65 protein-coding genes (1 of these 65 only partly in view) are annotated in these 54,712 nt (G+C 67.8%); 7 read left to right on the forward strand and 58 right to left on the reverse strand.

The window, feature by feature from the left end:
• Positions 1–100: 100 nt before the first annotated feature.
• The 9 genes from tsaE to glmS all read right to left on the reverse strand — a co-directional run bounded on the left by tsaE (position 101) and on the right by glmS (position 10,001).
• Positions 101–565: a tRNA (adenosine(37)-N6)-threonylcarbamoyltransferase complex ATPase subunit type 1 TsaE gene (gene tsaE, locus ACFV15_RS22815; protein WP_378352652.1), complete on the reverse strand. Its 465-nt coding sequence runs from the start codon at positions 563–565 to the stop codon at positions 101–103.
• A complete protein-coding gene (locus tag ACFV15_RS22820; protein WP_378352603.1) occupies positions 547–1,644 on the reverse strand; it encodes an alpha/beta fold hydrolase in 1,098 nt (365 codons plus the stop codon). Before ACFV15_RS22820 ends, tsaE begins: the two co-directional genes overlap by 19 nt.
• Positions 1,645–2,745: an alanine racemase gene (gene alr, locus ACFV15_RS22825; RefSeq protein WP_378352604.1), complete on the reverse strand. Its 1,101-nt coding sequence runs from the start codon at positions 2,743–2,745 to the stop codon at positions 1,645–1,647. It lies immediately after the preceding gene.
• Positions 2,746–2,774: 29 nt separating this feature from the next.
• Entirely contained in the window at positions 2,775–3,866 is a 1,092-nt protein-coding gene (locus ACFV15_RS22830) for an ABC transporter ATP-binding protein (RefSeq protein ID WP_378352605.1), read from the reverse strand.
• Between the two features lie 4 nt (positions 3,867–3,870).
• A complete protein-coding gene (gene xylB, locus ACFV15_RS22835) occupies positions 3,871–5,286 on the reverse strand; it encodes a xylulokinase (protein WP_378352606.1) in 1,416 nt (471 codons plus the stop codon).
• Positions 5,276–6,055 carry a DeoR/GlpR family DNA-binding transcription regulator gene (locus tag ACFV15_RS22840; RefSeq protein WP_378352607.1) on the reverse strand — a complete coding sequence of 260 codons (780 nt, stop codon included), beginning with the start codon at positions 6,053–6,055 and terminating at the stop codon, positions 5,276–5,278. The genes xylB and ACFV15_RS22840 overlap by 11 nt, the downstream gene beginning before the upstream one ends.
• Before the next feature lie 91 nt (positions 6,056–6,146).
• Positions 6,147–6,704: an isochorismatase family protein gene (locus ACFV15_RS22845; RefSeq protein ID WP_378352608.1), complete on the reverse strand. Its 558-nt coding sequence runs from the start codon at positions 6,702–6,704 to the stop codon at positions 6,147–6,149.
• Positions 6,701–8,119, reverse strand: a complete 1,419-nt coding sequence (locus ACFV15_RS22850; protein WP_378352609.1) for an NAD(P)H-hydrate dehydratase — start codon at positions 8,117–8,119, stop codon at positions 6,701–6,703. Before ACFV15_RS22850 ends, ACFV15_RS22845 begins: the two co-directional genes overlap by 4 nt.
• A 19-nt stretch (positions 8,120–8,138) precedes the next feature.
• On the reverse strand, positions 8,139–10,001 hold the full coding sequence (glmS, locus tag ACFV15_RS22855; protein WP_378352610.1) for a glutamine--fructose-6-phosphate transaminase (isomerizing): 1,863 nt from the start codon (positions 9,999–10,001) through the stop codon (positions 8,139–8,141).
• Between the two features lie 229 nt (positions 10,002–10,230).
• On the opposite strand from glmS, the gene ACFV15_RS22860 reads away from it, so the two are divergent.
• On the forward strand, positions 10,231–11,022 hold the full coding sequence (locus tag ACFV15_RS22860) for a dienelactone hydrolase family protein (protein ID WP_378352653.1): 792 nt from the start codon (positions 10,231–10,233) through the stop codon (positions 11,020–11,022).
• Between the two features lie 46 nt (positions 11,023–11,068).
• On the opposite strand, the gene ACFV15_RS22865 is transcribed toward ACFV15_RS22860, so the two are convergent.
• From ACFV15_RS22865 to rplM, 6 genes are all read right to left on the reverse strand, one after another.
• Entirely contained in the window at positions 11,069–11,491 is a 423-nt protein-coding gene (locus ACFV15_RS22865) for a hypothetical protein (protein ID WP_378352611.1), read from the reverse strand.
• A 17-nt stretch (positions 11,492–11,508) separates the two neighbouring features.
• A complete protein-coding gene (locus ACFV15_RS22870; protein WP_378352612.1) occupies positions 11,509–14,262 on the reverse strand; it encodes a hypothetical protein in 2,754 nt (917 codons plus the stop codon).
• A gap of 2 nt (positions 14,263–14,264) precedes the next feature.
• Positions 14,265–14,570 carry a type VII secretion target gene (locus ACFV15_RS22875; RefSeq protein ID WP_378352613.1) on the reverse strand — a complete coding sequence of 102 codons (306 nt, stop codon included), beginning with the start codon at positions 14,568–14,570 and terminating at the stop codon, positions 14,265–14,267.
• 142 nt (positions 14,571–14,712) lie between these two features.
• Positions 14,713–16,047: a phosphoglucosamine mutase gene (glmM, locus tag ACFV15_RS22880; protein WP_378352614.1), complete on the reverse strand. Its 1,335-nt coding sequence runs from the start codon at positions 16,045–16,047 to the stop codon at positions 14,713–14,715.
• A 135-nt stretch (positions 16,048–16,182) separates the two neighbouring features.
• Positions 16,183–16,674 carry a 30S ribosomal protein S9 gene (rpsI, locus tag ACFV15_RS22885; RefSeq protein ID WP_091293711.1) on the reverse strand — a complete coding sequence of 164 codons (492 nt, stop codon included), beginning with the start codon at positions 16,672–16,674 and terminating at the stop codon, positions 16,183–16,185.
• 14 nt (positions 16,675–16,688) lie between these two features.
• Positions 16,689–17,141, reverse strand: a complete 453-nt coding sequence (gene rplM, locus ACFV15_RS22890) for a 50S ribosomal protein L13 (protein WP_091293709.1) — start codon at positions 17,139–17,141, stop codon at positions 16,689–16,691.
• Positions 17,142–17,403: 262 nt separating this feature from the next.
• Here rplM and ACFV15_RS22895 point away from each other — a divergent pair, with 262 nt between their 5' ends.
• Positions 17,404–18,288 carry a hypothetical protein gene (locus tag ACFV15_RS22895; protein ID WP_378352615.1) on the forward strand — a complete coding sequence of 295 codons (885 nt, stop codon included), beginning with the start codon at positions 17,404–17,406 and terminating at the stop codon, positions 18,286–18,288.
• Between the two features lie 34 nt (positions 18,289–18,322).
• Positions 18,323–18,952 carry a DUF4333 domain-containing protein gene (locus ACFV15_RS22900; protein WP_378352616.1) on the forward strand — a complete coding sequence of 210 codons (630 nt, stop codon included), beginning with the start codon at positions 18,323–18,325 and terminating at the stop codon, positions 18,950–18,952.
• 127 nt (positions 18,953–19,079) lie between these two features.
• Here ACFV15_RS22900 and ACFV15_RS22905 read toward each other — a convergent pair whose 3' ends face one another.
• The 5 genes from ACFV15_RS22905 to eccCa form a co-directional block, all read right to left on the reverse strand.
• Complete coding sequence (locus tag ACFV15_RS22905) at positions 19,080–19,370, reverse strand: WXG100 family type VII secretion target (RefSeq protein ID WP_378352617.1); 291 nt, start codon at positions 19,368–19,370, stop codon at positions 19,080–19,082.
• A gap of 66 nt (positions 19,371–19,436) precedes the next feature.
• Entirely contained in the window at positions 19,437–19,766 is a 330-nt protein-coding gene (locus ACFV15_RS22910) for a WXG100 family type VII secretion target (RefSeq protein ID WP_378352618.1), read from the reverse strand.
• Positions 19,767–20,024: 258 nt separating this feature from the next.
• Positions 20,025–20,378, reverse strand: a complete 354-nt coding sequence (locus ACFV15_RS22915) for a hypothetical protein (protein ID WP_378352619.1) — start codon at positions 20,376–20,378, stop codon at positions 20,025–20,027.
• The gene (locus ACFV15_RS22920; RefSeq protein ID WP_378352620.1) at positions 20,379–22,259 is read right to left on the reverse strand and encodes a type VII secretion-associated protein; all 1,881 of its coding nucleotides are present in this window, start codon (positions 22,257–22,259) and stop codon (positions 20,379–20,381) included.
• Between the two features lie 33 nt (positions 22,260–22,292).
• On the reverse strand, positions 22,293–26,300 hold the full coding sequence (eccCa, locus tag ACFV15_RS22925; protein ID WP_378352621.1) for a type VII secretion protein EccCa: 4,008 nt from the start codon (positions 26,298–26,300) through the stop codon (positions 22,293–22,295).
• A 354-nt stretch (positions 26,301–26,654) separates the two neighbouring features.
• Between eccCa and eccD the strand changes: the two genes are divergently transcribed.
• Together eccD and ACFV15_RS22935 are read left to right on the forward strand one after the other, a co-directional pair.
• Positions 26,655–28,019: a type VII secretion integral membrane protein EccD gene (eccD, locus tag ACFV15_RS22930; RefSeq protein ID WP_378352654.1), complete on the forward strand. Its 1,365-nt coding sequence runs from the start codon at positions 26,655–26,657 to the stop codon at positions 28,017–28,019.
• Positions 28,020–28,027: 8 nt separating this feature from the next.
• The gene (locus tag ACFV15_RS22935; RefSeq protein WP_378352622.1) at positions 28,028–29,620 is read left to right on the forward strand and encodes a type VII secretion-associated serine protease mycosin; all 1,593 of its coding nucleotides are present in this window, start codon (positions 28,028–28,030) and stop codon (positions 29,618–29,620) included.
• Positions 29,621–30,543: 923 nt separating this feature from the next.
• Here ACFV15_RS22935 and ACFV15_RS22940 read toward each other — a convergent pair.
• Genes ACFV15_RS22940 through eccB form a run of 3 tightly spaced genes read right to left on the reverse strand, consistent with a single transcriptional unit; the run spans position 30,544 to position 33,404 of the window.
• A complete protein-coding gene (locus ACFV15_RS22940; protein ID WP_378352623.1) occupies positions 30,544–31,476 on the reverse strand; it encodes a WXG100 family type VII secretion target in 933 nt (310 codons plus the stop codon).
• Complete coding sequence (locus tag ACFV15_RS22945; protein ID WP_378352624.1) at positions 31,473–31,784, reverse strand: hypothetical protein; 312 nt, start codon at positions 31,782–31,784, stop codon at positions 31,473–31,475. The genes ACFV15_RS22940 and ACFV15_RS22945 overlap by 4 nt, the downstream gene beginning before the upstream one ends.
• A gap of 54 nt (positions 31,785–31,838) precedes the next feature.
• A complete protein-coding gene (eccB, locus tag ACFV15_RS22950; protein WP_378352625.1) occupies positions 31,839–33,404 on the reverse strand; it encodes a type VII secretion protein EccB in 1,566 nt (521 codons plus the stop codon).
• A gap of 556 nt (positions 33,405–33,960) precedes the next feature.
• Between eccB and eccE the strand changes: the two genes are divergently transcribed.
• Together eccE and ACFV15_RS22960 are read left to right on the forward strand one after the other, a co-directional pair.
• Positions 33,961–35,142 (forward strand): type VII secretion protein EccE, encoded by a 1,182-nt coding sequence (gene eccE, locus ACFV15_RS22955; protein ID WP_378352655.1) that lies wholly within the window; start codon positions 33,961–33,963, stop codon positions 35,140–35,142.
• Complete coding sequence (locus ACFV15_RS22960) at positions 35,139–35,858, forward strand: hypothetical protein (RefSeq protein ID WP_091293661.1); 720 nt, start codon at positions 35,139–35,141, stop codon at positions 35,856–35,858. Before eccE ends, ACFV15_RS22960 begins: the two co-directional genes overlap by 4 nt.
• 142 nt (positions 35,859–36,000) lie before the next feature.
• Here ACFV15_RS22960 and truA read toward each other — a convergent pair whose 3' ends face one another.
• The 35 genes from truA to rpsJ all read right to left on the reverse strand — a co-directional run.
• The gene (gene truA / locus ACFV15_RS22965; protein WP_378352656.1) at positions 36,001–36,825 is read right to left on the reverse strand and encodes a tRNA pseudouridine(38-40) synthase TruA; all 825 of its coding nucleotides are present in this window, start codon (positions 36,823–36,825) and stop codon (positions 36,001–36,003) included.
• Between the two features lie 66 nt (positions 36,826–36,891).
• The gene (gene rplQ, locus ACFV15_RS22970; RefSeq protein ID WP_378352626.1) at positions 36,892–37,434 is read right to left on the reverse strand and encodes a 50S ribosomal protein L17; all 543 of its coding nucleotides are present in this window, start codon (positions 37,432–37,434) and stop codon (positions 36,892–36,894) included.
• 39 nt (positions 37,435–37,473) lie between these two features.
• On the reverse strand, positions 37,474–38,547 hold the full coding sequence (locus tag ACFV15_RS22975; RefSeq protein WP_091293656.1) for a DNA-directed RNA polymerase subunit alpha: 1,074 nt from the start codon (positions 38,545–38,547) through the stop codon (positions 37,474–37,476).
• Positions 38,548–38,653: 106 nt separating this feature from the next.
• On the reverse strand, positions 38,654–39,259 hold the full coding sequence (gene rpsD / locus ACFV15_RS22980) for a 30S ribosomal protein S4 (protein ID WP_091293654.1): 606 nt from the start codon (positions 39,257–39,259) through the stop codon (positions 38,654–38,656).
• Between the two features lie 23 nt (positions 39,260–39,282).
• On the reverse strand, positions 39,283–39,690 hold the full coding sequence (gene rpsK / locus ACFV15_RS22985) for a 30S ribosomal protein S11 (RefSeq protein WP_378352627.1): 408 nt from the start codon (positions 39,688–39,690) through the stop codon (positions 39,283–39,285).
• Between the two features lie 18 nt (positions 39,691–39,708).
• Positions 39,709–39,894, reverse strand: coding sequence for a hypothetical protein (locus tag ACFV15_RS22990; RefSeq protein WP_370946449.1), 186 nt, complete (start codon positions 39,892–39,894; stop codon positions 39,709–39,711).
• Positions 39,891–40,271, reverse strand: coding sequence for a 30S ribosomal protein S13 (gene rpsM / locus ACFV15_RS22995; RefSeq protein ID WP_091293650.1), 381 nt, complete (start codon positions 40,269–40,271; stop codon positions 39,891–39,893). The genes ACFV15_RS22990 and rpsM overlap by 4 nt, the downstream gene beginning before the upstream one ends.
• Positions 40,272–40,480: 209 nt before the next feature.
• On the reverse strand, positions 40,481–40,594 hold the full coding sequence (rpmJ, locus tag ACFV15_RS23000) for a 50S ribosomal protein L36 (protein WP_004558882.1): 114 nt from the start codon (positions 40,592–40,594) through the stop codon (positions 40,481–40,483).
• A 37-nt stretch (positions 40,595–40,631) separates the two neighbouring features.
• Positions 40,632–40,853 carry a translation initiation factor IF-1 gene (infA, locus tag ACFV15_RS23005; protein ID WP_033384191.1) on the reverse strand — a complete coding sequence of 74 codons (222 nt, stop codon included), beginning with the start codon at positions 40,851–40,853 and terminating at the stop codon, positions 40,632–40,634.
• A gap of 301 nt (positions 40,854–41,154) precedes the next feature.
• A complete protein-coding gene (gene map / locus ACFV15_RS23010; protein WP_378352628.1) occupies positions 41,155–41,931 on the reverse strand; it encodes a type I methionyl aminopeptidase in 777 nt (258 codons plus the stop codon).
• Between the two features lie 44 nt (positions 41,932–41,975).
• On the reverse strand, positions 41,976–42,530 hold the full coding sequence (locus ACFV15_RS23015) for an adenylate kinase (protein ID WP_378352629.1): 555 nt from the start codon (positions 42,528–42,530) through the stop codon (positions 41,976–41,978).
• Complete coding sequence (gene secY, locus ACFV15_RS23020; protein ID WP_378352657.1) at positions 42,527–43,834, reverse strand: preprotein translocase subunit SecY; 1,308 nt, start codon at positions 43,832–43,834, stop codon at positions 42,527–42,529. The genes ACFV15_RS23015 and secY overlap by 4 nt, the downstream gene beginning before the upstream one ends.
• 219 nt (positions 43,835–44,053) lie before the next feature.
• The gene (locus ACFV15_RS23025) at positions 44,054–44,551 is read right to left on the reverse strand and encodes a hypothetical protein (RefSeq protein WP_378352630.1); all 498 of its coding nucleotides are present in this window, start codon (positions 44,549–44,551) and stop codon (positions 44,054–44,056) included.
• 29 nt (positions 44,552–44,580) lie between these two features.
• Positions 44,581–45,180: a hypothetical protein gene (locus ACFV15_RS23030; RefSeq protein ID WP_378352631.1), complete on the reverse strand. Its 600-nt coding sequence runs from the start codon at positions 45,178–45,180 to the stop codon at positions 44,581–44,583.
• 172 nt (positions 45,181–45,352) lie between these two features.
• The gene (gene rplO, locus ACFV15_RS23035; RefSeq protein ID WP_378352632.1) at positions 45,353–45,799 is read right to left on the reverse strand and encodes a 50S ribosomal protein L15; all 447 of its coding nucleotides are present in this window, start codon (positions 45,797–45,799) and stop codon (positions 45,353–45,355) included.
• Complete coding sequence (rpmD, locus tag ACFV15_RS23040; RefSeq protein WP_378352633.1) at positions 45,796–45,981, reverse strand: 50S ribosomal protein L30; 186 nt, start codon at positions 45,979–45,981, stop codon at positions 45,796–45,798. Before rpmD ends, rplO begins: the two co-directional genes overlap by 4 nt.
• Before the next feature lies 1 nt (position 45,982).
• Positions 45,983–46,630 (reverse strand): 30S ribosomal protein S5, encoded by a 648-nt coding sequence (gene rpsE, locus ACFV15_RS23045; protein WP_091293637.1) that lies wholly within the window; start codon positions 46,628–46,630, stop codon positions 45,983–45,985.
• Between the two features lie 31 nt (positions 46,631–46,661).
• A complete protein-coding gene (gene rplR / locus ACFV15_RS23050; RefSeq protein ID WP_091293635.1) occupies positions 46,662–47,069 on the reverse strand; it encodes a 50S ribosomal protein L18 in 408 nt (135 codons plus the stop codon).
• A complete protein-coding gene (gene rplF, locus ACFV15_RS23055; RefSeq protein WP_378352634.1) occupies positions 47,066–47,605 on the reverse strand; it encodes a 50S ribosomal protein L6 in 540 nt (179 codons plus the stop codon). The genes rplR and rplF overlap by 4 nt, the downstream gene beginning before the upstream one ends.
• Before the next feature lie 16 nt (positions 47,606–47,621).
• Positions 47,622–48,020, reverse strand: a complete 399-nt coding sequence (rpsH, locus tag ACFV15_RS23060; protein WP_091293631.1) for a 30S ribosomal protein S8 — start codon at positions 48,018–48,020, stop codon at positions 47,622–47,624.
• 86 nt (positions 48,021–48,106) lie between these two features.
• On the reverse strand, positions 48,107–48,292 hold the full coding sequence (locus tag ACFV15_RS23065) for a type Z 30S ribosomal protein S14 (RefSeq protein ID WP_091293630.1): 186 nt from the start codon (positions 48,290–48,292) through the stop codon (positions 48,107–48,109).
• Positions 48,293–48,296: 4 nt separating this feature from the next.
• Positions 48,297–48,860, reverse strand: coding sequence for a 50S ribosomal protein L5 (gene rplE, locus ACFV15_RS23070; RefSeq protein ID WP_378352635.1), 564 nt, complete (start codon positions 48,858–48,860; stop codon positions 48,297–48,299).
• Positions 48,860–49,174 (reverse strand): 50S ribosomal protein L24, encoded by a 315-nt coding sequence (gene rplX / locus ACFV15_RS23075; RefSeq protein ID WP_378352636.1) that lies wholly within the window; start codon positions 49,172–49,174, stop codon positions 48,860–48,862. Before rplX ends, rplE begins: the two co-directional genes overlap by 1 nt.
• A 3-nt stretch (positions 49,175–49,177) precedes the next feature.
• Entirely contained in the window at positions 49,178–49,546 is a 369-nt protein-coding gene (rplN, locus tag ACFV15_RS23080; protein WP_020668416.1) for a 50S ribosomal protein L14, read from the reverse strand.
• 82 nt (positions 49,547–49,628) lie between these two features.
• Positions 49,629–49,910 carry a 30S ribosomal protein S17 gene (gene rpsQ / locus ACFV15_RS23085; protein ID WP_091293624.1) on the reverse strand — a complete coding sequence of 94 codons (282 nt, stop codon included), beginning with the start codon at positions 49,908–49,910 and terminating at the stop codon, positions 49,629–49,631.
• Complete coding sequence (gene rpmC, locus ACFV15_RS23090) at positions 49,907–50,158, reverse strand: 50S ribosomal protein L29 (RefSeq protein ID WP_091293623.1); 252 nt, start codon at positions 50,156–50,158, stop codon at positions 49,907–49,909. Before rpmC ends, rpsQ begins: the two co-directional genes overlap by 4 nt.
• Complete coding sequence (gene rplP / locus ACFV15_RS23095; protein WP_378352637.1) at positions 50,158–50,577, reverse strand: 50S ribosomal protein L16; 420 nt, start codon at positions 50,575–50,577, stop codon at positions 50,158–50,160. Before rplP ends, rpmC begins: the two co-directional genes overlap by 1 nt.
• A gap of 1 nt (position 50,578) precedes the next feature.
• Positions 50,579–51,418, reverse strand: coding sequence for a 30S ribosomal protein S3 (rpsC, locus tag ACFV15_RS23100; protein WP_378352638.1), 840 nt, complete (start codon positions 51,416–51,418; stop codon positions 50,579–50,581).
• On the reverse strand, positions 51,418–51,834 hold the full coding sequence (gene rplV, locus ACFV15_RS23105; RefSeq protein ID WP_091293618.1) for a 50S ribosomal protein L22: 417 nt from the start codon (positions 51,832–51,834) through the stop codon (positions 51,418–51,420). Before rplV ends, rpsC begins: the two co-directional genes overlap by 1 nt.
• 28 nt (positions 51,835–51,862) lie before the next feature.
• Positions 51,863–52,144, reverse strand: a complete 282-nt coding sequence (rpsS, locus tag ACFV15_RS23110) for a 30S ribosomal protein S19 (protein WP_026468892.1) — start codon at positions 52,142–52,144, stop codon at positions 51,863–51,865.
• Between the two features lie 18 nt (positions 52,145–52,162).
• A complete protein-coding gene (gene rplB, locus ACFV15_RS23115; RefSeq protein ID WP_378352639.1) occupies positions 52,163–52,999 on the reverse strand; it encodes a 50S ribosomal protein L2 in 837 nt (278 codons plus the stop codon).
• A 14-nt stretch (positions 53,000–53,013) separates the two neighbouring features.
• Positions 53,014–53,325 (reverse strand): 50S ribosomal protein L23, encoded by a 312-nt coding sequence (gene rplW / locus ACFV15_RS23120; protein ID WP_091293613.1) that lies wholly within the window; start codon positions 53,323–53,325, stop codon positions 53,014–53,016.
• Positions 53,322–54,011: a 50S ribosomal protein L4 gene (rplD, locus tag ACFV15_RS23125; RefSeq protein ID WP_378352640.1), complete on the reverse strand. Its 690-nt coding sequence runs from the start codon at positions 54,009–54,011 to the stop codon at positions 53,322–53,324. Before rplD ends, rplW begins: the two co-directional genes overlap by 4 nt.
• Positions 54,008–54,664, reverse strand: coding sequence for a 50S ribosomal protein L3 (rplC, locus tag ACFV15_RS23130; RefSeq protein ID WP_378352641.1), 657 nt, complete (start codon positions 54,662–54,664; stop codon positions 54,008–54,010). Before rplC ends, rplD begins: the two co-directional genes overlap by 4 nt.
• A 34-nt stretch (positions 54,665–54,698) precedes the next feature.
• Positions 54,699–54,712: the 3' end of a 30S ribosomal protein S10 gene (gene rpsJ, locus ACFV15_RS23135; protein WP_003102098.1), read on the reverse strand. 292 nt of this gene lie beyond the right edge of the window; the window shows 14 of its 306 coding nt (coding positions 293–306); the start codon falls outside the window, past its right edge; the stop codon is at positions 54,699–54,701.

The raw sequence follows: 54,712 nt of genomic DNA on the forward strand, positions 1-54,712 counted from the left end.
GGTTCTGTTCTGCACCCCCAAGTGGGGGTTTCTTAACCCCAGAGCTGACGAACGCCACATTCGGAGGCTGAAACCTGACGAATGCCGCATTGGGTTTTTTTCAGGCGGGGAGCGGGACCCGGCTCGTCCAGGTGCCGTGGGGTTCCAGGGTGACCGTGCGGACGTCGTCGTCGGCGCGGGCGAGGCGCACGACCAGGTAGTCGTCCGAGAGCCGCTCGGCCGCGCCTTCGCCCCACTCGACCACGATCGCCGAGCGCTCCAGGTCCGTGTCGAGGTCCAGGTCGTCCAGCTGCGTCAGGTCACCGCCCAGGCGATAGGCGTCGACGTGGACCAGGGAGACCCCGGAATCCCCCGCCGGGTGGACGCGGGCGAGCACGAACGTCGGCGAGCTGACGCGGCCGGAGACGCCGAGGCCGTCGGCGATGCCTCGGGTCAGTGTCGTCTTGCCCGCGCCGAGTGGGCCGGCGAGCAAGACCAGGTCGCCCGCGCGCAGCGCGCGGCCGAGCACTCGGCCGAACTCCATCGTGTCGTCCGGGGTGGGGAACTTCAGCGCTGCCAAAACCAGGTCCTTTGTGATGAGGTCTCACCGTCCACGCCCGCGCACCGCTGCAGCAGGTCGATCAGGTGGCTGTTCACCAGCTCGGGCTGTTCGAGCTGCACCATGTGACCCGCGCCGCGGACCCTGACCAGCTCGGCGTCCGGCAGCTCCGAGGCGATGCGCTCGGCGTGCGAGAACGGGGTGAACCGGTCTGAGTCGCCGCCGACCACGAGCACGTGTGCGTGCTTGAGACCGGCGAGCGCCGCGTAGCGATTGTGACTGCCCAGTGTGTCGACGAAGTTCACCAGCCCCCGAACCGGCGTCACGTCGAGCATCTCGAGCATGAAATCGACCAGGCGGGAGCTGACGTCGCGGCTGCCGAACGCGAGCCGCCGCACGGCCTGCCTGGTCAGCTGACCGCCCGCCGCGCGCACGAACTCGACCAGGCCGGGCTGCCAGCCCGCGAGCCCGCCGACACCACGCGTGAGCGGGTTGTACTTCGACAGCAGCGAGCGCGGGAGACCACGCGCGCCGACCTCGCCTGCCGCGGTCGCGATGAGCGCGACACCTTCGACGCGGTCGTCGAACAGCTCCGGATACTCCGACGCCAGCTCCATGATGACCATGCCGCCCATGGAATGGCCCATGAGCACCAGCGGCCCGTCCGGGGCGACCGCGCGGATCACGCCGTTCAGGTCGTGGGCCAGCTGCTCGATGGTGCTGTGTTCCTGCGTCGCCTGGCCGGATTGGCCATGGCCTCGGTGGTCGAAGTAGACCTGCCGGACCCTCGGCAGGCGCAGCGACGCGAGGTCGCGGCGCTGGAAATGCCAGCTTTTGCGTGACAGCGCGAAACCGTGCACGCCGACCACGGTGAGCACCGGCTTCCCGCCGTCTTCCGGGTCGATCTCCTCGACGGACAGTCGTGTCCCGTCGTCCGCCGCGACCGTGGAAACCCGATCCGGCTTCAGCTCCCCCAAAGGCTCGTCCACGAATGGATCCTCACTGTGCCTGCGCTGCTGAGCGGCGACGGCGATGACCGCGGCTGTGCCGGTGGCCACCGCCCCCACTCCCCCGGCAATCGCGAGCAGTCGACGTGAAGGAGACATTCACCGCACCCCCAGATACCTGCGAGTCACTCTCGGCCGATACATCGACGTCACGATTTCGTAGTCGATGGTGCCGAGCGTGTCAGCCCATTCCCGTGCTGTCGGTTCCCCTTTTTCGCCGGTGCCAAACAAGATCACCTCGGCACCCGCCGAGGGTTCGTCGTCGCCGCAGTCCACCACGAGCTGATCCATGCACACCCGGCCGACGACAGGGCGGCGTTGTCCGGCCAGCCAGACGTCCATCCGGCCGGACAGCAACCGGGGCACACCATCGGCATAACCCGCCGGCACGAGCGCGAGATTCGTGTCGCGCGAAGCGGTCCACGTGTGTCCATAAGAGACGGATTCACCGGCGGCGACCCGCTTGAGACTCACCACACTGGACCGGAACGTCATCGCCGGGCGCAGATCTTCCTGCTGTGCGACGGGATTCAGCCCGTACATGGCGATGCCGGGGCGCACGATGTCGAAGTGCAGATCGGGCCTCGTCAGCAACGCCGCCGAATTCGCTATGTGCCGCAACGGGTTCAGCCCGGCCTCACGCGCGATGTCATACGCCGTTTGGAAACGCTTGGCCTGAGCCTCGATCGACGGGTGACCCGGTTCGTCCGCGCAAGCGAAATGCGACCAAATGGCTACCACTTCGGCGTCGGAAGCCGCGGCCGCGCGCACGAGCTCCGGCCACTCGGCAGGCGGGCATCCGTTGCGGGACAAGCCCGTGTCGATCTTGAGGTGCACGCGGGCACCCAGCGGGGCCACCCGCTCCAGCTCGGCGAGCGAGCTCACGCCGAGGTCGACGCCCTCGGCGACGGCCGACTCGAAGTCGGCGTCGGCGGTGTCCAGCCAGCTGAACAGCCGCGCGGTGATTCCCGCGCGCCGCAACGCCAACGCCTCACCCGCTGAGCAAGTACCCAGCCAGGTCGCGCCTGCTTCGACCGCCGCGCGGGCCACCGGCAGTGCGCCGTGGCCGTACGCGTCGGCCTTCACGATGGCCATGGTGGCCGCGCCCGTGCTCGCCGCGTTGGCGGCGAGCAGGGCGAGGTTGTGCCTGATCGCGTCGAGGTCGATGGTGACCTCGGCACGCGTAAAACTCGTAGTCATGTCGACTTCGAGTCTTACATAGCGGGCACCTACGAGATGCGCGCCCCGCTTGTGGCGGAGAACACGTGCAACTCGTTCGGGCGGACCCGCAGGTGCAGGATGTCGCCCATCACGGGCGGGGTGCGCGGGTCGACACGGGCGACGATGTTCGACTTCGTGCCCTCGGCGTCGGTCTCGGCCAGCTTGCCGTAGACGAACGCGTCCGAGCCGAGCTCCTCGACCAGATCGACCTTGACCGGCAGCGTGCCGTCGGCCGAGGTGGTGACCTCCAGCGATTCGGGGCGGAAGCCCAGCGTGACGGTGTCGCCGTCGGCCTTGCCGATGACCTCGCGGGTCAGCGGGACGCGGGCGCCGCCGAGCTCCGCGCCCTCGGCGGTCAGCTTCGCGGTGACCAGGTTCATCGCGGGCGAGCCGATGAAACCGGCGACGAAGGCGTTGGCGGGCCGGTCGTACAGCGCGCGCGGGGTGTCGCACTGCTGCAGGATGCCGCCGTCGAGCACCGCGACGCGGTCGCCCATCGTCATGGCCTCGACCTGGTCGTGCGTGACGTACACGGTGGTGACGCCGAGACGACGCTGCAGCGCGGCGATCTGGGTACGGGTCGACACGCGGAGCTTCGCGTCCAAGTTGGACAGTGGCTCGTCCATCAGGAACACCTGCGGCTCACGCACGATCGCGCGGCCCATGGCGACACGCTGGCGCTGACCACCGGAGAGCGCCTTGGGCTTGCGGTCGAGGTAGTCCTCGATGTCGAGCAGCTTGGCCGCGTCAAGCACCTTCTGCTTGATCTCGGCGGCCGGGCGGCCCGCGATCTTCAGTGCGAAGCCCATGTTCTGGCCGACGGTCATGTGCGGGTACAGCGCGTAGTTCTGGAACACCATCGCGATGTCGCGCGAGCGCGGCGGCAGCTGGGTGACGTCGCGGTCACCGATCCAGATGGAGCCGCCGTCGATGTCCTCGAGACCGGCGAGCATGCGCAGGCTGGTCGACTTGCCACAGCCGGACGGGCCGACGAGGACGAGGAACTCGCCGTCCGGGATCTCCAGCTCCAGCGCGTCGACCGCGGGCTTGTCGGAGCCCGCGTACTGCCGGGTCGCCTTGTCATAGGTGATGCTGGCCATCGGTTCAGTCCTCTCGCGTTTTCGCAGGCACGCCGTGCTGCAGTGCGCGTGCCTCGTAGTGACGGTGCTGGACCCGGATGCCCTCGGCGAGTTCCGCTTCGGTCGGCTCGTCCAGCGTGAGCCTCGTTTTTCCTTGCCAGATCGGAGGTTCCGGGCTGGAAGACAGTGCCCAAGCCGCCTGGCGCGCGGCACCGGCCGCGACGTACTCGGCGGCTTCGGGGATTTCGACGGGAACGCCGAACACGATCGGCGCGACCGCCTGCACGGCAGCGGACCGTGCCGCGCCACCGATCAGCAGTACCCGGCCGACGCTGAGGCCCTGCGCGCGCACAGCGTCCATTCCGGCAGCGAGCCCGCTCAGCATGCCTTCGACAGCGGCGCGCGCGAGGTTCTGCGGCGTCATGTTGTCGCGGGTCATGCCGGACAGGGATCCCTTGGCATCAGGGAGATTTGGCGTGCGCTCGCCGTCCAAATAGGACAGGAAGGTGAGGCCACCCGCACCGGGCGCGGCGGCGAGCGCGAGTGCGTCGAAGCCGTTCTGATCGACGCCGAGCAGTGCCGCCGTCGAGGTGAGCACGCGCGCCGCGTTGAGCGTGCAGGCGAGCGGGAGGAAGCGGCCGGTCGCGTCGGCGAACCCGGCGACCTCGCCGCTCGCGTCGGCGGCGGCCGTCTCGGCGACGCCGAACACGGTGCCGCTCGTGCCGAGCGAGACGACGACATCGCCGGGGCGGAGTTCGAGCGCGAGCGCGGCGGCCATGTTGTCGCCGGTGCCGGCCGACACGAGCATTCCGCGGTGCTGACCGGCCGTTTCGGCGGGACCGAGCACTCGGGGAAGCTCGGGCGCGCGGCCGAACGCGTGCTTGAGCAGGTCAGCCCGGTAAGCGCTTTCAGCCGGTGAGAAGTAGCCGGTGCCGGACGCGTCGCCCCGGTCGGTGACCAGCTCGCCGGTCAGCCGCCAAGTGAGCCAGTCGTGCGGCAGCAGCACACGGGCGACGCGGTCGGCGTGCTCCGGCTCGTGCTCGGCCAGCCAGCGCAGCTTGGCGACGGTGAAACTCGCGACCGGCACCGAACCAACGGCATTGGCCCAGGTCTGCGCACCCAGCTCGGCGGTGAGATCGGTGCCTGCCCGCGCGGAGCGGGTGTCGTTCCACAGCAACGCGGGGCGCACGATCTCGCCGTCTTCGTCGAGCGTGACCATGCCGTGCTGCTGACCGGCGATGCCGATCGCCGCGACACCGTCGAGCAGGCCTTCGGAGGCCGTGGTGAACGCGTCCCACCAGGCGTTGGGGTCGACCTCGGTGCCATCGGGGTGCGCCGCGCGGCCGGTGCGCACGACGGCGCCCGTCTCGGCGTCGCAGACGACGACCTTGGTGGACTGGGTGGACGAGTCGACCCCGGCGACCAGTGTCCTAGAAGTCATATTCGGGCCCCTCCGGGTCGCATTCGACCAGTTCGAGCGCGGTGCCGGCGTTGAGAGCGGCTTCGACCTCTTCGGTGGGGGTCGCCTCGCTGGTGATGAGCAGGTCGTAGTCCTCGACCAGGCCGTGCGCGAACGTCGCGGTGCGGCCGAACTTGGTGTGGTCGACGACCAGCACGTTGCGGTTCGCGGTGCGCAGCGCGGCCTTCTTGAGCTCGGCGTAGTCGCGGACGGGGTGATAGAGCCTGCCGACGGCGACCGCGGTGACCGAGACGAACGCCAGGTCGGCGCGGGTCCGGTCCAGCGCGGCCAGCACGTCCGGACCGGCGCAGGAGTCGAAGTCGGGGTTGTAATGGCCGCCGAGCAGCATGACGTCGGCATGCTCGGCCAGCCGCGCGACCTGCAGCGAGTTGGTGAGGATCGTCAGGCCTTCGATGTCCGACAGCTGCCTGACCAGCGGAAACAGCGTGGTCGAGTCGTCGATGAACACGGTCTGCCCTGGCTTGACCTGGCGCGCGGCCGCCTCACCGAGCGCCTCGATCTCCTGACGGCTCGTCGGCGCGTCGGTGGCGAGCGCGGAGACCTTGCCACGCTGCTTGCGCAGCAGGCGGCGCTCTGCGAGATCGTCGAGATCCCGGTGCATGGTCATCAGGCTGACGCCGAACCTGCTGGTCAGGTCGTCGATGCGGGCTTCGCGATGCTCGACGACGTAGTCGAGGATGCCCTGGCGGCGCTGCTCGACGACCGCGTCGGTCGGCCGGGTCTTAGACATGCGACACCGTGGGTGCGGTCACGGTGTCGGCGGTCACAACTGCTTTCTACCAGATAATCGCACCGCTGTTAACGCAAAACCCGATAACTTCTCATCGGTCGAATGAGACGTCCTTGGTTTCGACCGTCCCGGCGGTCCGGCCGGGCGCCGACTGGTGGGTCCAGTACAGGTTCGTGTGCGCGATGACCTGGTCGACCGGCGGCGCGCCCCAAGCGCTCTTGTCACCCGAGGTGTGCGCGTCGCTGACGAGCTTGGCGTCGTAGCCGCGGGCGAACGCGCCGTGCAGCGTCGAGCGGATGCACGCGTCGGTCTCCGCGCCAGCGACGATCAGGCTTCCGACGCCGAGGTCCGCCAGCACGCTCTCGAGCGTGGTGTCCTCGAAAGAGTCGCCGTACTGCTTCTCGACGAGCGGCTCGGTGTCGGCGGGCTTCAGCTCCGGGACGATCTGCCACGCCTCGCTGCCGCGCTCGAGGTCGCCGTCGCTGTTGTGCTGGACCCAGACGACCGGAACCTGCTCGCGACGCGCACGCTCGACCAGTTCGGCGATGTTCGCGACGACCGAGTCGCGCTCGTAGGCGCCGTTGACAACGTCGTTCTGGACGTCGACGACGAGCAACGCGGTGTTGGGCCGGTTTTCGAGCGTGGTCACGATTTCCTCCAGTGCAATGTGCGTAACGCGTCGGTGATGGCGCCGAGAATGCCGGAAGACGAGGTGGGCGCGCCGGAAGCGGCGAGCTCCCCCGCGAGCGAGTGGACGTAGGCGGCGGCGCCGGTCGCGAGCCAGGGGTCCAGGCCCGCGGCGAGCAGCGCGCCGATCAGTCCGGAAAGGACATCGCCGGAGCCCGGGGTGGCGAGCCAGGAGCCACGCGGGGTGTTGACCATCGCGCGGCCGTCGGGCGCCGCGACGACCGTGCAATGGCCCTTCAACAAGACGACCGCGTCGTAGCGGCGGGCGCAGGCACGGGCGGCGGCGACGCGGTCTTTGCCGGGCTCGGAGCCCATGAGGCGGGCGAACTCGCGGTCGTGCGGGGTCAGCACCAGCGGGGTGTCGGGGTCGCGCGCGTCCAGCACGTCGACGTGCTGGGCGATCAGCGTGGTCGCGTCGGCGTCGGCGCAGACCGGGACACCGGCGCCGAGCACGTTCGCGAGCACCTCACGGCCTTCGTGACCGGTGCCGATGCCCGGGCCGACGACCCAGGACTGCACCCGGCCCGCGTCGGTGACCGAGCCGGTCGCGATGATCTCCGGCCAGCGTGAGCGCACCAGGTCGGCGGCCGGTCCGGCATAGCGGACCATGCCCGAGGTCGCGTAGACGGCCGCGCCCGCGGACAGCACCGCCGCGCCGGGATAGACGGCTGAACCGGCAGCGACACCGGTGACGCCCAGCGTGTACTTGTCGTCTTGGGGGCCTGGGATCGGCCAGCACGCGGCCACATCGTCAGCGTCGAGCCGTACGAGGTCGGGGTCTTCGAGATCCAGCCCGAGATCCACGAGGAAGACCTCGCCGCAGGCCGCGGGCGCGAGCGCGTGCACGGGTTTCAGCGCGCCGAACGTGACGGTGCGGTCAGCGGTGATCGCGGGGCCGTCAATCGCGCCCGTGTCCGGGTCGACGCCGCTGGGCAGGTCGACGGCCAGTACCGGCGCGCTGATGTGCTCGAGCAGCGCTGCCGCGTCCGGTCGCAGCGAACCACGTCCCGAGATCCCGACAATGCCGTCGATCACCAGGTCGGCTTTCTCGATCCACTGTGGACCGTCCGCGATCCGGCCACCAGCCCGTTTGAAGGCCGCCAATCCTTGCGGGTGCGCCTTGTCCGGGTTCAACAGCAGGGCCGTCACGGCGACATTCCGCTTGCGCAGGAAGAACCCGGCCCACAACGCGTCGCCGCCGTTGTCGCCGGAACCGACCAGCAGCGTCACCCGGCGGCCGCTCGTGGTGCCGAGCATCTTGGCCGCGTGCACGGACAGCCCGAAGGCGGCCTTGCGCATGAGCGCGCCGTCCGGCGTGACCGCCAGCAGCTTGCGCTCCGCGGCGCGAATCCGTTCCGTGGTCCAGATTCCTTGCACGCGGAGCCTCCCGGAGGAACTACTCGACCGTGACCGACTTCGCCAGGTTACGCGGCTTGTCGACGTCGTACCCGCGAGTCTTGGCGATCTCCGCTGCGAGAACCTGCAACGGGACCGTCGAAACCAGCGGCTGCAGCAGCGTCGGCACCGCGGGGATCTCGATCAGCTCGTCGGCGAACGGGCGGACCGTCTCGTCGCCCTCTTCGGCGATGACGATCGTGCGCGCGCCGCGGGCCTGGATCTCGCTGATGTTGGAGACCAGCTTGGAGTGCAGCACCGCGCGGCCCTTCGGCGACGGCATCACGACGACCACCGGCAGGCCCTCTTCGATCAGCGCGATCGGGCCGTGCTTGAGCTCGCCTGCCGCGAAGCCCTCGGCGTGCATGTACGCGAGTTCCTTGAGCTTCAGCGCGCCTTCGAGCGCGACCGGGAAGCCGACGTGGCGGCCGAGGAACAGCACCGCCTTCGAGTCCGCGATGCGGCGGCCGAGGTCCCGCACCTGGTCCACAGTGGACAGTACCTTCTGGACGGCGGCGGGCATGGCCTCCAGCTCGGCGAACTCGCGGGCGACCTCGTCGGGGTACTTGGTGCCGCGGGCCTGCGCCAGCGCCAAGCCGACCAGGTAGTTCGCCGCGATCTGCGCGAGGAAGGCCTTCGTCGAAGCGACGCCGATCTCGGGGCCGGCGTGGGTGTACAGCACCGCGTCCGACTCACGCGGGATCTGCGCGCCGTTGGTGTTGCAGACGGCCAGCACGCGCGCCTTCTGCTCGCGGGCGTGCCGGACGGCCTCGAGGGTGTCCGCGGTCTCGCCGGACTGCGAGACGGCGACGACCAGCGTCGCGCGGTCCAGCACCGGGTCGCGGTAACGGAACTCGCTGGCCAGCTCGACCTCGACCGGGAGCCGGGTCCAGTGCTCGATCGCGTACTTGGCGACCAGGCCCGAGTGGTACGCCGAACCGCAGGCGATCACGAAGACCTTGTCGACGTCACGCAGGTCCTGGTCGGAGATGCGCTGCTCGTCGAGGATGATCCGGCCGCCGTCGAAGTGCCCGCGCAGCGTGTTCGCCAGCGCCTCCGGCTGCTCCTCGATCTCCTTGAGCATGAAGTACTCGTGGCCGCCCTTCTCGGCGGCGCTCAGGTCCCAGTCGACGGTGAACGGCTTCGCCTGTGCGGCGTCGCCGTGGAAGTCGGTGACCTCGTAGCCCTCGCGGGTGATCACGACGACCTGGTCCTGGCCCAGCTCGACGGCCTCGCGGGTGTGCTCGATGAACGCGGAGACGTCCGAGGCGACGAAGTGCTCACCCTCGCCGACCCCGACGACCAGCGGCGACGACCGGCGCGCCGCGACGATCGTGTCCGGCTCGTCGGCGTGCGTGACGACCAGCGTGAAAGCGCCCTCGAGGCGACGGCAGACGGCGCGGACGCTGGCGGCGAAGTCACCCTTGGTCTCACCGGCGGTGAACGCGCGGGCGACCAGGTGAGCGGCGGTCTCGCTGTCGGTGTCGCTGCTCATCTCGACGCCATCGGCCTCGAGTTCGGCGCGCAGCACGGCGAAGTTCTCGATGATCCCGTTGTGCACCACGGCGACCTGCCCGGAGGCGTCACGGTGCGGGTGGGAGTTGCGGTCGACCGGGGCGCCATGGGTCGCCCAGCGGGTGTGCCCCATCCCGGCGGTACCCGCGAACGCGTCGCGCCCGACGGCGTCGAGCTGCGCTTCGAGGTTGGCCAGCCGACCGGCCTTGCGCTCGACGGTCAGCTTCCCCGCGCCATCCAGCACAGCGACGCCCGCCGAGTCATAGCCCCGGTATTCCATCCGCCGAAGCCCACCGAGCACCACGTCCAGCGCAGGCCGGTGTCCGACATATCCCACGATTCCGCACACGCCCATCAGGGTAACGAGAGACCTGGACCACACTCGCCCGGCACCCGACCACCGCCCCCACTGGTACTGCCCGGCCTCAAAAAATCCCAATGCGGCATTGGTCAGCTTCCAGCACGCCAATGTGGCTTTCGTCAGCTCCGAGCTGACGAAAGCCACATTGGGATTTTTTTCCCCGGAGGGGCGGGCGGCGGGAAGGTGGGCGGTGAGCAGGGGCAGTAAGGTCACGCCCATGGCGAAGGCGAAGGAATTGCTCTCGGAGCTGTCCCATCACGGGCCACATGAGGTGCTTCGGGGCAACCTCGCACTCGTCGGCCTGCCGGGGGTCGTCTACACGCCGACCTCGGGGCTCGGGCTGCCCGCGGTCGCGTTCGGGCATGGGTGGCTGCAGCCGCCGCTGCGGTACCGGCAGTTGCTGAGTCACCTCGCGAGCTGGGGCATCGTCGCCGCCGCGCCCGCCACGCAGACCGGGCCGTTGCCGTCGCCCCGGCTGCTCGCGGCCGACCTGCTCGCCACGCTCGACGTGGTCACCGGTGTCCGGCTCGGCCCGGACGGCATCAGCGTCGACCCTGGCCGGCTCGGCCTCGCCGGGCACTCGATCGGCGGCGGCGCTTCGGTGCTCGCCGGCGCCGACCACCGGGTGAAGGCGGTCGCCACGTTCGCGGCCACGCAAACGATTCCACCTGCGACGGAAGCCGCGAAGAAGATCACCGCGCCCGGCCTGCACCTGGCCGTCGCCGACGATCTGGTCGCGCCCGCCGCGGGCAACGCCGCCGCCATCGCGAAGGCCTGGGGTGGCGAAGCTCAGCTGCGCCTGATCGGCAAGTCGTCACACCTGGCGGTCACCGAGGGCAAGCACTGGAGTCAGCTGTTCCTCGACGGCAAGCCCCAGCGCCGCACCCAGGTGCTGGTCCGCGCGCTGTTCACCGCGTTCTTCCTGACCCACCTGACGGGCACCGACAAGTTCCGCCCGCTCCTCGAGGCCGACGTCAAGAAGGCGGCCATCGAGGCCTTCGCGGACTAACGCCAAAAACGAAGAGGCCCCCTTGCGAGCAAGGGGGCCTTTCGCGTCAGTCCAGCCAGTTGGTCGTCGAGAAGTCGTCCTCGTCCTCGATCGGCCGTCGTGCGTGACGGCCACGCCGGGCTTCGGACGGAGGGGCCGCCGCGGGCGCGGGCGGCTCCGGCAGGCCGTACGGCGCGGGCTGAGGCGGCGGCGGAGCGTACGTCTCCTCCTCCTCGTCGCCGAAGCGCATCGTGTGGTCCTGCTCGGCGCGAGCGTTCCACTGGTTCTTCGCGGCTTCCTTCTTCTCCTCGACCTGACGGTCCAGCTCCGCGCTGTGCCGCTCGGCCGCCTCACGCGCGCGCTCCTGCTCCTCGATGATCTCCTGGGACTTGGCGCGAACGCGGTCCCCGATCTCCTCGGCGTGCGCGCGCACGTTCGCGTTGGTCTGCGCCAGCCGTTCGGCCAGCTGCGGGTCGACTCCGCTAGTCATGATCTCCCCTTGTCCGCTCAGCGCTCGTAGCTGATCGAACGGTCGCCGTCGTCATCGAGCGATCCGCTGATCCGGCCCTTGGCGCCGCTGGTCTCGAAGATGGCGCCGTCGACGCGGTACTGGCTCGACTGGCGCTGCGTGTCGCCACCGCCGCCACCGCCAGGCGCGCCGCCCATGCCACCCATCATCCCGCCCATCTGACCCATGCCGCCACCAGCGGGCGCACCGGCCGCCGCGGCGGCAGCCGGGTGACCGGGGTCGTTGCCGCCAGGCGCCATGCCAAGGCCGGAGTCGGACGAAGCGAACGAAGCGTCGCTGCCCGTCTGTATGCCCTGGTCGAGCGAGATGCCGTCGGCCAGTCCACCGGAGGAGAACCCCGCGGCCGAGTCCGAACCGGCCGTCACGGTCTCTTCCCCGGTCCCACCGGCCGCGGCGGCGCCGTCCTCGGCGGGAGCGTCAACGGGTTCCGAACCGCCGATGTCGCCTTCGAGGTCGAGGCCACCAGGCGTGGTGAAACCGCCGCCGTCCTGGCCGCCCGGTGTCATACCCGGGTCCGGGTTGTCCGGCGCCGGGTCCCTGTCCTTGACCGGCTCGGCGTCCTTGTCGTGCTCGATCCCGGAGCCGCCATCGGTCGGGCGGTCGGCGGGCTCGCGGCCTTCGCCCGGCTTGATGTCGTCGGTCTTCAGGTCCGACTTGTCGCCCTTGTGGTCACCAGCGCCGAGGTCGGCCTTGTCGCCGTCCTTCTCGTCGAGGGTGTACTTGGTCGGCTCGCCGTTGCCGTCGTCGACCGTGACCACGGTCGGGCCGTTCGGGCCATCGGGACGCTCGGCGGTGATGTCGAGGTTGCCGTCCTTGATGTGGATCTTGCCGTCCGGGCCCGGCTTGTACGAACCGTCGGGGCCCGGCTTGCCGTCCTGACCCTGCGCCTGTGCGCCCTGCGGGCCGAAGGTCTGCTGGCCGGTGGCGGGCAGCGGCTTGCCGTCGGGGCCCTTTTCCTGGCCCTTGTCGTCGTCGAAGTCGAGCTTGTATTCCTTCTTGTGGCCCTGGCCGTCGTCGACCGAGATCTCCATCTTGCCGGTCTTGTCCGGCTCGGACATCGCGATGGTGTTCTCGCCCTTTTGGACGGTCATCGTGTCCTGGTCGTCGCCGTATTCCTTGATGGCTTCGCCGGTCTTGGGGTCGATAGGGTACGGCTTGCCCGTGTCCGGGTCGATCTCCAGTTCCTTGCCGGTGATGGGGTTCTTGCCCTCTTCCGGCTTCGGCGTCTCCGGCGGCTTCGTCTCGGGCGGCGTGATGGACCCGCCACCACCGGTCGAACCACCGCCACCGGTCGAGCCACCGCCGCCACCGCCGGTGTCGATCTTGCCCTTGTCCTTGCCGCCGGTGTCGACGCCGGGCTTGTCGACGGGCTTGGTCTCGCCCTCCTTGCCGACCGACGCGAACGGGTCGGGCTCGAGGCCCTTGTTCAGCGAGTCGATCAGCGCGGAGTAGTTGTCCTGGATCCCGGAGACGAACGTCTGGCCCTGCTCGTGGACCGAGTTCGCCTTGGTCGTGTAGTCGTCACAGAACTGCTTGAGCTTGTCCTGCGCGTCCTTGAGGATGCCCTTGTACTTCTCGCATTCCTCTTTGATGTTGTCCTTGGTGATGTTCGACGCCAGGTTGTAGCCGATCAGCGCGGCGATCGGGCCGGTGAGCGCGAGCACCGCGGTGATCGGGTTCTTCAGCAGCTCCACGAACTGGTCCCACCAGCTCATGTCTTCGATCTCTTTGATCTTGTCCTCGAGCTGCTTGATGACCGGCGGCAGCTTTTCCTTCGCCTCGATGAAGGCGTCGATCTGCGGCGCGGTGAGGTTGGCCATCTTGCCGTCGCCGTAGAGATCCAGGATGCAGTGCGCGTAGTTGATGACGTTCTGCTGGATCGCTTCGTCGATCGTGTAGGTGATGTTCTCCGGCGCGGTCTTCAGCGCCTGGTGCAGGTCACCGGAGGCCTTGACCATCGCGTTGTTCGCGTTCTGCGCGGCCGACTTCGCGTCGCCGGCCCAGTCGGCGGTGTTGGCGGCCCACGCCTTGTCCATCGCCTCCTTGGACTCGGCGACCGTCTTGCCCGCGGTGGTCAGCACCGTCGCGTCGGTGTGGAAGGCGGTGAAGGAGATGCCGCGGAACTCGTCGAGCCCCATCCGCAGGCCACGCGGGTCGATGCCGGAGGCCTTGTAGCCACCGCCGCCGCCACTCGACGCCGCGACCGGCTTGCTCGACGCCGTGACGACCTGGCGGTTCTTCGGCGGGGGCGCGTCGCCGCCCGCACCGCCGGGCGTCTGGCCGCCCGCCTTCTGGAACCGGGGGTAGAAGTCGTCGAACAGGACCATCGACTTCTCGGCCTGGTCGATGATCTGGTCGGAGGAGGAGAATCCGCCCTGGTCGAGTGCCTTCTGGGCGCCGTCGACGGAGCCCTTCTGCTGCTTGACGACCGCGTTGCGCCGGTCCTCCTCGGCCGCGCCCAAACTCTTGGACGCGTTCTGCATGTTCTCCTTGACGTTCTTGCCGCCCATGTAGACGTCGCCGGGGTTCGCTCCGACCTGCTCGGAGTACTTGACGATCTCGCCCTCGTTGAGGCGACCGGCGTCGGACAGCGCGTAAAGGAAGTTCTTCTTGTTCTCCGCCGAGACGTTCGGGTCGTCCAGGCTCTTGCGCATCTGGTCGAGTTCTTGCGCGGTGAACGTGGCGTTGGCGACCTTGGCGTGCGCTTCGCCGAATAGCGGGTTCTTGCTCATGCTCAGCGACCCTTCGAAGCCATCGTGTCGGCGGTGACCTGCTCGCCCTTTTCGTAATGGCCGGCCGCGGTCGTGAGCTTGCCGCCGAGGTCGGTGGACTTCTGGCCATAGGTGGTGACCGAGTCGCGGTACTTCTTGATCGCGTCGCTGTACTGCGCGGCTACCGGTGCCCAGGCCTTGCCGACCTGCCCCATCGAGACACCGGTTTCGATCTTCGAGCCCGCGGAGACCAGGTCACCGCCCTCGGTGTTGTATGCCGACCCGACGGCGTTGATCTTGCCCGGATCGACTTTCTGGCCACCGGCCATGATTCCCCCTTTTGTCCCGAGGTCTGCGTGTGTTGACGCTATGACGCAGGCGAACGCCATTCGGTGCCGTCGCTAATGCACATACAAAGTACCCAGGTCACAGGACGCGCGCACAAGCTTCGACCCAAACGGGGCGGTCAGGTCAGGAGACGGCGGAGACCACGCCCGCGAGCCGGTCGGCCGCCGCCTGCGCGGTGTCCTGAGCCGGGGCTTCGACCATCACGCGGACCAGCTGCTCGGTGCCGGACGGGCGCAGCAGCACCCGGCCCTCCTCGCCCAGCTCGGCCTCGACGGCGCCGACGGCGTCGCGGACGGCGCTGGAGTCGGCGACGGCGGCCTTGTCGGCGACCTTGACGTTGACCAGCACCTGCGGCAGCCGGTGCATGACACCCGCCAGGTCGGCGAGCGACTTGCCGGTCGAGGCCATCCTGGCCATCAGGCGCAGCGCGGTGAGCAGGCCGTCGCCGGTGGTGGCGTACTCGGGGAGCACGACGTGGCCGGACTGCTCGCCGCCGAGCGCGTAGCCGCTGGCGCGGAGCTCCTCGAGGACGTAGCGGTCGCCGACGGCGGTGGTGATGACGGTGATGCCGTGCGCCTTCATCGCCAGGTGCAGGCCGAGGTTGCTCATCACGGTCGCGACCAAGGTGTCGTTGGTCAGCTCACCGGACTCGGCGAGCGCCAGCGCGAGGACGGCCATGATCTGGTCGCCGTCGATCAGCTCGCCCGCCGCGTCGACCGCGACACAGCGGTCGGCGTCGCCGTCGTGGGCGATACCCAGGTCGGCGCCGTGCTCGACGACGGCCTTGAACAGCTGCTCCGGGTGATTCGAGCCACAGGCGGCGTTGATGTTGAGGCCGTCTGGGCTCGCGTTGATGGCGATGACCTCGGCGCCGGCGGCGCGGTAGACCTCGGGCGCGGCGCACGCCGACGCGCCGTTCGCGCAGTCGACGACGACCTTGATCCCGTCGAGCGCGTGCGGGGTGGCGACCAGCAGGTGCTGGATGTAGCGGTCGAGCGCGTCCTCGACGTCGGAGACGCGGCCGACCGCGGCACCGATGGGGCGCGTGTCGGGCGCGGTGAGGCCTGCTTCGATCTCGTCCTCGAGGTCGTCGGCCAGCTTGTGCCCACCGGCGGCGAAGAACTTGATGCCGTTGTCGGGCATCGGGTTGTGCGAGGCGGAGATCATCACACCGATGTCGGCGTTCAGCGCGCCGACCAGGTACGCGACCGCGGGCGTCGGCATGACGCCGACGCGGCGCACATCGGCCCCGGCGGACGCGAGGCCCGCGACGACCGCGGCCTCCAGCATCTCGCCGCTGGCGCGGGGGTCACGGCCGACGACCGCGACCGGGCGGTGGGAGCTGTCGTGCGCGACGAGCACACGGGCGGCGCTGGCCGCGAGTGACAGAGCGAGCTCCGGGGTCAGCTCGTCATTCGCGAGCCCACGGACACCGTCAGTACCGAACAGGCGAGCCATCGTCGGACCTCCTTGTACAACGAACACAAGCATGGGGGTGGGGAGACGTCGGGGCCACGGGAGACACCCGGAAAGCACAGAAGCGCCCACCCGATGGAGACGGATGAGCGCTTCCGGCAAAGCGCAGGGTGAAGATCAGCGCTTGCTGTACTGCGGGGCCTTACGGGCCTTCTTCAGGCCGTACTTCTTGCGCTCGACGGCACGCGCGTCGCGCTTGAGGAAGCCGGCCTTCTTGAGGACCGGGCGGTCATCGGCGTCGACCTCGACGAGCGCACGGGCGATCGCGAGACGCAGCGCACCGGCCTGGCCGGAGATGCCGCCGCCGTGCAGGCGGGCGAAGATGTCGAACGAGTCCGGCTTCTCGACGGTGACGAGCGGCTCACGGATGAGCTGCTGGTGCACCTTGTTCGGGAAGTACGACTCGAGCGAACGGCCGTTGAGCTTGAACTCACCGGTGCCGGGCACGACGCGGACGCGGACGACCGCCTCCTTGCGGCGGCCGACGGTCTGCGCGGTGCCACCGGCAGCGCGGGACGGCTTCGGGGCGGCCGGGGTCTCGCTGGTCACGACGCCGTCGAACGACTCGGTCGTGCCCTCGGCGAGAGTCTCGGTCTCGGTGCTGGTCACAGAAACTTCCTCACTCACTTGACGACCTGCGCGATCTTGTTGATCTCACGGGTCTGCGGCTGCTGCGCGCCGTGGGGGTGCTGCGGGCCCGAATAGACCTTCAGCTTCTTCCCCATCGCGCGACCGAGCTTGTTCTTCGGCAGCATGCCCTTGACGACCTTCTCGACCAGCCGCTCGGGCTTGGTGTCGAGCAGCTCGCCGAAGGAGCGCTTGCTGAGGCCGCCCGGGTAACCGGAGTGGCGGTACGCGAACTTCTGTTCGCGCTTGTTGCCGGTGAGCGCGACCTTCTCGGCGTTGACGATGATGACGAAGTCACCGGTGTCCACGTGCGGGGCGTAGGTCGGCTTGTGCTTGCCGCGCAGCAGCGTGGCGACCTCAGTCGCGAGCCGGCCGAGCACGACATCCTCGGCGTCGATCACGTGCCAGGCACGAGTGACGTCGCCGGGCTTGGGGCTGTACGTGGGCAAGGGTCTACCTCGTCGTCAACATTGCGTGTGGGTTCTGTGCGTGCCTAACGATTGCTCGCCGCAACGCACAACGACATATGAAGATACCCGCTCGCCAACGAGCAGACGAAGCGGGGGTCGGTATGCCAGTGCATCTTACGCCGGGCCTGTCGATACACACACTCCCGACACGGCCCGATCGGGGCGTTACGGGTACCCGGGCAGGCGTGAACCGCGAGAATGAGACGATCCACCCGGGACCGCGCTCAACATGGGGAACAGGATGAAACGACGGCCAACGACTTATCTCGCGCTCGGCTCGGTGCTCCTGCTCGCGGCGGCGGGCTGCGGCCAGGCGAAGGCGGGCACGGCACTGCCCAAGGGCGACGACGCCACGGCCTACGTGAACGAGAAGTTCGCGGGCGCGATGGACAAGCTCGACGCCTCGCTCGACCGGCCGGACACCAAGACCTCGAACGACGCCTACATCCGGCTCGACGACAAGTGGCTGCACAGCATCATCACCGCCTCGCGCCAGGGCTCCCCCGAGAGCCGGGTCAGCCGCAACCGGTCCGAAAAGAACCCGGACGAGTCGCTCGACACATTCATCCCCGCCGAGGGCTCGGTCGAGTACATGCACCTCGGGCCGGTCTACAAGAGCCTCGCCCCGACCGCGTGGGTGTCGATGCCGAAGAAGGCGAACCTCGGCCCGCTGTGCGCGTACACCGGCGTGAACACCGCCTGCAAGATGGCCGACACGATCACCCGCTCGGTTCGCGCCGACAAGCGGGCGGTCAAGGGTGCCCGCAGCACCCCGGACGGCAAGACCGAGGTCAGCGTCGATGTGACGCTCGACGCGTTCCTGACCTCGCGGGTGGAGGTGCTGCCGCAGTCCGCGCTCGACACGATCGGTCCCGAACTGCGCAAGCAGACGATCCCGACCAAGTTCGTCGTCGACGCCGAAGGCAAGCTCAGCACGATCACCATGGAAGCGAAGTTCGAAGCGGGCGGGCACAAGATGGAGCTGAAGTACGACTTCCGCTTCCTCGGCCCGGCCAGCCCGCAGGACATGCCGAAGATCCCGGACCCCGCCGACGTGACCGCGCTGCCCGACGAGGCCGCGGTGGCCGACTTCTACAAGCGGCTCGGAGAGGTGCAGGGCGGATGACCAGTCGACTGATCCAGCTCTCGGGGGACCCGCGATGACCCAGCCGCCAGAACCGCAGCAGCCCCAGCAATGGTGGCAACCCCAGGACCCGCAGGCGGCCACCGGCCCGCACTCGGGGCAGTGGCAGCAGGCGCCGGACGGCCCGCACCAGACCGGCTCGTACACCGGGCAGTGGCAGCAGAACCCCGGCGCTCAGCCGCAGACCGGCCCGTACGGCGGACCGTGGCAGCAGCAACAGCATCAGCAGCCGAATCCTCCCGTGCAGCAGCAGGGCCAGTTCGGCGGCGGCTTCCAGCCGACTCAGTACGGCGGCCTCGGCGCGTTCGAAGAAGTGCTCGTGACGAAGAAAGAGCGCTCCAAGAAGCCGCTCATCTTCGGTGGCGTCGGTGTCCTCGTGCTGGCCGCCGCAGGCGTCACCGCGTGGCTGCTCGGCGCGTTCGCCGGTGACACGTTGGACCAGAAGTCCTTGCAGGACGGGGTTTCCAAGGTGCTGACCGAGAACTACGGCGAGCACGACATCAAGAACGCGAGCTGCCCCAGCGGCCAAACCATCAAGAACGGGACGACGTTCGACTGCACGGTCGACATCAGCGGCCACCAGAAGACGGTGACCGTCCGCGTGCTCAACGAAAAGCCCGAGTACGAAGTCGGCGCCCCGCACTAAAAGGGTCGTGAGCGTTCCCGACGGTTAGAACCGTTCGGAACACTCACGACTCCTTGTATACAAACGAAAACGGTGGGCCTGAGCGCCGAAGCGCTTGGCCCACCGTGTTTCATGTGTGCGAGCGAGATCAGAACAGCTGCTCGACGCCCGACTCGGTGCCCTGGTAACCATCGGCGATCTGCGGGAGCGCGGTCGCGATCTGCGCCAGAACCTGCTTGAGGTCCTCGAACGACTCGTCCCAGTTCTTCTGCGCGGCGCCGTAGGCCTCGCGAGCGGCACCTTCCCAGCTGTTGATCAGCGGGGCGAGGTCCTGCTTGAGCTGGTCGAACTGCGCCTGCAGTTCGCCGCCGGTCTTCGTGCAGTCGTCAGCGGCCGCGTGGATGGTGGCGTAATTAACAACGATGTTGCCCTCAGGCATGTCACCCTCCCAGGTGTTTGAAGAAAGTCTTTGATTTTTCAGTGACTAGCAAGCTTGAAGCGAAGATCAGTTGCCCTCGAGGGCGGAGCCGAAGCCCTTGTGCAGAGCCTGGACCAGCTCGTCGTTCTGAGCTTCCGAGCGCTCGTACTTCGAGCCGGCCTCTTCGAGCAGGGAGGCGATCCGCTGCAGCGCCTCGTTCATCCGGCGGCCGTCGCGGTCGAAGCGATCCATGACGTTCGCGAAGGCCTGAGCGGACCTACCCTGCCACCCGGCGCGCGTGTTCTCGATGTTGTCGCGCAGCTGCGAGAGGTTCTTGTCCATCGAGACGCGAACCTCGGTGACCTTCTTCTCGGCCTCGGTGAACTGCTGCACCTCGCCCTTGAAACCCTGAGTCATTTGGGATAGCCCCCTTCGTAAGTTGTGTGTGCCCGTACTCGGTCGTTCTCGTTTGGTACGTGCCTATGACGGAGACCCTGCCATGGTTGGTTCCACGTTGTCCTCGCTTGTTCCCAAGTAGTTGCTTGCGCTAATGCTCGGAGTGGGAACCGATCATCCAAAGGTGGATGAGAGTGCGCGCGAAACTCGCGGAATAACGAGCAAAACCTAACTTGACCAGGGGTTTTACCGACAGCTTGTGTCCACAGTGCACAACCGTCAGTCGCCGCGGATCATGATTCGCGCTTGCGAAAAGTCCTCGTCGTCGTCACCCGATCGGGGTGGTTTCGGTGCGCGAGGCGGTCTCGGCGGAACCAATTCGTTCGCGCTCGGGAATTCGGGGACCGGATTTCCAGTCGCGAATCGGAACCGCTTGGCGGCTTCGAACAACGCGGGCGGAGTCGGCTTGGTCGCGGACCCCGCGAGCTTGCGCTTGCCGAACTCCTTGATCAGTTCCTTGTTCTCTTCGCGATGACGCTCACGCTGGGCGCGCGCGGTGCCCGCGACGCGGCGCGCGTAGGTGATGGCGTTCTCCGCCGCCCTGGTGAGATCGAAACCGGTGTGCTCGCTCATTCAGCCGATCACCAGCGTCCTGACGGCCTGCTCGCAGGCGGCCTGGATCCGCGGCCGCACCGACTCCACCGCGTACTGGCAGCCGACGTGGACGCGCCGCATGCCCTGCGCCACGACGTACCAGTCGAGCCGCGCGGCCGCCTTGGTCTCCTGGTAGTAGATGACCGTCTTGCCCGCGAACGACTTCTCCGCGGCGAAAGCGCCGTGACTCGAGCTCTTCTCGACCTTGGTGCGCAGCTCGTCGACGAGTGCCTGCCGGTTCGCGGTCCCGTCGTAGGTCATCTGATACTCCTGGACGGACACCAGGTCGTTCCCGGTCTGCAGATCACCCGGCCGCAGCACGACCTGGCGCTCGGAGACATTGTCGGTCGTCTGCACCCAATCGGTCGGCGCGTAGAAGCGGTAGTCGTAGGCCGCGTACTGCTTGCCTTCCTCGCCGCCGTTCAGCACGACGAGCAGGGTCGCGACGACCGCCACTACCAAGAGCACCACTCCCCCGATCACCCAGGGCAGCTTGCGTTTGGGCTTCGCGGGCTGGTGCCAGCTCCCGGACGGTTGCCGCACCGGCGGCGCCTGCTGCGGCATCGGCCGCGGTGGCGCCTGCACCTGGCTGTAGACGGGCTGGGGCGCGGGCGGGTAGGAAGCACGACGCGGCTCGCCGGGACGGACGATGTCGGTGCGCTCGTCGGCGAGCGAACGCGGGCCACTCGGCCCGCCGGAGACCGCGGAGCCTGGCAGCGCGCCGGTGCGGTCCGGGTCGATCAGCACGGCACGCAGCGCGCCGCGGGCGACGACCGTCTCCGGCTGGTCGAGCGTGGTCGGCACGACGCCGGTCCGCTCGTGCACCAGACGCGAGATCATCGGGATCCGGCTGGAACCGCCGACCAGGAAGATCGCGCTGAGCTGCTGCGGGCGCAATCCGGCGTCTTCGACGGCCGCGCGAGTGAGCTCGACGGCGCGGCCCAGCGGCGAGGCGATCAGCCGTTCCAGGTCTTCCCTGGTCACGTGCGCGTCCGCGAACGGCGGCGGCATCGGCACGTCGGTGTACGCGTGCCGCGACAACGTCTCCTTGGCGCCACGGACGTCCTGGCGCAGCACCCGGCGGCGCCGACGGTCGGCCATCTCGCGACCTTCGACGAGCTGGCGCCAAGCCTGCGGATCCGTCGCCGACACCAGCGAGCCGACGTGCTCGAGCAGCGCCTGGTCGATGTCGGCGCCACCGAAACTGGGGTCGCCACGGGTCGCCAGTACCTGGAACCCGCCACGCCTGCCGCCCGGCCCGGCAGCGGGCGCCCTGCGCACGACGCTGACATCGACGGTGCCACCGCCGAGGTCCAGCACCGCGATCGTCTGTCCCGGCTGGCCGCTGAACTCGACGGTCCGCTCGGACTGGATATCCGACGGCGCGAACGTCGCGGCGTGGAACACCGCCGCCGCGACCGGCTCGGGCACCAGCGCGACCTCGTTCGCCAGCCTGCCGGCGGCCTGGCGCAGCAGCCTGGTCCGGATCGCACCCCAGTCAGCGGGGTGGGTGAGCACGAGCAGGTTCACGTCGGCGCCGCCCGCGAGCACCTTGGCCTCGGTCACCGCGCGGCGCAGCACCGCGTGCACCACGTCGGTGACCAGCAGCACCGAATCGCCGAGCAGCAGTTCGCCCTCGTCGATCCGGCGCTTCGGGTTCGGCTCGTAGCGCGCGGGGTCGACGGCGGCCTGCCGCTCGGCCTCCTGGCCGACGAACAGCGTGCCGTCCGCGGCGGCGAACACCGCGGACGACATCAACGGCTGCCCGTCGATCACCACGACCTGGGGATCACGCCCGTTGACCGAAGCGACAACGCAGGTGCTCGACGTCCCGAAGTCGACAGCGACCCTCAACGTCACAAGCCGCTCCCCTTAGTCGTTACTGCCATCCGCTCATTCGGGCGCGATCCACGACACCTGCATGAGCTGCTTGCCGAACTTACGGCTGTGGATGAAACCACGGCCGGGCGGCATGGGGCCTGGCTTGGTGGTGCCGATCAGCATGCCTTCGTCGCGGGAGCCGTTCATGACCATGCCCGGTGCCGCGATCTCCTTGAGCTTGCCGAGGATCGGGTCGAACATCGCGCGGCTCGCGCCACCGGTGCGCCGGACGGCGACGATGTGCAGGCCGACGTCCTTCGCCTGGGCGAGGAAGTCGGAGACCGGCTTGAGCGGGTTGTTCGAGGAGGTGACCACCAGGTCGTAGTCGTCGACGATGACGAACAGGTCGGGACCCTTCCACCAGGACCGGGTCTTGAGCTGTTCCTGCGTGACGTCCGGGCCGGGCAGCCGCTTCCTCATCGAGTTCGCGACGTCCTGCATCATCGCGTCGAGCTGCGCGGACTGCACCGCGTAGCCGAGCAGCTGCTCGCCCTCGATGAAGCCGAGCATGGTGCGCCGGAAGTCCACCAGGATGATGACGGCTTCCTTCGGCGTGTACCGCTCGGTGATGCCGCGGACGATCTGGCGCAGCAGATTCGTCTTGCCGGACTCGCCGTCGGCGAACGCGTAGAAGTGCGGGTCCTGGTCGAAGTCGAGGTACACCGGGGCGAGCTCGTCCTCGTTGACCCCGATCGGGATCAGGCGCGAGTCGCGGCGCTTGTCGATCGCCAGCACGTCCTCGTAGGAGATCTCCTCCGGCAGCAGGCGGACCTGCGGCGCGGGGCGGCCGCGCCAGGCGGCCTTGATCTTCGCCACCGCGTCGGCGACACCGGCACCGACGTCCTCGGCGTCGCTCGACCCGTCGACGCGGGGCAGCGCGGTGAGCATGTGCAGCTTGTCCCTGGTCAGACCGCGACCGGGACGACCGGCAGGCACGTTGACCGCGACGCGGCGGTCGATGTCCGACTCGCTCGGGTCACCGAGGCGCAGCTCGAAGCGGGTGCCGAGCATGTCCTTGATCGCCGGGCGGATGTCCGCCCAGCGGTTGGCGGCGATCATCACGTGCACACCGAAGGTCAGACCCTGGGTGGCCAGCTTGGTGATCTGCTGCTCGAGCTCCTCGAAGTCCTCGCGCAGTGCCTTCCAGCCGTCGACGACCAGGAACGCGTCGCCGAACGGGTCGGTCTCCGGCGGGATCTCGCCCCGGCGCTTGCGGTTGCGGAACTCGGCCATCGAGTCGATGCCCAGCGCGCCGAACCGGCCTTCGCGTTCGGTCAGCAGCGTGGTCAGCTCGGCCACGATGCGGCGGGCCTTGTCCGGCTCGCGCCGCGCCACCGCGACGCCACCGACGTGCGGCAATCCCTGCAGACCGGCGAGCGTGCCACCACCGAGGTCGACGCAGTAGAACTGCACTTCCTCGGGGGTGTGCGTGAGCGCCATCGACATGATCAGCGTGCGGAGCATGGTCGACTTGCCAGACTGCGGGCCGCCAACGAGCACGCCATGCCCGGTGGCGCCGGAGAAGTCGGCCCACAGCGGGTCACGCCGCTGCTCGTACGGCCGGTCGACGATGCCCATCGGGATCTGCAGCCTGCCGTTGCCGAAGAAGCCGACCGGCGAGAGGCCGCGGTCCTCGGTGGGGTTGAGGTTCGGCAGCAGGGTGTCCAGCGAGCTGGGCTCCTTGAGCGGCGGCAGCCACACCTCGTGCGCTGGCGGGCCCTGGCCGATGAGCCGCGAGACGATGACATCGAGCTCGCTCGGCTCGACCGCCTCCTCCGACTGCTTCTGCGGCGCGGCGACCTCTTCGATGACCGGCTCCGGCTCCTTGGGGAGCTCGATGAAGTCGGGCACGAACAGCTGCGGGCGCTTGTCGGCGCGGACCACGGCCGATCCCGGCGTGGCGACCTTGATGCCGGACGGGCGGTACGGGCCGGAGACGTACGAGGCCTTGAACCGCACCAGCGACGACGTGTCGAACTTGAGGTACCCGCCACCGGGGACCGACGGCAGCTCGAACGCGTCGGGCACGCCGATGGCCGCGCGGGATTCCGCCGCGGAGAAGGTCTTCAGGCCGATCCGGTAGGACAGGTGCGAGTCGAGACCACGCAGCTTGCCCTCTTCGAGCCGCTGCGACGCGAGCAGCATGTGCATCTGCAGCGACCGGCCAAGACGGCCGATGGCGACGAACAGGTCGATGAAGTCCGGCTTCGCGGCCAGCAGCTCGGAGAACTCGTCACAGACGATGAAGAGCGCGGGCAGCGGGTCGAGGTCGGCGCCGTTCTCGCGGGCCTTCTCGTACTCCCAGACGTTCTTGAAGTTACCGCCGTTCTTCAGCGCTTCCTGGCGGCGGTTCATCTCACCGGCCAGCGCGTCCTTCATGCGGTCGACCAGCGTGACCTCGTCCGCGAGGTTGGTGATGACCGCGGACACGTGCGGCGCGGAGTCAAGGCCGAGGAACGTCGCACCACCCTTGAAGTCGACGAGCACGAAGTTGAGCGTGCTCGACGAGTGCGTGGCGAGCATGCCCAGCACCAGTGTGCGGAGGAACTCCGACTTACCGGAACCGGTCGCGCCGATGCACAGGCCGTGCGGGCCCATGCCCTCCGCCGCGGCCTCCTTGATGTCCAGCTCGACCGGCTGGCCGTACTCGCCGACGCCGAACGGGACGCGGTAGCGGTCGCGGATCGGCCTCGGCCGCCACGCCTGCTGCACGTCGAAGGTCATCGGGTCGCCGGGGATGCCGAGCAGTTCGAGCAGCGACGGGTTGGACAGCAGCGGCTCGTCCTCGTTGGCCTCGGCGCCAGCGCCGGTGCCGACCCGGTACGGCGAGATGCGGCGCGCGAGCGCCTCCATCTCGACCAGGCTGAGCGTGTCTGGCCTGCCGAACCATTCGACGCCGCCGGCGCTGCGCGCGCCGAGACGTTCCGGCTCGACGACCAGGCGCAGGCCACGGCGGGCCGCGAGGTTGCCGGTGGAGTCGGAGAGGTCGACCAGCGTGACGCCGACCAGGCCCTCCTCGAGGATGATCTGCTCTTCGCGGGTGACCTCGGCGTCGTCGATGATGATCACGACGTGCGGCTGGTCAGGCGCGGGCGTGGCGTTGCGCGAGAAGCGCTGGCGGTCACGCAGCTCCTCGTCGAGCCAGTTCTCGATCTGGGCGAGCGAACCGGCCATCATCCGCAGCTGGCCGATGCCGTCGGAGAGCGTGGGGTGCTGGACGTGGGGCAGCCACTTCGCCCACTCCCACTCCTCCTTCGCACGGCCGGCGGTGGCGACGGCGATCAGCACGTCGTCCGCGGAGTGGAAGGTGACCAGCTGGGCGAGCATCGCGCGGGTCAGGCCGCGGACGAGCTGGCGCTCGCCGGACATGCTGACCGCCGCGAACCCGCGCAGGGTGATCTGGGTGGGCAGGTCGGGCACGATCGAGTGCGCTCGGACGAACCGGCGCAGCGCGAGGGTGGCGATCGGCTCCAGCTCGTCGACAGGGCCGGTCTGCGGCGGGACGAGCCGGGTGGCGAGCCGGTGCGAGCTGCGGCCGACACGCAGGTGCAGGAAGTCCTGGTCGTTGCCGCGGCGCTCCCACATGCGGCGGCTGGTGGCGAGCGACCACAGCATCTGCGGGTCGGGGTGCACCCACTCGAGCGCGGCACGCTGGTCGACCATCGCCTCGCGGGCGCGGTCACGCATCTGGCCGAGGTAACGCAGGTAGTCCTTGCGGTCCTCGTTCATCTCGGCTTTTTTGGCGCCACCGCCCTTGCCGCCACCGCCGGCCATCATGCCGACGGTGCCCATGACCATCATGCCGCCCATCATGAGCATCATCGGGCTGCGTCCACCGAGGGTGAACATCACCACCATCATGCCGACGGAAGCGACGATCATCACCACCGGCAGCATCTTCATGACGACGCTTCCGGGGATCGTCCTGGGCACCTCGGGCGGCGGCTCCAGGTGCACCTCGCCACCGGGTGGGCGTGGCGCGGCCAGCCGCGGCGACCGCTTGAACTGCAGCGTGCTCACCGAAAGAACCCCTCTTCAACTCGGCGATGTCCCAGGCCCGGCCAGCGGTGCTGCCACGGGGTGAACCACACGGTAGCGAACCACCGGCGCCGGTACGGTCAAGACCGCCCAACCCGGTCGGGTTGGTGCGAACCGGCACCACGGCGGTGGCCGGTGCGCTAATACTAGGACCGCACACCGACAGAATTGGGCCGTTCGGCCGAACCAGGGCGTTATCCCACGGTCGGCGGACCCGGCAGGTACCTTCTTGCCCAACGAAGGCAAGATGCAGCTGCGGGGACCTGTCGGTGACCGCGAGCGTTCACTCCAGGCAGGGGGCTAGCAGTGGCAACGGGCACGACTGTTTTCAGCAGGGTGACGGTGGTCGCACCACGCACCCGGATCGACGTGGCACTGCCCGCCGACGTCGCGGTGGCCGACCTGCTGCCGATGCTGCTGGAAATGGCCAAGGAGGCGACCGCCGACGGTGGCGCCAGGCACGGCGGCTGGGCGCTGGCCAAGCTCGGCGACGCCCCGCTCGACCCCGCGCGCACGCTCGCGTCGCTCGGCATCATCGACGGTGAGCTGTTGCAGCTGCGCAAGCGCAACGAGAACCCGCCGCCCCCGCTCTACGACGACGTGGTCGACGCGATCGCCGAGTCGTCGCCGGACAGTTTCCGGCCGTGGACCAAGGAAACGGCGCAGCGCTTCGGCCACATCGCGGGCGGCGTCGGCCTGTTCGCGGCCGCGATGGCGTTGTTCTTCGGCGGTTCGCTCTACGGCGGCAACGCGCTGATCTCCGCGATCGCCGCCGGTGTCGCCGCGATCGCTTGCGTCGCCATCGGCGCGACACTCGCGAAGGCTTATCAAGCGGAGTCGACCGGTGTGCTGATCGCTGCGGCCGGCGGTCTCCCCATGGCCTTCGTAAGCGGCTTCTACATCGTGCCCGGCATTTCGATGCGCGCGAACCTGCTGCTGGGCTCGACCTTGGTGGTCATCGTGGCCGCCGTCTGCATCCTGATCATCGGGCGCGGCGTGACCACGTTCATCGCCGCCGCCACCGCCGCGGGCTTCGGCGCGGCCGCGTTCCTGTTCGCGACGCTGGTCGCGCACCCGGCCGCCGGTATCGCCGCCGGTACCGCCGCGATCGCACTGGCCTGCATCTCGATCCTGCCGCGCGCGACCATCTGGCTCGCGAAGCTGCCGCTGCCACACGTGCCGAGCACCGCCGAAGAGCTGAAGGAAGACTCCGGCTTCCCTGACTTCCGGTCGATCGAGCAGAAGACGATCGTCGCGCACAACTACATGACCGGCCTGCTGATCGGCTGCGGCATCGCGACCGCGCTGTCCGCCGTCATCGCGGCCACCTCGCCGAGCATCTTCGGCTTCATCCTCGGCGTGGTCGCGACGCTGGTGCTGTTGCTGCGCGCCAGGTCCTACGCCAACGGCAGCCAGGCCATCGCGCTGCTGACCACCGGCATGCTCTCCGGTGCCGGCATCCTGTTCGGCTGGATGTGGGCGCAGAGCCCGATGGGCCGCCTGCTGTGGGTGTTCGGCGTGCTGGTGATCGTCGCCGCCGGTTCGCTCGTGGTCGGCGTCGTGTTCCCGAACCAGCGGTTCTCGCCGCCGATGCGGCGCACGGTCGAGATCATCGAGGCCATCTGCATCGCCACGGTCGTCCCGCTCGCGCTCGGCGTCATGGATCTCTACGCCACGCTGCGGCACATCAACTTCAAGTGAGTGTTGGCATGAACTGGGGAAAGCGCACGGCCAGCCTGCTGCTCGCGGCCGGGATCGGGGTGCTGAGCCCGGCGGGCTCGTTGCCCGCCTGGGCACAGTCGACGACTCCGACACCTACGCCGAGCCAGAGCGACGCTCCTTCGTGGGCGCCGCCGCCGGTGTCCGCGCAGGTGCCCGAGGACCAGGTCAAGCCACCGGATCCGTACGAGCAGAAGAACGGCTGCGTCTCGAAGAACCTCGGTGTGAACATCGAGCTGGTGAACAAGCCGTGGGGTCAGCAGTACCTGCAGATCGAAGAGCTCCACAAGATCGTCCAGGCGAAGAAGGGCGCTCCCGGCGAGGGCATCAAGGTCGCGGTCATCGACACCGGCGTCCGCCCGCACCCGTACTTCCAGGACCGCGTCGAGGGCGGTGGCGACTACGTCATCCCCGAAGAAAAAGGCCTGAAGGACTGCGACGGTCACGGCACCGAGGTCGCGGGCATCATCGCGGCGAACCCGAAGAACACCGGCATCGGGTTCATCGGGGTGGCGCCGTACGCCCGGATCGTTTCGATCAGGCAGTCGAGCCAGAACTACAAGAAAAAGGAACAGACCTCATCGTCCGCGGCTTCGTCATCGTCGTCGGAAACCCCTGGTGGCGGTCAGTCCAAAACGGAAACGCCGACCGGCGAGAACTCCGGCGACGACACGGGTGGCCAGTCGTTCCATGGCGACACCCAGCCGAACCAGAAGAACACCGGTCGCCAGCAGGAGGAAGAGGGCTCGGCGGGCACGCTGAAGAGCCTGGCGCAGGCCGTGGTGCACGCCGCGAACATGCCGGGCGTCAAGGTGATGAACCTGTCCGTCGACAACTGCCGATCCTCCGCGCTTCCCATGGGAGACGGCGAAAGGCAGCTGCAGGCCGCGGTGAAGTACGCCGTCGAGACCAAGGATGTCGTCGTCGTGGCGGCCGCGGGCAACACCGGCGACAACTGCAAGCAGAACGACCAGCCGAACCCGGACAAGCCGACTTCCATCGTCACCCCGCCGTGGTTCGCCGACCACGTGCTCTCGGTCGGCGCCATCCAGAAGAACGGCGGTGTTGCCGAGTTCAGCGTCTTCGGGCCATGGGTCACGGTCGCCGCACCCGGCACGGAGATCATCTCGCTGGACCCGGCCCCCGAGTCGAGCGGCCTGGCGAACCTGACCATCGAGAGTGGCAACGAGCCGTCTCCGATCCAGGGCACCAGCTTCGCGGCGCCGTACGTCGCCGGGGTGGCGACGCTCGTCCGCCAGATGTATCCCGACCTGGACGCACGTGGCGTGATCAAGCGGATCACCGAAACCGCGCAGCACCCGGCCTCACCCGGTGGCCGCGACAACTTCGTCGGCTACGGCGTGATCAACCCGATGGCGGCGCTCACGTCGACCCTGCCGTCGGAACGCGGTTTGAAGGCACCGACGCCGGTCCGTTTCCCGGCCGACCTGCCACCCGCCAACAACGCGAACTGGAAGCCGATGGTGGTGGCCCTGGCGGGCGCAGGCGGCGGCTTGGTCGCGCTGCTGATCACGCTGTTCGTGGTGCACACCGTGCGGCGCAACCGCGAGAACGAATCCTGACGCTTAGGCGGAGCGGCAATGCCAGAATTCATCGCGAAACGCTTGTCGGAGACTTCTCGCTAACGACTGCTCGAGCGAACAAGATTTGGCAAAGTGGCGTGGACGGCCAGCTTCCGCCTCGCCTGATTAATTATCAAAAGCCCAGCTGTTCGCAGTTCAAGCAACCCGAAAGGGCTTAGGCCTCAACGCAGGGTTTCGACAGACTCGACGACATATTATGACAAACAGCGAAGGCAGTCCAGTTGCTTGATGCCGGTCGCGGGCGCGACATATGGCAAACACGCCCGCAACCGACAATAAGTAGAGTCAGCCCACAGCCCGACTTAATTCCCAAGTTGAGCTTATCGATTTCCCCGCGACCAGAATGCGCTTCTCTTCACAACCAATCTTGCCATCAAGCTGCGGCAACTTCGACGGCGCCAACCTTCGATCAAGCTTCTGAAACTCAGCCACACCAGCCAGTATCCCACCTCTGAATCTGGTACTGCACTCCACTTCCATCCCCCCAGAGCTTGGCAGAAAGAAATGTTGCATTGTAGTCCATGATCTCATAAATTCCTTGCCCCGCATCGGCATAGTCAACGACTCCACCAAAGACATACAACGCAGTGTGATTGTGAACGATGCACGAGTACCCAGGCTTCGCCAGCACGGCCACGGAAGCGTATGCCGAAGTATTTGCCAGTGTTGCGACTCCAACCGCCATAACGGCACCCACAGTCGCGATTTTACGCCCCACTCCAACCATATTCCCCTCCAACGAGATCGAATTTATTCTCAGATAGCCTCGTGGAACAAAATACCAGGTTGGTTTGAAAAAAACTACCAGACCCTTACGGACGCCAGGGATTAGTAGCTGATCCGACCTTGACCGACGCAATGTCGAGCGATCAATTTCACCGAGCCGAGGCTACGACGTATGGCTAATCTTTCGGACTAGCCGTGTTTTTCTTGGCAGGCGGGGGTTTCTCGGCCTCGCCGATGACCGGCGGGACCACCTGCTCCGGCTCGCCGAAGAGCTCGGCGGGCTTGGTTTGCTGGCGCTGCTTGGGTTTGTGCTGCTGACCGCCACCACCACCGGCCATCGCGCCGCCCATCATCGGCGGCATCATCATGCCCATCCCGCCGCCGACGACCGCGCCTGCCGCGATACCGGCTGCCGGGGCCACGCTGTCGTTGGAATCGTGGTTCTGCTGCTGGGCATCCGGCGCCGCGGAGGACGCCGTGGTCGCCTCGGCATCGGCCGCCGCCGCGTCGATGACGTCGTGCAGCTTGAAACGCTTTTCCGGATAGCGGTGTGAGATCTCGATGGTCCGTGTGGCCGCGTCAGGGCCGTCCACGCCGTCACAGAAGCTTCCAAAGGCCTCCAGAACGTCCCTGGCGGCCTCGTAAAGCGCTTTGGCGGACTCTTGCGCCTCGACCAGCTGGGCGCGTGCCCGCTTGTCTCCGCCGACCGGCAGCATGGCCGTTTCGGAGGTCAGTTCGGCCGTGTCGACCAGCAACTCGTTCAGCTCGTTCGCGATCTCCTTGACCGCGCCCGCGACATCGTCGAGCGCGGTCGCCATCGCGTTCATCGCGTCCTCGACGTCGGTGCCCGCGATGTTGATCTGCTCGATGTAGACGACGAACGCGTCGGCGTCCTTGCCGGACCAGGCCGCGTCGAGCTTGCCGAGGTCCGTCGCGAGCTCGTCGGACACCCGGCCTGCCGCGGCGGCGGCCGTGCGCCACTTCGCCGCTTCGGCGCCGAGCTGCTCCCACTTGCCGACGACCGGGTTCAGGTAGTCCTTGACCGGATCGTTCACCCCGAGCTGCTCGGCGAGCATGCTCAGGTAGTCGAGGCCCAGCGTCGCCGTCATCGGTTCACCCGCGCGATCATCTCGGCTGCTTCCTCGTCGCCACCGCCGTGCTTGGCAACGACTGTGTGCAGTGCCTCGCCCGCCGACTTCAGCGCCTCGGAGCCCGCGATCAGCTGACCGCGCAACGCTTCCGAGGCTCGCGCGTAGGACTCGCCGAGCCCGATCTCGGTGCCGAGTCCGCCGAACGCCTCAGGTGCTACATCTTCGGCGCCGAGCGGCCCGGCGGCCGCGTGCAGTTCGGCGGCGTTGTCGTCGACCTTCTTCGCGTAGTCGACGATCACATCCGCGCTGACATTGATCCCAGCCACAAAAGCCTCCGCTCGTCCCTGATCCGACGACGGTCGCCCGCCGCCGGTTCCGGATTACTTGCCCGGCGGCGGAGCGGCGGCCGAAGACGGGCGCGCGGTCGGGTAGTTCTTGGCCGCCTTGTCGATCGGCACCGAGTCGTAGGTCGCGAGCACTTCCTGGGTGTTCAACGACGCACCGACCGGCAACAGCGCGAGAATCGAGTCCGGTGCGGGCTGCAGGTTGTCGAGACCGAGACCTTCGGCGGTCTTGACGTCCGGCACGCTGTAGCGGAGGCCGCGGTCGGAAACGAGTTGGATGTTGCCCCGGTCGAACTGCTCCTTGGAGACCACCGAACGCACGGCCGCCGCGAAACCGGGCTTCATGTAGAAGCGGTTGACCAGGCCACGGTCCGGGCTGGGCGTGCCCAGCTGGATCGAGTCGGCCTTCGGCGCCGGAAGCTTGTTGTCCACGAAAACCGAGGTGTGCACGTCGCGGCCGTTGCCCTCACCGGTGATGCTCCAGCCGAGGCAGGCGACCTCGGACTGCTTCGCCGGGTCGAGCACGGTGACCTTGGCCTGCGGGTAGTCCTGGACCTGCAGTGCGCCGTCATCGCCGGCATTGAGCTGCTTGACGCCCTGAAGCTTGTCGAGTCCCAGGTCCTGGATGCCGCTGCCGCCGCGGATGATGTCGGCGACGACCGGGGAGATGTGCTGGATGCCGGTCTTGGTGATCACCCAGAAGTCCTTCGGCCCGGTGGCGGGCGAAGTCGAAAAGACGCTGCCGACCTTGAGGTTGTTCATCGCGAACGGGGGCAAGGTGTCAGTGCCCTCGATGAACGGCTTGGTCAGCATCGGCACCTCGGGGATCGCGTTCAGCATCCCCTCCGAGATAAAACGAGCCTGCAGGCTGACCAAATTGAGAGCGGTGTTCACCGGCGCGCTGTTCTTCGGGTCGATCTCAGCACGTACCGTATTCGCGTTGCGCTGGTTCGCGTTGTCAAGCAGCCGGTAAACGAGATACGTCTTGCCTGTCGCGCTCTTTGCGAGCAAGGCCTCATTGTTAGCCAGCTCACGACCCAATTTCGGGACACCCGCGTAAACGGATGTCTCGTTTATCCCGCTGAGTTCGCCGGGAAGTGAACGGTCGATGCCGATTTCGTCACAGACCGCCCAGTCGTTGGAAATCCGCTGGGACGCGCTGGGGAGCAGCTGCGGGCCGTCCGGGATACCGGTCAGCCGGCCACGCGCCATATTGCGCAGCTGATCGTCGGAGACGACAGAAGCGGGTTTCGGCGCGCCCGCGTTGCCCTGCGCCATCAGCAGCAGTCGCGCGGACGCCATGTTGAACGTGGGGTAGAGCTTCCTGGGGTTGCCCATGACCACGTACACCGTGCCGGACTGCTCGCCGATGACGATGTTCCCGGCGTCCGGCACCGACGGCGCGGGGCTCAGCAGGCCCCAGACCACGAAGCCGATCATGCCGATCATGCCCAGAAAGAAGCCGACGACCGTGGCACGGGAATGCGTGCGCATCGGGTCGTTCAGCATCACGGCGTCCCGGCGGACCAGCGCGGACTGCATACGGCGCAGAACGAACTGATAAGCCTGGACTTGAGACTTCGTAGTGGGTGTTGATGGCATTCTCGACCTACAGCTCTCCCAGTCGCGGTACGGTTCCGCAGGATAGCCGTACGGGGACCGTCTGGTGTGGGGTTTCTACCAACTCAAGCTAGGGTCGGGCACCCCGGGACCGGCTTTCCGGTACCAGTAAGCACGAGGGGAAGAGAACGAGCGGATGTCCGTCAACACTCCTCCGCGTCCGCCAGGGCCGCCGGGCCCGCCGCCCCAAGGGCGGCCGCCCATGCCGCCACCGCGGCCGGGCAGACCAGGCGGACCTGGAGGTCCCGGCGCGCCGCTCGGTGGCCCTCCGCCCAAGCAGGCAGGCCCCGGCGGGCCGCCTCCCGGTCCTCCGCGCGGCCCCGGTGGGCCCGGCGGTCCGGGTGGACCCGGTGGTCCTGGCGGCCCTGGTGGGCCCGGTGGACCTCCGCCTGGCGGTCCTCCTCCCGGTGGTCCTCCGCCCGGTGGCCAGCCGCCGTCGGGTCAGCAGCCGCCCGCGACTCCCCCGCCCGCCCCGGCCGTGCACGTGGCGCCGCCGACCCGGCGACGCGGCGGGCACGCGAGCCTCGGCCCGCTGCCGGTGACGAACCTCGTCGTGCTGGAGGTCGGCTTCGCGATCGGGCTGATCCTGCTCGCGATCAACCTCGAGCTGAAGTACGTCAGCATCGGCATCGTCGCCGTCGCGCTGGTCATCGGCTTCCTGCGGTTCGGCGGCGGCTGGTTCACCCAAAGGGTTGGACTTACCGCGCGCTACACCTTCCGGTCACACGACCGGGTGGCGAACCCGTTGCCGCCGAGCTCGCTCGAGAGCATCGCGGCCGAGGACGCCACGGTCACCGGGCCGGACGACGCGCGCGTGAACCTGCTGCGCCTCACGGTGCCGGACCTGGTCGTCGCGCACAGCGTCGACCACGAACGCCAGCAGGTCGGGCTCGCGTGGAACGACGGGACGTGGACCGCGGTCCTGCTCGTCGAGCCGGCGCCCGCGCTGATCACCCAGGCCGGTGGCGCGCCGAGCCTGCCGCTGGCCGCGCTCGCGCCGTGCCTCGAAGACCGCGGTGTGGTGCTCGACTCCATCCAGACCATCTGGCACTGCTACCCGGGCAGCGCGGCGCTGCCGTCCGACTCGCCGGCGCTCAGCTCGTACATGGAGGTGCTCGGCCCGCTGCCCGCGGCCGCCAGGCGCACCACGTGGGTGGCCATCCGGCTCGACCCGCGCCGGTGCCCGGCAGCCGTGCGTGAACGTGGCGGCGGCACGGTCGGCGCGCACCGCGCGCTGATCGGCGCGCTGTCCCGCGTCCGCAACGCGCTGGAGTCCCAAGGGGTTCCGACGCGTCCGCTCGACCCTGACGAGCTGCTGCGCGCCAGCATTTCGGCGGCCGAGCTCACCGCCGTCGCCGGTTCGCCGCAGAAGGTCAGCATGAACGAGAGCTGGACCGGCCTGACCGCGGCGGGCATCGGGCACGCGAGCTACGCGATCTCGAACTGGCCGAAGGGCAAGATCACCACCAGTCTCAACGCGCTGACCAGCGTGCGTGCGTTGTCGGCGACGGTCGCCATGTCGATCTCGCCCGCGTCGGACGAGGGCAAGGTCGGCCTGCGCGGTGTCGTGCGGCTCAGCGCGCGCAACCCGCGCGAGCTCGACGAGGCGGATCAGCGGCTGCGCGGCATCTCGGACCGGCTCGGCGTCGCACTGACGCCGTTGCGCGGCCTGCAGATCGCCGGCTTCAACGCGACGCTGCCGATCGGAGGAACGGCATGAGTTCACGACTTCGCGACGCGGGCGGTGCGGCCGGTGTCGCGCCCGAGTTCACGGTCGACCCGGCGATGCTCGACGCGATCAGCCCCTCCGGCGACCGCGGCGGCATCGTGCTCGGCTCCGGCCTCAAGGGCGAGCCGCTGACCATCTCGGCGCTGCGCTCGACCCCGACCCGCATCGTCCTGGTCGGCGGGCTGTACCTGGCCCGCCAGGTCGCGATGCGCGCGATGGCCGTCGGTGCCTGGGTCGTCGTGGCGACCGGACGTCCCGCGGCCTGGCAGGTACTCCAGAAGGCCGCAGGCACGCAGCAGCCGGGACGCCCGCCGCTCGTGCAGATCAGGCGTTTGTCGCCGGTCGACCTGCCGCGGCCGTCCGAGGACGCGCCGCTGCTCGTGGTCACCGACGGCGGCCCGACACCGCAGGACCTGTTCCCGCCGCGTTCGCCGTGGCAGACCACGATCTACGTCCTGCCATACCTGCACCCGCAGGCCGGCGCGACCGCGAACGCGGCCGACCTGGTGCTGATGCAGCGTCTCCCCGCGGGCCAGGCCGAACTGGCCGCGCGCCTGTGGCGTCTCCCGCCGCAGATGATGCGCCAGCTGACCACGTTGAAGGACGACCAGGTCATCGCACTCGGCCTGAACCTGTGGCGGCCGCTTCGCCTGGTCACCACGGGCAAGGAGCAGCAGATCCTGGGCCCGGTCCGGCGCGGCGACTGAGTCTCGGCCTGGGAAAAAAATCCCAATGCGGCATTCGTCAGGTTTCAGCCTCCCAATGTGGCGTTCGTCAGCTCTGAGCTGACGAAAGCCACATTGGGGGTTCCACAGCTGACCAAAGCCACATTGGGATTTTTTGGCTGGGTCAGGGCTGGGGCGAGCGGGTCGCCCGGGTCTGCGAGGCCCGGAGGGCGAGTTCCGCGTCGGGTGGGTAGTCGACGGCTTCGAGGGTCAGGCCGTGTGCCGGGGCGACGGCTGAGTCGCGGACGCGGCTGGCGAGGACGGCTTCGGGCCAGTCGACAGGGCGGCGGCCGTCGCCGACCATGAGCAGAGCGCCGACCAGGCTGCGGACCATCGAGTGGCAGAAGGCGTCGGCGGAGACGTGGACCTCGACGGCGTGGGGGCCAGTGCGGGTCCACTCCAGGCGCTGGAGTTCGCGGATGGTCGTGCCGACCTCGCGGGCCTTGCAGTAGGCGGCGAAGTCCTGCAGGCCGAGCAACGCCGCGGAAGCCTCGTTCATCAGCGGGACCGAGAGCGGGCGGTTCCAGGCGAGTGTGTGGTTGCGCCGCAACGGATCCACGCCCCAGGGGGCGTCTGAGACCCGGTAACGGTAGTGCCTGCGGACGGCCGAGAAGCGGGCGTCGAAGCCGTCAGGCGCGACCTGAGCGGCCAGCACTCGTACGTCACCGGGCAGGTAGCGATTCCAGCGGAAGCACATCCGCTCCAGGTCGGGGATGCCCTGCGCGTCGACCTCGATACGGCCACGCTGACCGGGCACCACGTCGAAGTGGATCACCTGGCCCGCGGCGTGCACGCCGGCGTCCGTGCGGCCCGCGACAACCACGGAACGCGGCACGGAGAGACCCGGCGGCTGCTTGGCGAGTGCGTCTTCGATCAGGCCTTGGACGGTGCGCAGGCCCGGCTGGCGAGCCCAGCCCGCGAAGTCGGTGCCGTCGTACGCGATGTCCAGGCGCAGACGAACGAGCCCGCCCTCCCCGTGGGGAGAAGCGGGCTCGTCCGGCGTGCTTGCAGCCAATTAGTCCTTCTTGGCTTCTTCGGTCTCGGCAGCCTCGTCAGCGGCCGGGGCCTCTTCGGTGGTCGTGGCCTCAGCCTCGACGACCTCAGGGGTCTCGTCGGCAGGAGTCTCGACGACCTCAGCGGCCTTCGGGGCGTCCTTCGCGAACTTGGTGCCGCGGGCCTTCTCGGCCTCCGAGGTGACCGTCTTCTCCTGGACCAGTTCGATGACCGCCATGGGGGCGTTGTCGCCCTTGCGCGGCATCGTCTTGGTGATACGGGTGTAGCCACCCGCACGCTCGGCGAAGTGCGGGCCGATCTCGGCGACCAGCTTGTGCACGACCGTCTTGTCGCGGACGACACGCATGATCTGACGGCGGTTGTGCAGGTCGCCCCGCTTCGCCTTCGTGATCAGCTTCTCGGCCAGCGGACGCACCCGCCGGGCCTTGGCCTCGGTCGTGGTGATCTTGCCGTGCTCGAACAGCTGCGTGGCCAGGTTGGCCAGGATCAGCCGCTCGTGGGCGGACGACCCGCCGAGACGGGCGCCTTTGGTGGGCGTGGGCATCGGTTCTCCTAGTTCAGTACAGCCAAAGACCTACCCGGCCTACAGCTGCTCCGTCTCTGCGTAATCCTGGCCATCGTCGTGGCCATTGTCGGAAATGCCGTCCGTGAGACCGTCGACGCCCTCGGACCAGCCTTCTCCGTCGTAGCTGGCCGCGGCCGCGGTCGGGTCGAACCCGGGCGGGCTGTCCTTGAGCGCGAGGCCGAGGCCGACGAGCTTGAGCTTGACCTCGTCGATCGACTTCGCACCGAAGTTGCGGATGTCGAGCAGGTCGGCCTCGCTGCGCGAGACCAGTTCGCCGACGGTGTGGATGCCTTCGCGCTTGAGGCAGTTGTACGACCGGACGGTGAGGTCCAGGTCCTCGATCGGCATCGCGTAGGCGGCGATGGTGTCCGCCTCCTGCGGCGACGGGCCGATCTCGATGCCCTCGGCGTCGACGTTCAGCTCGCGGGCGAGACCGAACAGCTCCACCAGCGTCTTACCGGCCGACGCGACCGCGTCGCGCGGCGTGATCGACGGCTTGGTCTCGACGTCCAGGATCAGCTTGTCGAAGTCGGTGCGCTGCTCGACACGAGTGGCCTCGACCTTGTACGTCACCTTCAGCACCGGCGAGTAGATCGAGTCGACCGGGATCCGGCCGATCTCGGCGCCTGCCTGCTTGTTCTGCAGCGCCGGAACGTAACCGCGGCCGCGCTCGACGACGAGCTCGATCTCGAGCTTGCCCTTGCCGTTCAGCGACGCGATGTGCAGATCCGGGTTGTGCACGGTGACACCGGCCGGGGGCACGATGTCGGCGGCGGTGACCTCACCGGGGCCCTGCTTGCGCAGGTACATGGTGACCGGCTCGTCCTCTTCCGAGGACACGACGAGTTCCTTGAGGTTCAGGATGATGTCGGTGACGTCTTCCTTCACCCCGGGAACGGTGGTGAACTCGTGCAGCACGCCGTCGATGCGGATGCTCGTGACCGCCGCGCCCGGAATGGACGACAGCAGCGTGCGCCGCAGCGAGTTGCCGAGTGTGTAACCGAAGCCGGGCTCCAGCGGCTCGATGGTGAACCGGGAGCGGGTCTCGTTGACCGTCTCTTCACCGAGAGCCGGTCGCTGCGAAATCAGCATTTCTTCCTATTTCCTTTCCAGACGGCGACCGCCATATGACGCCGAAAGGGATGGCGAAGCGGCGGCGCACTCTGGGCGCCGCCGCCCGTACCCAGCCGAAGCCGGATTACTTCGAGTAGAGCTCGACGATCAGCTGTTCCTGGACCGGAACGTCGATCTGCGCGCGCTCCGGCAGCTGGTGGACCAGCACGCGGAGGTTGGACGAGACGACCTGCAGCCACGCCGGGATGGGGCGCTCGCCGAAGGACTCCTTGGCAGCGACGAAGGGCAGCATCGCGAACGACTTCGGCCGCACGTCGATGATGTCCCACTTGGTGACCTGGTACGAAGGCACGTTGACCTTCACGCCGTTGACCAGGAAGTGGCCGTGGCTCACCAGCTGACGCGCCTGACGGCGGGTGCGGGCGATGCCGGCGCGGTAGATCACGTTGTCGAGGCGGGCCTCGAGGATCTGCAGCAGGTTCTCACCGGTCTTGCCAGGACGCCGGACGGCTTCCTTGTAGTACCGGACGAACTGACGCTCGAGCACGCCGTAGGTGTAACGAGCCTTCTGCTTCTCCTGGAGCTGCAGCAGGTACTCGGACTCCTTGATCCGACCGCGGCCGTGCTGGCCGGGCGGGTAAGGACGACGCTCGAACGCCTGGTCGCCACCGACAAGGTCAACCTTGAGGCGACGGGAAATACGCGTAGCGGGGCCTGTATAACGAGCCATTTTTTCTTACTCCTCCCCGTTCCTCAGACCCGGCGCCGCTTGGGCGGGCGGCAGCCGTTGTGAGGCTGCGGGGTCACGTCCTGGATGGTGCCGACCTCGAGGCCGGCTGCCTGCAGCGAACGGATCGCGGTCTCGCGGCCGGAGCCGGGACCCTTCACGAACACGTCGACCTTCTTCATGCCGTGCTCCGCGGCCTTGCGGGCGGCGTTCTCGGCGGCCATCTGCGCGGCGAACGGGGTGGACTTACGCGAGCCCTTGAAGCCCACGTGACCACTCGACGCCCACGCGATCACGGCACCGGTCGGGTCCGTGATCGAGACGATGGTGTTGTTGAAGGTGCTCTTGATGTGCGCATGACCGTGCGCGATGTTCTTCTTTTCCTTGCGCCGGACCTTCTTGGTCCCAGCGCCGGTACGAGACTTCGGTGGCATGTTCTGGGGGTTCTCCTCTTAGCGCGCGTTCTCTTGGTGAGCGGCCTGTGCTTCGCGCTGACCGTTGCGGATGACAGATCCCGCGTCGGTGTACAGCTGGCGAAGGGCCATCGGGCGGGCATAGAGCGCCTTGGGTGAAACGCAAGCCGTGCTGCGGCGGCGAGAGCCACCCATGTGCACGACCTTCTTCCCCTGGACGCTCACTTCTTGCCAGCCTTCTTCTTGCCGGCGACCGTCTTCTTCGGACCCTTACGGGTACGGGCGTTGGTCTTCGTGCGCTGACCACGGACGGGAAGTCCGCGACGCCAGCGAAGGCCCTCGTAGCACCCGATCTCGATCTTCCGACGGATGTCGGCGTTCACCTCGCGGCGAAGGTCACCCTCTACCTTGAAGTTCTCTTCGATGTGGACCCCGAGCTTGCGGAGGTCCTCATCGCTGAGGTCTTTGACGCGGGTGTCCGCGTTGAGTTCCGCAGCCGCGATGAGCTGCTTGGAACGGGTACGGCCGATGCCGTAGATGTAGGTCAGCGCGATCTCCAACCGCTTTTCGCGGGGGAGGTCTACGCCAGCGAGTCGTGCCATTGGCGCTGGTGCTCCTTATCGATTCGTCTCTTCAGGTCTGCTCCCCGTCCGGTCCCAGGGCCGACTCGCTATGTCGTCCGCCCGCTTGCGCGGTCGGTGCCCTGGCCCCGGCCTGAAGTCCGGGGGTGAAGCCGGTCCGTACGTGACGGTCCGGCAGGTGCGGGGAGGTTTGTGTAGCCGTCAATCCACTCTGTTACGAGTGCGGGCGATCAGCCCTGCCGCTGCTTGTGCCGCAGGTTTTCGCAGATCACCATGATCCGGCCGTGGCGGCGGATCACCTTGCACTTGTCGCAGATCTTCTTGACGCTCGGCTGAACCTTCACGTCTCCTGCTCTCCTGCTTGTGCTCTACTCTTCGTGATCACTTGTAGCGGTAGACAATGCGACCACGCGTTAGGTCGTAGGGCGAAAGCTCTACGACGACCCTGTCCTCGGGCAGGATGCGGATGTAGTGCTGCCGCATCTTGCCGCTGATGTGCGCGAGGACCTTGTGACCGTTTTCCAACTCGACGCGGAACATCGCGTTGGGGAGCGGCTCGACTACGCGGCCTTCGACCTCGATGGCCCCGTCTTTCTTGCCCATATCCTCCGCATTTCCTGTCGCTACACTGTGTGACTACTTCGAGCTTCGAGTGCTTGGCTTCGGCACACTCCACCCCAGGTCCAATGTGCGTGAGAATTCACGAGCGCGCTGGAACAGGGCGACACGAGTCTGCCGACTTGATAGTGTACGCAACTCGTGTCGCAGCTTCCCAGCGGGGTCCGCCTGTGCTAGAACGCGCACGCAAGCGCACATATCCCCGGACGACGTGAACGCCACGTTCGCAACGTTGAGCGTTGCGAACGTGGCGTTCACGTGGATCAAGCCTGGTGAAAAGCGCTGGTCAAGAGCCTTCGGGGGCGGTGAGGACCCAGGGGCCGTCTTCGGTGATCGCGACCGTGTGCTCCCAGTGGGCCGCGCGCGAGCCGTCGACCGTGACGACCGTCCAGCCGTCGTCGAGCTCGCGGGTTTCGCCGCCGCCGCCGGTGAGCATCGGCTCGATCGCGAGCGCCATGCCGACCTTGAGGCGGGGGCCCTTGCCCGGCTTGCCGACGTTCGGGAGGAACGGGTCCATGTGCATCTGGCGGCCGATGCCGTGGCCGCCGTACTCGAGGATCATCCCGTACTCGACGCCGTCGGCCTCGCCGACCTTTTCGGCGGCGGTCTGGATGGCGTGGGAGATGTCGGTGAGACGGCCACCCGGTGCCACCGCCTCGACGCCTGCCCACATCGCGGCCTGGGTGGCCGCGGACAGCGCCAGGTCGGTGTCGGAGACGGCGCCGATCGCGAGGGTGACCGCGGAGTCGCCGTGCCAGCCGTCGAGTATCGCGCCGCAGTCGACCGAAATGAGGTCACCGTCGGCGAGCACCTGCGTCTTGGACGGGATGCCGTGGACGATCTGCTCGTTGACCGAGGCGCAGATGGACGCGGGGAAACCGTGGTAGCCCTTGAAGGACGGGACGGCACCGGCGTCGCGGATGGTCTGCTCGGCGATCTCGTCGAGCTCGGCGGTGCTGACACCGGGCTTCGCGGCCTCGGTGACCAGAGCGAGGGTGCGTGCGACGACCAGTCCCGCCGCGCGCATCGCCTCGAGTTCGCCGTGGGTCTTGACCTCGATCATGCGCCCACGACGGAAAAACTGCAGAACACGCAATCCTCCGAGATTCACTGGCGTTCGCGCAGAGCTTCCAGCACCCGCGACGAGATCTCGTCGACTTCGCCGACGCCGTCCACGGTGACCAGCTTGTCGGCGTAGTACTCCAGCAGGGGCGCCGTCTCCGACGCGTAGATCTGCTGACGGCGGCGGATGACGTCCTCGGTGTCGTCGCCGCGGCCACGCGAGAGCAGGCGCTCGACGACGACGTCCTCGGCGACATCCAGCTGGATGACCGCGTCGAGTGCGAGGTCGGCCTCGGACAGGATCTGCCCGAGCACCTCGGCTTGCTTGGTGTTGCGGGGGAAGCCGTCGAGCAGGAAGCCGGACTTGGCGTCCGGCTCCGCGAGCCGCTCCCTGACCATCTCGTTGGTGACGGTGTCCGGCACGAGCTCGCCGGAGTCCAGGTACCGCTTGGCCTCCTGGCCGAGCGGCGTCTGGTTGCCGACGTGCGCGCGGAACAGGTCGCCCGTGGAGATGTGCGGGATGCGAAGCTGCTCGGAGAGCGCCACCGCCTGAGTGCCTTTGCCCGCGCCTGGCGGGCCAACCAGAACCAGTCGGGTCACTTCAAGAACCCTTCGTAGTTCCGCTGCATGAGCTGGCTCTCGATCTGCTTAACAGTGTCGAGGCCGACGCCGACCATGATCAGCACGGCCGTGCCGCCGAACGGGAAGTTCTGGTTGTTCGACGGGCCGGTGATCGACAGGAAGAAGTTCGGGAGGATCGCGATGATGCCCAGGTACAGCGAGCCGGGCAGGGTGATCCGGCCGAGCACGAAGCTCAGGTACTCCGCCGTCGGGCGGCCAGGGCGGATACCCGGGATGAAGCCACCGAACTTCTTCATCTCCTCCGCACGCTCGTCCACGTTGAACGTGATCGTGATGTAGAAGTACGTGAAGAAGATGATCAGCGAGAAGTACAGGAGCACGTGGACCCAGCTGGACTGGTTGACCACGTAGTTCTTGAGGAAGACCTGCCACCCGGAGTTGCTGTTCGGGTCGCCGACGAGGCGGCTGATCAGGTCGGGCAGGTACAGCAGCGACGAGGCGAAGATGACCGGGATGACACCGGCCTGGTTCACCTTGATCGGCAGGTAGGTCGAGGTACCGCCGTACATGCGGCGGCCGATCATGCGCTTGGCGTACTGCACCGGGATCCGGCGCTGGCCCTGCTCGATGAAGATGACGCTCGCGATGATGACGAGGCCGAACACGCAGATCAGGGCGAAGACGACGCCACCGGAGGACTGCAGGATGTTCATGCCCTCTGACGGGATGCGCGCCGCGATGTTCAGGAAGATCAGCACGGACATGCCGTTGCCGACGCCGCGCTCGGTGATGAGCTCACCCAGCCACATCATGACGGCGGTGCCCGCGGTCATGGTGATGACGATGATCGCGAGGGTCCAGATGCTGTTGTCCGGGATGACCGGGTCCTTGCAGTCCTGGAACAGCGCACCGCGGTCGGCCAGCGCGACGACGCCGGTGGCCTGCAGGATCGCCAGCGCGACCGTCAGGTACCGGGTGTACTGCGTCAGCTTGGACTGGCCTGCCTGGCCTTCCTTCTTCAGCTCCTCGAACCGCGGGATGACCACGGTGAGCAGCTGGACGATGATGCTCGCGGTGATGTACGGCATGATGCCGGTCGAGAAGATCGACAACTGCAGCAGCGCGCCGCCGCTGAACAGGTTCAGCAGCGAGTAGACGCCCTGTTCCTGTACCGCGTTCTGGCATGCCTGCACGTTGGGATAGGAGACCCCGGGAGCCGGGGTGACCGCACCGATCCGGTAAATAGCCACGACCATCAGCGTGAACAGGATCTTCTTACGCAGATCCGGCGTCGCGAGAGCCGAGCGGAAGGCGCTGAGCACGCGGGGGACCTCCTCGGCGTCGTCGGCCATCGGACCGACGAACGGCTTAGCCGGCACTTGTCCGGCGGGAACACAACCTCACTGGCAGGCAAGCCAGGAACGCTTCGGGGCACACTCGTCCCGAAGCGTGTCGCCGACTCTAACAGCTTCACGGACCGTGCCCGCAATGTGTGCGCCTTTTACCTACTCAGGTAGGTCGCGGCGTATTTCAGGCCAGCCTTAAAACGGCATGTCGCCATGCCTGGTGTCGATCACCGGCACGTCCGGTTCGGCCGTCTGGACCTGCCGCTGTTCGCTCCCGGCGTAACTCGCCAGGCAGGCGGCGAACCCGAGCAGGAACGCACCGATCGCGAGCCAATAACCGAGCCCTGGCGCGCTGCCCGCCGAATTGAAGGCTTGTAGACCGAGAGTGAGCAGATGACCGCCGAGGAAGGCGGTGCCCGCGATCACCGGCCCCCTGGCATTCCTGAGGCCGCCGAGGAACAACAGCAGCGCGGCCACCACCAGCGAGATGCCGTTCAGCGAGCCCTGCCCCGGTCTCTTCGTCCCCGGTGCTTCCGGATCGACCACGTCGACCGACCAGCCGGTGGCGATCATGTCGAGCGAGGTGCGGCCGCTCAGGCTGACGTGGGTGACGAACTGCGGCAGGAAGGTGGCGAGCACGGCCACCACGGCGGCCGCCAAGGAGAACACGAGAACGAGCCTTTTCGTTGACATGCGGCCAGATCCTGCCATCCGGCCGTGGGCTATTCGGGCAGAGCGTGATGGATGACGACCTCGGGCTCCGACGGAGGTCGCGGCCGTCCGGACCGAGGTGCCAGCACCAGCGCGGCGGCGACCACCGCGCCGACGAACCCGATGACCATGAACCAGAACCCGAGCCCGGGGCTCGCCCCGTTGCCTGCCCCGCCGATCGAAGCCGACGCGGCCAGCGTGACGCCCTGCATGCTGACGGTCAGTACGGTCCCGGCCAGGAACGCGGCGGCGGCCAGCGCCAGCCCGCCGGCGAACCGGCCGGCCGCCGTGACGCGCGCCGACCAGAACGTGACGAGGCCGGCGGCCATCAGCAGAAACCCGGCGAGCGCGAGCGGGTACCCGTTCGGCGTCCCGGCCTTCGGCAGGCCTGACTCGATGTGTGCGCTGGTGACTTCCGTCGACCAGCCGGACATCGTCACCACGAAGGTGGCATCGCCGCCCATTCCGACCTGGGCGGTGAACAACGGCAGGAACGTGCCGACCGCGGTCAGCAGCGCGGCGGCCACGAGGAGGGCACCGGCGAAGACACTCCGCCGGTCCGCGAGCACCGGGCTGGTCTCCCCTACCGGCAAGGGCTCATTGCTTGTCATGGCGCCGATCCTGCCAGCCGGTTCCCCTGCGTGGTCACCGATTTCAACGTTGTGAACGGGGCGTTCGCAACGTGCAGCCGAGTCGCCTCCGCTCAGCGGCAGCGGAGCCGGAGACAGCGAAAGGCCCCGCACTCCGGAGAGTGCGGGGCCTTTCGAGTCGAGCTGAAGCTGCTTACAGCGCGGTGGCCGAGCCACCGGCGGCTTCGAGCTTCGCCTTGGCGGAGCCGGAGAAACCGTCGGCGGTGACGTCCAGCTTGACGCCGTTGACCTCACCGTTGCCGAGCACCTTGACGAGCTTGCCCTTGCGGACGAGACCGTTCGCCACGAGCTCCTCGGTGCCGATGGTGCCACCCTCGGGGAAGACCCTGGCGATGTCACCGACGTTCACCGGCTGGTACTCGGTGCGGAAGCGGTTCTTGAAGCCGCGAAGCTTCGGGAGCCGCATGTGGATGGGCATCTGCCCACCCTCGAAGCCGGCGGGCACGTTCTTCCGGGCCTTGGTGCCCTTGGTACCGCGACCAGCCGTCTTGCCCTTCGAGCCCTCACCACGGCCGACACGAGTCTTCTCGGTCTTGGCGCCCGGAGCCGGACGCAGGTGGTGGATCTTGATGGCCGTCATGACTTGACCTCCTCGACCTCCACCAGGTGGCGGACCGTGTGGATAAGGCCGCGAACCTGGGGGCTGTCTTCACGCACGACGCTCTGGCGGATCTTGCGCAGCCCGAGGGTGCGCAGCGACTCGCGGTGAGCGTGCTTCGTGCCGATCTTGCTCTTGACCTGGGTGACCTTGAGCTGTGCCATGTCAGACCCCCTGGCCTGCGCGCTGACGCAGCATCCGGGCCGGCGCGACGTCCTCGAGCGGGAGACCGCGGCGGGCCGCGACCTCTTCGGGACGCTGCAGGCCCTTGAGGGCTGCCACGGTGGCGTGCACGATGTTGATCGCGTTGTCGGAGCCGAGCGACTTCGACAGCACGTCGTGGACACCGGCGCACTCCAGGACCGCGCGGACCGGGCCACCGGCGATGACGCCGGTACCGGCGCTGGCCGGACGCAGGAGCACCACACCGGCGGCTTCCTCACCCTGGATGGGGTGCGGAATGGTGCCGGCGACGCGAGGAACGCGGAAGAAGTTCTTCTTCGCCTCCTCGACGCCCTTGGCGATGGCCGCGGGAACTTCCTTGGCCTTGCCGTAGCCGACGCCGACCTGGCCGTCGCCGTCACCGACGACAACGAGGGCGGTGAAGCTGAACCGGCGGCCACCCTTGACGACCTTGGCGACACGGTTGATCGCCACGACCTTCTCGAGGTGCGGGGTCTTCTCCTGGCCGGCCCCGCCACGGCCGCTGTCGCGACGATCCCGGCCGCCACCGCGGCGTTCATTGCGGTCGTTGCCGCCCTGCCCGCCGGGTCCGCCCTGTCCGCCGCCGAATTGCCGTGTACGTCCCGGCATCAGGCTTTCCTTCCGTTAACAAGCTGCTGCATCAGAATTCCAACCCCGCTTCGCGGGCGGCGTCGGCCAGCGCGGCGATCCGGCCGTGGTAGGCGTTGCCACCACGGTCGAACACCACGGAGGAGACGCCAGCGCTCTTGGCGCGAGCCGCGATCAGCTCGCCGACCTTGGCGGACTTGGCCTTCTTGTCGCCGTCCAGCGCGCGGACATCCGCCTCGAGGGTGGACGCCGACGCCAGGGTGTGACCGGTCAGGTCGTCGATCAGCTGAACCGCGATGTGCCGCGAGGACCGCTTGACCGACAGCCGCGGACGCTGGTCCGTGCCGCTGATCTTCTTGCGAAGACGGAAGTGCCGACGGGCCTTCGCCACGCGACGCCGGGTCGAGATGTCCTTGCCGACCGGCTTGCGCTTGGTAGTAGTCGTGTCGCTCATGATCACTTACCCGTCTTTCCGACCTTGCGGCGGATCTTTTCACCCTCGTAGCGCAGGCCCTTGCCCTTGTACGGGTCCGGGCGACGCAGCTTGCGGATGACCGCGGCGATCTGGCCGACCTTCTGCTTGTCGATGCCCGAGACCGAGAACCGGGTGGGGGTGTCCACCTTGAAGGTGATGCCCTCCGGAGCCTCGATCTTCACCGGGTGGCTGTAGCCCAGGGCGAACTCGAGGTCCGAGCCCTTGGCAGCGACACGGTAACCGACGCCGTGGATCTCAAGCTTCTTCTCGTAACCCTTGGTGACACCGACAACGAGGTTGTCGACCAGGGTGCGCGTAAGGCCGTGAAGGGCCTTACTGGTGCGCTCGTCGTTCGGACGCTTCACCAGCAGTGCGCCATCTTCGCCACGTTCGACGGTGATGGGCTCCGCTACGGTGTGCTCCAGGGTGCCCTTGGGCCCCTTGACCTGAATGTGCTGACCATCGATGGTCACCTCGACCCCGGAGGGGACGGCGACCGGCAGCTTTCCGATGCGTGACATGTCTGTGCCCCCTTCCTTACCAGACGTAGGCGAGGACTTCGCCGCCCACGCTGTTGCGCTTGGCCTGACGGTCGGTCTGAAGGCCGTTCGACGTCGAGATGATCGCGACGCCGAGGCCACCCAGAACGGACGGCAGTTCGGTCGATTTTGCGTAGACCCGCAGGCCGGGCTTGGACACGCGCCGGAGACCGGCGATGCTGCGCTCACGGTTGGGGCCGTACTTGAGCTCGACGATCAGGTTCTTGTGCTTCTCGCCCGGCTCGTCGCGGTAGCCCGCGATGTAACCCTCACGCTTGAGGATCTCCGCGATGTTCGCCTTGAGCTTGGAGTGGGGAAGCACGACCTCGTCGTGGTACGCCGAGTTCGCGTTACGCAGACGAGTCAAGAAGTCTGCGATGGGGTCGGTCATCGTCATGGTGACCTGTCAACCTTTCTCGCCTGGTTCCCCGCCCGCCGAAACGAGCGGGGCCTGTGGCGAATTGGGAGTTTAGAAAAAGCCTCTTACCAGCTGGACTTGCGAACGCCGGGGAGTTCGCCCGCGTGTGCCATCTCGCGAAGGCAGATACGGCAGAGCCCGAACTTGCGGAACACCGAGTGCGGCCTGCCGCAACGCTGGCAGCGGGTGTACGCACGGACGGCGAACTTCGGCTTCTTGGAGGCCTTGTGGACCAGTGCTTTCTTGGCCATCGGCTCAGTTCTCCTTGAACGGGAAGCCGAGCTTGCGAAGCAGCGCGCGGCCCTCGTCGTCGGTGTTGGCGGAGGTGACAACGGTGACGTCCATACCGCGCTGGCGGTCGATGGCGTCCGGGTTGATCTCGTGGAACATCGTCTGCTCGTTGAGACCGAAGGTGTAGTTGCCGTTGCCGTCGAACTGCTTGCCCGAGAGACCACGGAAGTCACGGATACGCGGCAGCGAGATGGTCAGCAGCCGGTCCAGGAACTCCCACATGCGGTCGCCGCGCAGCGTGACGCGGCAGCCGATCGGCTGGCCCTCACGCAGCTTGAACTGCGCGATGGACTTGCGGGCCTTGCGGACCTCGGGCTTCTGGCCCGTGATCGCGGTCAGGTCCTTGATCGCGCCGTCGATCAGCTTGCTGTCACGGGCGGCGTCACCGACACCCATGTTGACGACGACCTTGACCACGCCAGGGATCTGGTGGACGTTCTCGAACGAGAACTCCTCCTGAAGCTGGCCCTTGATCTCCTCGCGGTACCGCACCTTCAGGCGCGGCAGCGTCTTCTCTGCGGTGGTCATCAGATGTCCTTACCGTTCCTGCGCGAGATACGGACCTTCTTGCCGTCCTCGCCGATGCGGTAGCCCACCCGGGTCGGCTTGCCGTCAGAGTCGACGACCTGCACGTTCGACACGTGGATGGGGGCTTCCTGGGTGACGATGCCACCGGACTGCGCACCACGCTGGGTCTGGGTGATCCGGGTGTGCTTCTTGATCCGGTTCACGCCTTCGACGAGCACCCGGTCGCGCTCGGGGTAGGCCTGAATGACCTTGCCCTTGGCGCCCTTGTCCTTGCCGGCGATGACGACGACCGTGTCGCCCTTCTTCACCTTCATGCTCTACAACACCTCCGGCGCGAGCGAAATGATCTTCATGAACTTTCGGTCGCGCAGCTCGCGGCCCACCGGGCCGAAGATGCGGGTGCCGCGCGGCTCATTGTCGTTCTTGATGAGCACGGCGGCGTTCTCGTCGAAGCGGATGTAAGAACCGTCCGGACGACGACGCTCCTTGCGCGTGCGGACGATGACCGCCTTGACGACGTCGCCCTTCTTCACCCCGGCAGCCGGGATGGCGTCCTTCACGGTGGCGACGATGATGTCGCCGATACCCGCGTAGCGCCGCCCAGAGCCACCGAGAACGCGGATGCAGAGAATTTCCTTCGCACCCGTGTTATCGGCTACCCGAAGCCGCGACTCCTGCTGGATCACGTCTACTCCTGTATGTCGCGCTGGTTCTCGCCCCCGAGGGGGCGAGCCTTGCGGAACTAAGGGACTCTCGAAAGAGCCCTACTTACTTGGCCTTCTCCACGATCTGCACCAGACGCCAACGCTTGCTGGCCGACAGCGGACGGGTCTCCATCAGGGTGACCCGGTCGCCGACGCCGGCTTCGTTGTTCTCGTCGTGCACCTTGACCTTGCTGGTGCTGCGCAGAACCTTGGAGTAACGGCGGTGCTTCTTGCGGTCCTCGAGCTCGACCACGATCGTCTTGTTCATCTTGTCCGAGACGACGTAGCCCTCGCGGACCTTACGGTCGTTGCGGCCCGCGGCCTCGGTGTTGAGCTCTTCGCTCATGCCACACCTTCACTCTCGGCATCGGGGGAAACAGACAGGCCGAGTTCACGCTCACGCATGACGGTGTAGATCCGCGCGATGTCCGTGCGCACAGTGCGCAGGCGCCGGTTGTTGTCCAGCTGCCCGGTGGCCATCTGGAAGCGGAGGTTGAACAGCTCCTCCTTGTATTCCTTCAGACGCAGCACGAGCTCTTCAGCGGTGAGCTCACGAAGCTCTGACGCCACAGCGGCACCAGCCTTGCTAGCCATCAGAACTCACCACCTTCACGGGTCACGATTCGGCACTTCATGGGCAGTTTGTGGATCGCGCGGCGCAGTGCCTCGCGAGCCGTCTCCTCGTTCGGGAAGCTGATCTCGAACATGACGCGGCCCGGCTTGACGTTCGCGATCCACCACTCGGGGGAACCCTTACCGGAACCCATGCGGGTTTCCGCGGGCTTCTTGGTGAGGGGACGGTCCGGGTAGATCGTGGTCCACACCTTGCCGCCACGCTTGATGTGACGGGTCATGGCGATACGAGCGGACTCGATCTGGCGGTTGGTCACGTAGCTGTGCTCAAGCGCCTGGATGCCGTACTCGCCGAAGCTCACCTTGGTGCCGCCCTTGGCAGCGCCCGCGCGCTTCGGGGAGTGCTGCTTCCGGTGCTTGACCCTGCGTGGGATAAGCACGTCAGCCCTCCGTCTTTTCAGTCGACTCGGGAGCAGGGGCGGCGGCCGCGGGGGCCTGTGCTTCCTGCGCCGCGGCCCGGCCGGCCTCGGTCGAGGTGGGGGTGGTGCCCGACGCGCCGGAACGACGCGGGCGGGCGGGACGGTCACCGCGGTCACGGCGCGGGGCGCGCTCGGCGGCGGCGGCAGCGTCGCGCGCTTCCTTCGCCTTGAGCCCGCCGACGATCTCGCCCTTGTAGATCCACACCTTCACGCCGATGCGACCGAACGTCGTCTTGGCCTCGAAGAAGCCGTAGTCGATGTCGGCGCGCAGCGTGTGCAGCGGGACGCGGCCATCGCGGTAGTGCTCGGAGCGGGACATCTCGGCACCGCCGAGACGACCGCCGCACTGCACGCGGATGCCCTTGACCTGCGGCGAGCGCATGGAGGTCTGGAGCGCCTTACGCATCGCGCGGCGGAAGGCCACACGGTTCGAAAGCTGCTCCGCGACACCCTGTGCCACCAGCTGAGCGTCGGCCTCGGGGTTCTTGACCTCGAGGATGTTCAGCTGAACCTGCTTGGAGGTCAGCTTCTCCAGCGCGCCACGGATCCGGTCGGCCTCGGCGCCGCGGCGGCCGATGACGATGCCCGGACGGGCGGTGTGGATGTCGACGCGAACGCGGTCACGAGTGCGCTCGATCTCGACCTTGGAGATGCCGGCGCGCTCCATGCCCGTGGACAGCAGCTTCCGGATCTTGACGTCCTCGGCCACGTATTCCGCGTACTGCTTGTCGGCGTACCAGCGGGACTTCCAGTCCGTGGTGATACCCAGGCGGAAGCCGTGCGGGTTGATCTTCTGGCCCACTACCGGCCACCTGCCTTCTTCTTGCCCTGCTGTGCCTTCGGCGCTGCCTTGGGACGGGACTCCACCTCGACGGTGATGTGGCTCGTCCGCTTGCGGATCCGGTACGCGCGGCCCTGGGCCCGCGGGCGGATGCGCTTGAGGGTCGGGCCCTCGTCGGCGTACGCGTTCTTGACCCAGAGGGTGTCCGGGTCCAGCTGGAGGTTGTTCTCGGCGTTGGCCACAGCGCTCGCGAGCACCTTCGCGACCGGCTCGCTCGCCGCCTGGGGGGCGAAACGGAGCACGGCCAAGGCGTCGGCGGCGCTACGTCCCTTGATGAGCTCGATGACCCGGCGCACCTTGGTAGGCGAGTCCCGGACAAAGCGAGCCCGCGCGTAAGCCACAGGCAGAGCCTCGGCCACGTCGTTCTGGGCGTTCATCGCTAGTTCCTTGTTCTCTCGTGCCCGCTCAGCGGCGGCGCGACTTCCGGTCGTCCTTGATGTGACCCTTGAAGGTCCGAGTCGGGGCGAACTCGCCCAACTTGTGACCCACCATCGCCTCGGTGACGAACACCGGGACGTGCTTGCGGCCGTCGTGCACCGCGATCGTGTGACCCAGGAAATCCGGGATGATCGTGGAACGACGCGACCAGGTCTTGATGACGGTCTTCTTGCCCGACTCGTTGAGAACGTCCACCTTCTTGAGCAGGTGGTCGTCCACGAAGGGGCCCTTTTTCAGGCTACGTGGCATGTGCTTCTACCTCCCTGCTCAGCGCTTGTTCTTGCCGGTACGGCGACGGCGGACGATGAGAGCGTCCGAAGCCTTGCGGCGACGGGTGCGGCCCTCGGGCTTACCGTTCGGGTTGACCGGGTGGCGTCCACCGGAGGTCTTACCCTCACCACCACCATGCGGGTGGTCGACCGGGTTCATGACGACACCACGGACCGTGGGGCGCTTGCCGCGCCAGCGGTTACGGCCGGCCTTGCCCCAGTTGATGTTGGAGTGGTCGGAGTTGCCGACCTCGCCGATGGTGGCGCGGTTGCGCACGTCCACGTTGCGGATCTCGCCCGAGGGGAGACGCAGCTGGGCGTACGGACCGTCCTTGGCGACGAGCTGCACCTTCACACCGGCGGACCTGGCGATCTTCGCGCCGCCACCGGGGCGGAGCTCGATCGCGTGGATCACGGTACCGACGGGGATGTTGCGCAGCGGCAGGTTGTTGCCCGGCTTGATGTCGGCGCGGGGGCCGTTCTCGACGGTGTCGCCCTGCTTCAGCTTCTCCGGCGCGATGATGTAGCGCTTCTCGCCGTCGGCGTAGTGCAGGAGCGCGATACGAGCGGACCGGTTGGGGTCGTACTCGATGTGCGCGACCTTGGCGGGAACGCCGTCCTTGTCGTGCCTGCGGAAGTCGATCAGCCGGTACGCGCGCTTGTGGCCGCCACCCTTGTGCCGGGTGGTGATCTTGCCGGAGGCGTTACGGCCACCGGTCTTGCTCAGCGGACGCAGCAGCGACTTCTCCGGGGTCGACCGAGTGATCTCGGCGAAGTCGGAGACGCTGGAGCCACGGCGGCCCGGCGTTGTCGGCTTGTACTTACGGATACCCATGTCAGCTCAGTCCTTTACGCCGCGGGTCCGCCGAAGATCTCAATCGGCTTGCTCTCAGCCGAAAGAGTCACGACAGCGCGCTTGGTGTCCTTGCGCTTACCGAAACCGGTGCGGGTCCGCTTGCGCTTTCCGTTGCGGTTCAACGTGTTCACGCTGACGACCTTGACGCCGAACACCTTCTCGACCGCGATCTTGATCTGGGTCTTGTTGGCGTCGGGGCGCACGACGAACGTGTACTTGTGGTCCTCGAGCAGTCCGTAAGACTTCTCGGAGATCACCGGCGCGAGCAAGATGTCGTGGTAGTCAGGAATGGCGATCGCACTCACTGCTCGTCACTCCCTTCGAGCTCGCTCGACCGTGCGACGGCCTTCGCGCTCTTGCCCCGTACGGGACCGGCGACGAAGACGTCGAAAGCGGCCTTGGTGAACACCACGTCGTCATTGACCAGCACGTCGTACGTGTTGAGCTGGTCCGGCGTGATCAGGTGGAGGTCGTCCAGGTTCTGCGCGGAACGCCAGCTCAAGTCGTCGTCGCGGTGCAGGACCACGAGAACGCGCTTGGCCTGGGTCACCGCGGCGACCGCGGACTTCGCCAGCTTGGTGGACGGCTTCTCGCCGGTCACCAGCTCGGTGACGACGTGCAGCTGACCGTTGCGCACCCGGTCGGAGAGGGCGCCACGCAGGGCGGCGGCCTTCATCTTCTTCGGGGTCCGCTGGGTGTAGTCACGCGGCTGCGGGCCGTGGACGACGCCACCGCCGACGAACTGCGGCGCACGGGTCGAACCCTGGCGGGCGCGGCCGGTGCCCTTCTGGCGGTACGGCTTCTTGCCGCCACCGCGGACCTCGCCACGCGTCTTGGTGGAGTGCGTGCCCTGGCGGGCCGCGGCCAGCTGGCCGATGACCACCTGGTGCATGAGGGCCACGTTGGCCTGCACGTCGAAGATCTCGGCGGGCAGTTCCACGGAACCTTCCACGGCGCCGGCCGGGGTCTTCAGCTCAAGCGTGTTGCTCATTCGGAGACACCGCCCTTCACAGCGTTGCGGACGAACACGACGCCGCCCTTGGGGCCGGGGACGGCACCCTTGATGAGGAGCAGGCCGTCTTCGGCGCGCACGGCGTGCACGGTGAGGCCCTGCGTCGTGACCTTGTCCTGGCCCATGCGGCCGGCCATGCGAACGCCCTTGAAGACGCGGCCGGGGGTGGCGCAGCCACCGATGGAACCGGGACGGCGGTGCACGGCCTGCGCACCGTGGGAAGCGCCCTGGCCCTTGAAGCCGTGACGCTTCATGACACCGGCGTAGCCCTTGCCCTTGCTGGTGCCCGTCACGTCGACCTCGGCGCCAGCGGCGAACACCTCAGCGGTGATCTCCTGGCCGATCTCGTAGGTCTCCGCGTCGGTCGTGCGCAGCTCGGCGAGGTATCGCCGCGGCGTCACGCCGGCCTTGGTGAAGTGGCCCGTCTCGGGCTTGTTGACCTTGCGCGGGTCAACGGCGCCGAACGCCAGCTGGACGGCGGTGTAGCCGTCCGTTTCCTTGGTACGTACCTGAGTGACCACGTTGGGTCCGGCCTGTACGACGGTCACCGGGATGATCCGGTTGTTCTCGTCGAAGACCTGGGTCATGCCGAGCTTGGTGCCCAGGATGCCCTTCACTTGCCTGTCAGACATGATAAGTCTCTTATCTCCGCCGCTCGCCCAACGCTTACTGGATGTTGA

The organism is Amycolatopsis sp. NPDC059657, from assembly GCF_042734395.1.
Taxonomy (GTDB): Bacteria; Actinomycetota; Actinomycetes; order Mycobacteriales; family Pseudonocardiaceae; genus Amycolatopsis.

What these genes read in the sequence shown, in the direction of transcription:
- ACFV15_RS22910 (WP_378352618.1), bottom strand. Translation starts at nt 19,766, where the DNA reads ATGACTCAGGGTTTCAAGGGCGAGGTGCAGCAGTTCACCGAGGCCGAG.
- rpsH (WP_091293631.1), bottom strand. Translation starts at nt 48,020, where the DNA reads ATGACGATGACCGACCCCATCGCAGACTTCTTGACTCGTCTGCGTAAC.
- glmM (WP_378352614.1), bottom strand. Translation starts at nt 16,047, where the DNA reads ATGGCTCGCCTGTTCGGTACTGACGGTGTCCGTGGGCTCGCGAATGAC.
- eccB (WP_378352625.1), bottom strand. Translation starts at nt 33,404, where the DNA reads ATGCCATCAACACCCACTACGAAGTCTCAAGTCCAGGCTTATCAGTTC.
- ACFV15_RS23025 (WP_378352630.1), bottom strand. Translation starts at nt 44,551, where the DNA reads ATGTCAACGAAAAGGCTCGTTCTCGTGTTCTCCTTGGCGGCCGCCGTG.
- rpmC (WP_091293623.1), bottom strand. Translation starts at nt 50,158, where the DNA reads ATGGCTAGCAAGGCTGGTGCCGCTGTGGCGTCAGAGCTTCGTGAGCTC.
- ACFV15_RS22820 (WP_378352603.1), bottom strand. Translation starts at nt 1,644, where the DNA reads ATGTCTCCTTCACGTCGACTGCTCGCGATTGCCGGGGGAGTGGGGGCG.
- ACFV15_RS22940 (WP_378352623.1), bottom strand. Translation starts at nt 31,476, where the DNA reads ATGACGGCGACGCTGGGCCTCGACTACCTGAGCATGCTCGCCGAGCAG.
- rpsS (WP_026468892.1), bottom strand. Translation starts at nt 52,144, where the DNA reads ATGCCACGTAGCCTGAAAAAGGGCCCCTTCGTGGACGACCACCTGCTC.
- ACFV15_RS22975 (WP_091293656.1), bottom strand. Translation starts at nt 38,547, where the DNA reads ATGCTGATTTCGCAGCGACCGGCTCTCGGTGAAGAGACGGTCAACGAG.
- rplF (WP_378352634.1), bottom strand. Translation starts at nt 47,605, where the DNA reads ATGTCACGCATCGGAAAGCTGCCGGTCGCCGTCCCCTCCGGGGTCGAG.
- ACFV15_RS22870 (WP_378352612.1), bottom strand. Translation starts at nt 14,262, where the DNA reads ATGAGCAAGAACCCGCTATTCGGCGAAGCGCACGCCAAGGTCGCCAAC.
- ACFV15_RS22830 (WP_378352605.1), bottom strand. Translation starts at nt 3,866, where the DNA reads ATGGCCAGCATCACCTATGACAAGGCGACCCGGCAGTACGCGGGCTCC.
- rpsE (WP_091293637.1), bottom strand. Translation starts at nt 46,630, where the DNA reads ATGCCGGGACGTACACGGCAATTCGGCGGCGGACAGGGCGGACCCGGC.
- ACFV15_RS23065 (WP_091293630.1), bottom strand. Translation starts at nt 48,292, where the DNA reads ATGGCCAAGAAAGCACTGGTCCACAAGGCCTCCAAGAAGCCGAAGTTC.
- rpsD (WP_091293654.1), bottom strand. Translation starts at nt 39,259, where the DNA reads ATGGCTCGTTATACAGGCCCCGCTACGCGTATTTCCCGTCGCCTCAAG.
- rplC (WP_378352641.1), bottom strand. Translation starts at nt 54,664, where the DNA reads ATGTCTGACAGGCAAGTGAAGGGCATCCTGGGCACCAAGCTCGGCATG.
- ACFV15_RS22905 (WP_378352617.1), bottom strand. Translation starts at nt 19,370, where the DNA reads ATGCCTGAGGGCAACATCGTTGTTAATTACGCCACCATCCACGCGGCC.
- rplX (WP_378352636.1), bottom strand. Translation starts at nt 49,174, where the DNA reads ATGAAGGTGAAGAAGGGCGACACGGTCGTCGTCATCGCCGGCAAGGAC.
- infA (WP_033384191.1), bottom strand. Translation starts at nt 40,853, where the DNA reads ATGGGCAAGAAAGACGGGGCCATCGAGGTCGAAGGCCGCGTAGTCGAG.
- ACFV15_RS22840 (WP_378352607.1), bottom strand. Translation starts at nt 6,055, where the DNA reads ATGTCTAAGACCCGGCCGACCGACGCGGTCGTCGAGCAGCGCCGCCAG.
- ACFV15_RS22935 (WP_378352622.1), top strand. Translation starts at nt 28,028, where the DNA reads ATGAACTGGGGAAAGCGCACGGCCAGCCTGCTGCTCGCGGCCGGGATC.
- ACFV15_RS22875 (WP_378352613.1), bottom strand. Translation starts at nt 14,570, where the DNA reads ATGGCCGGTGGCCAGAAAGTCGATCCGGGCAAGATCAACGCCGTCGGG.
- rplQ (WP_378352626.1), bottom strand. Translation starts at nt 37,434, where the DNA reads ATGCCCACGCCCACCAAAGGCGCCCGTCTCGGCGGGTCGTCCGCCCAC.
- xylB (WP_378352606.1), bottom strand. Translation starts at nt 5,286, where the DNA reads ATGACTTCTAGGACACTGGTCGCCGGGGTCGACTCGTCCACCCAGTCC.
- map (WP_378352628.1), bottom strand. Translation starts at nt 41,931, where the DNA reads ATGATCGAGGTCAAGACCCACGGCGAACTCGAGGCGATGCGCGCGGCG.
- alr (WP_378352604.1), bottom strand. Translation starts at nt 2,745, where the DNA reads ATGACTACGAGTTTTACGCGTGCCGAGGTCACCATCGACCTCGACGCG.
- ACFV15_RS22900 (WP_378352616.1), top strand. Translation starts at nt 18,323, where the DNA reads ATGACCCAGCCGCCAGAACCGCAGCAGCCCCAGCAATGGTGGCAACCC.
- ACFV15_RS22865 (WP_378352611.1), bottom strand. Translation starts at nt 11,491, where the DNA reads ATGACTAGCGGAGTCGACCCGCAGCTGGCCGAACGGCTGGCGCAGACC.
- rpsQ (WP_091293624.1), bottom strand. Translation starts at nt 49,910, where the DNA reads ATGAGCGAAGAGCTCAACACCGAGGCCGCGGGCCGCAACGACCGTAAG.
- rplE (WP_378352635.1), bottom strand. Translation starts at nt 48,860, where the DNA reads ATGACCACCGCAGAGAAGACGCTGCCGCGCCTGAAGGTGCGGTACCGC.
- ACFV15_RS22960 (WP_091293661.1), top strand. Translation starts at nt 35,139, where the DNA reads ATGAGTTCACGACTTCGCGACGCGGGCGGTGCGGCCGGTGTCGCGCCC.
- rplV (WP_091293618.1), bottom strand. Translation starts at nt 51,834, where the DNA reads ATGAACGCCCAGAACGACGTGGCCGAGGCTCTGCCTGTGGCTTACGCG.
- ACFV15_RS22915 (WP_378352619.1), bottom strand. Translation starts at nt 20,378, where the DNA reads ATGAGCGAGCACACCGGTTTCGATCTCACCAGGGCGGCGGAGAACGCC.
- rpsM (WP_091293650.1), bottom strand. Translation starts at nt 40,271, where the DNA reads ATGGCACGACTCGCTGGCGTAGACCTCCCCCGCGAAAAGCGGTTGGAG.
- rpmD (WP_378352633.1), bottom strand. Translation starts at nt 45,981, where the DNA reads ATGGCACAGCTCAAGGTCACCCAGGTCAAGAGCAAGATCGGCACGAAG.
- ACFV15_RS23030 (WP_378352631.1), bottom strand. Translation starts at nt 45,180, where the DNA reads ATGACAAGCAATGAGCCCTTGCCGGTAGGGGAGACCAGCCCGGTGCTC.
- ACFV15_RS22895 (WP_378352615.1), top strand. Translation starts at nt 17,404, where the DNA reads ATGAAACGACGGCCAACGACTTATCTCGCGCTCGGCTCGGTGCTCCTG.
- rplB (WP_378352639.1), bottom strand. Translation starts at nt 52,999, where the DNA reads ATGGGTATCCGTAAGTACAAGCCGACAACGCCGGGCCGCCGTGGCTCC.
- rplO (WP_378352632.1), bottom strand. Translation starts at nt 45,799, where the DNA reads ATGACGGCCATCAAGATCCACCACCTGCGTCCGGCTCCGGGCGCCAAG.
- ACFV15_RS22860 (WP_378352653.1), top strand. Translation starts at nt 10,231, where the DNA reads ATGGCGAAGGCGAAGGAATTGCTCTCGGAGCTGTCCCATCACGGGCCA.
- rplD (WP_378352640.1), bottom strand. Translation starts at nt 54,011, where the DNA reads ATGAGCAACACGCTTGAGCTGAAGACCCCGGCCGGCGCCGTGGAAGGT.
- rpsK (WP_378352627.1), bottom strand. Translation starts at nt 39,690, where the DNA reads ATGCCACCGAAGTCTCGTACCGGCGCTGGGACCAAGAAGGTCCGGCGC.